The 57,671-nt window shown below is 48.0% G+C and carries 53 protein-coding genes and 1 other annotated feature (2 of these 54 running past the window's edge); of the genes, 19 read left to right on the top strand and 34 right to left on the bottom strand.

The genetic code is table 11. From position 1 onward, the window contains the following. From hcp to M2387_RS12400, 4 genes are all read right to left on the bottom strand, one after another. Positions 1-777, bottom strand: the beginning of a protein-coding gene (gene hcp, locus M2387_RS12415) for a hydroxylamine reductase (RefSeq protein ID WP_259049660.1). 876 nt of this gene lie to the left of the window's left edge; the window shows 777 of its 1,653 coding nt (coding positions 1-777); its start codon is at positions 775-777; the stop codon falls past the left edge of the window. Between the two features lie 240 nt (positions 778-1,017). After that, positions 1,018-2,250 (bottom strand): oligosaccharide MFS transporter, encoded by a 1,233-nt coding sequence (locus M2387_RS12410; protein WP_259049659.1) that lies wholly within the window; start codon positions 2,248-2,250, stop codon positions 1,018-1,020. A 350-nt stretch (positions 2,251-2,600) separates the two neighbouring features. Then, positions 2,601-4,640, bottom strand: a complete 2,040-nt coding sequence (locus M2387_RS12405; protein ID WP_259049658.1) for a toxin-antitoxin system YwqK family antitoxin — start codon at positions 4,638-4,640, stop codon at positions 2,601-2,603. Beyond that, positions 4,637-5,506 carry a ChaN family lipoprotein gene (locus tag M2387_RS12400; protein ID WP_259049656.1) on the bottom strand — a complete coding sequence of 290 codons (870 nt, stop codon included), beginning with the start codon at positions 5,504-5,506 and terminating at the stop codon, positions 4,637-4,639. Before M2387_RS12400 ends, M2387_RS12405 begins: the two co-directional genes overlap by 4 nt. Before the next feature lie 305 nt (positions 5,507-5,811). Here M2387_RS12400 and M2387_RS12395 point away from each other — a divergent pair, with 305 nt between their 5' ends. The 3 genes from M2387_RS12395 to M2387_RS12385 all read left to right on the top strand — a co-directional run bounded on the left by M2387_RS12395 (position 5,812) and on the right by M2387_RS12385 (position 9,699). Next, positions 5,812-7,356, top strand: coding sequence for a PTS transporter subunit EIIC (locus tag M2387_RS12395; protein ID WP_259049654.1), 1,545 nt, complete (start codon positions 5,812-5,814; stop codon positions 7,354-7,356). Between the two features lie 11 nt (positions 7,357-7,367). Continuing rightward, positions 7,368-8,735 (top strand): 6-phospho-alpha-glucosidase, encoded by a 1,368-nt coding sequence (locus M2387_RS12390; RefSeq protein WP_259049651.1) that lies wholly within the window; start codon positions 7,368-7,370, stop codon positions 8,733-8,735. A gap of 193 nt (positions 8,736-8,928) precedes the next feature. Beyond that, entirely contained in the window at positions 8,929-9,699 is a 771-nt protein-coding gene (locus tag M2387_RS12385; protein WP_259049650.1) for a MurR/RpiR family transcriptional regulator, read from the top strand. On the opposite strand, the gene M2387_RS12380 is transcribed toward M2387_RS12385, so the two are convergent. Continuing rightward, entirely contained in the window at positions 9,696-11,147 is a 1,452-nt protein-coding gene (locus tag M2387_RS12380; RefSeq protein WP_259049647.1) for an MFS transporter, read from the bottom strand. The two genes, M2387_RS12385 and M2387_RS12380, sit on opposite strands and share 4 nt — an antisense overlap. A gap of 91 nt (positions 11,148-11,238) precedes the next feature. Between M2387_RS12380 and M2387_RS12375 the strand changes: the two genes are divergently transcribed. Next, a complete protein-coding gene (locus M2387_RS12375) occupies positions 11,239-12,045 on the top strand; it encodes a helix-turn-helix transcriptional regulator (RefSeq protein WP_259049879.1) in 807 nt (268 codons plus the stop codon). Positions 12,046-12,049: 4 nt separating this feature from the next. Here the strand turns inward: M2387_RS12375 and M2387_RS12370 are convergent, their stop codons facing one another. Then, entirely contained in the window at positions 12,050-12,235 is a 186-nt protein-coding gene (locus M2387_RS12370) for a YfgG family protein (RefSeq protein WP_259049878.1), read from the bottom strand. A 333-nt stretch (positions 12,236-12,568) separates the two neighbouring features. Between M2387_RS12370 and M2387_RS12365 the strand changes: the two genes are divergently transcribed. Further along, positions 12,569-14,824, top strand: a complete 2,256-nt coding sequence (locus M2387_RS12365) for a sensor domain-containing phosphodiesterase (RefSeq protein WP_259049877.1) — start codon at positions 12,569-12,571, stop codon at positions 14,822-14,824. A gap of 46 nt (positions 14,825-14,870) precedes the next feature. On the opposite strand, the gene ppx is transcribed toward M2387_RS12365, so the two are convergent. From ppx to purM, 4 genes are all read right to left on the bottom strand, one after another. Then, positions 14,871-16,409 (bottom strand): exopolyphosphatase, encoded by a 1,539-nt coding sequence (gene ppx / locus M2387_RS12360; RefSeq protein WP_259049646.1) that lies wholly within the window; start codon positions 16,407-16,409, stop codon positions 14,871-14,873. A 6-nt stretch (positions 16,410-16,415) separates the two neighbouring features. Continuing rightward, complete coding sequence (ppk1, locus tag M2387_RS12355; protein WP_259049644.1) at positions 16,416-18,476, bottom strand: polyphosphate kinase 1; 2,061 nt, start codon at positions 18,474-18,476, stop codon at positions 16,416-16,418. 285 nt (positions 18,477-18,761) lie between these two features. Further along, on the bottom strand, positions 18,762-19,400 hold the full coding sequence (purN, locus tag M2387_RS12350) for a phosphoribosylglycinamide formyltransferase (RefSeq protein ID WP_259049642.1): 639 nt from the start codon (positions 19,398-19,400) through the stop codon (positions 18,762-18,764). Next, on the bottom strand, positions 19,400-20,437 hold the full coding sequence (gene purM, locus M2387_RS12345; protein ID WP_259049640.1) for a phosphoribosylformylglycinamidine cyclo-ligase: 1,038 nt from the start codon (positions 20,435-20,437) through the stop codon (positions 19,400-19,402). The genes purN and purM overlap by 1 nt, the downstream gene beginning before the upstream one ends. 219 nt (positions 20,438-20,656) lie before the next feature. Here purM and upp point away from each other — a divergent pair, with 219 nt between their 5' ends. The 3 genes from upp to M2387_RS12330 all read left to right on the top strand — a co-directional run bounded on the left by upp (position 20,657) and on the right by M2387_RS12330 (position 23,579). Continuing rightward, on the top strand, positions 20,657-21,283 hold the full coding sequence (upp, locus tag M2387_RS12340; RefSeq protein WP_259049638.1) for a uracil phosphoribosyltransferase: 627 nt from the start codon (positions 20,657-20,659) through the stop codon (positions 21,281-21,283). Positions 21,284-21,367: 84 nt separating this feature from the next. Continuing rightward, entirely contained in the window at positions 21,368-22,645 is a 1,278-nt protein-coding gene (gene uraA, locus M2387_RS12335) for a uracil permease (RefSeq protein ID WP_259049635.1), read from the top strand. A gap of 232 nt (positions 22,646-22,877) precedes the next feature. Next, complete coding sequence (locus M2387_RS12330) at positions 22,878-23,579, top strand: DnaA inactivator Hda (protein ID WP_259049876.1); 702 nt, start codon at positions 22,878-22,880, stop codon at positions 23,577-23,579. A gap of 35 nt (positions 23,580-23,614) precedes the next feature. Here M2387_RS12330 and M2387_RS12325 read toward each other — a convergent pair whose 3' ends face one another. Then, the gene (locus M2387_RS12325) at positions 23,615-24,775 is read right to left on the bottom strand and encodes a pyridoxal phosphate-dependent aminotransferase (protein ID WP_259049634.1); all 1,161 of its coding nucleotides are present in this window, start codon (positions 24,773-24,775) and stop codon (positions 23,615-23,617) included. 259 nt (positions 24,776-25,034) lie between these two features. Between M2387_RS12325 and mtnC the strand changes: the two genes are divergently transcribed. Next, complete coding sequence (gene mtnC, locus M2387_RS12320; protein ID WP_259049632.1) at positions 25,035-25,718, top strand: acireductone synthase; 684 nt, start codon at positions 25,035-25,037, stop codon at positions 25,716-25,718. Next, on the top strand, positions 25,715-26,257 hold the full coding sequence (locus M2387_RS12315; protein WP_259049630.1) for a 1,2-dihydroxy-3-keto-5-methylthiopentene dioxygenase: 543 nt from the start codon (positions 25,715-25,717) through the stop codon (positions 26,255-26,257). Before mtnC ends, M2387_RS12315 begins: the two co-directional genes overlap by 4 nt. A 55-nt stretch (positions 26,258-26,312) precedes the next feature. Here the strand turns inward: M2387_RS12315 and M2387_RS12310 are convergent, their stop codons facing one another. The 4 genes from M2387_RS12310 to mtnA form a co-directional block, all read right to left on the bottom strand. Continuing rightward, positions 26,313-27,698, bottom strand: a complete 1,386-nt coding sequence (locus M2387_RS12310) for a PepSY-associated TM helix domain-containing protein (protein WP_259049629.1) — start codon at positions 27,696-27,698, stop codon at positions 26,313-26,315. Between the two features lie 87 nt (positions 27,699-27,785). Further along, positions 27,786-28,238 (bottom strand): DUF2946 domain-containing protein, encoded by a 453-nt coding sequence (locus M2387_RS12305; protein ID WP_259049626.1) that lies wholly within the window; start codon positions 28,236-28,238, stop codon positions 27,786-27,788. A 232-nt stretch (positions 28,239-28,470) separates the two neighbouring features. Beyond that, complete coding sequence (locus tag M2387_RS12300; protein WP_259049623.1) at positions 28,471-28,638, bottom strand: hypothetical protein; 168 nt, start codon at positions 28,636-28,638, stop codon at positions 28,471-28,473. A 97-nt stretch (positions 28,639-28,735) separates the two neighbouring features. Beyond that, positions 28,736-29,758, bottom strand: a complete 1,023-nt coding sequence (mtnA, locus tag M2387_RS12295) for an S-methyl-5-thioribose-1-phosphate isomerase (protein ID WP_259049621.1) — start codon at positions 29,756-29,758, stop codon at positions 28,736-28,738. Between the two features lie 176 nt (positions 29,759-29,934). Between mtnA and mtnK the strand changes: the two genes are divergently transcribed. After that, the gene (gene mtnK / locus M2387_RS12290) at positions 29,935-31,134 is read left to right on the top strand and encodes an S-methyl-5-thioribose kinase (RefSeq protein WP_259049620.1); all 1,200 of its coding nucleotides are present in this window, start codon (positions 29,935-29,937) and stop codon (positions 31,132-31,134) included. Between the two features lie 35 nt (positions 31,135-31,169). On the opposite strand, the gene M2387_RS12285 is transcribed toward mtnK, so the two are convergent. From M2387_RS12285 to M2387_RS12270, 4 genes are all read right to left on the bottom strand, one after another. Beyond that, complete coding sequence (locus tag M2387_RS12285; protein ID WP_259049618.1) at positions 31,170-32,408, bottom strand: LVIVD repeat-containing protein; 1,239 nt, start codon at positions 32,406-32,408, stop codon at positions 31,170-31,172. Positions 32,409-32,495: 87 nt separating this feature from the next. Next, positions 32,496-33,560: a sugar ABC transporter substrate-binding protein gene (locus M2387_RS12280; protein ID WP_259049616.1), complete on the bottom strand. Its 1,065-nt coding sequence runs from the start codon at positions 33,558-33,560 to the stop codon at positions 32,496-32,498. A gap of 12 nt (positions 33,561-33,572) precedes the next feature. Next, positions 33,573-34,571, bottom strand: a complete 999-nt coding sequence (locus M2387_RS12275; RefSeq protein WP_259049614.1) for an ABC transporter permease — start codon at positions 34,569-34,571, stop codon at positions 33,573-33,575. Next, positions 34,568-36,073 (bottom strand): sugar ABC transporter ATP-binding protein, encoded by a 1,506-nt coding sequence (locus tag M2387_RS12270; RefSeq protein WP_259049612.1) that lies wholly within the window; start codon positions 36,071-36,073, stop codon positions 34,568-34,570. The genes M2387_RS12275 and M2387_RS12270 overlap by 4 nt, the downstream gene beginning before the upstream one ends. A gap of 175 nt (positions 36,074-36,248) precedes the next feature. On the opposite strand from M2387_RS12270, the gene M2387_RS12265 reads away from it, so the two are divergent. Together M2387_RS12265 and M2387_RS12260 are read left to right on the top strand one after the other, a co-directional pair. Further along, positions 36,249-37,331, top strand: a complete 1,083-nt coding sequence (locus tag M2387_RS12265) for an oxidoreductase (protein WP_259049610.1) — start codon at positions 36,249-36,251, stop codon at positions 37,329-37,331. A 114-nt stretch (positions 37,332-37,445) separates the two neighbouring features. Next, positions 37,446-38,441, top strand: a complete 996-nt coding sequence (locus tag M2387_RS12260; RefSeq protein ID WP_259049609.1) for a LacI family DNA-binding transcriptional regulator — start codon at positions 37,446-37,448, stop codon at positions 38,439-38,441. Here M2387_RS12260 and M2387_RS12255 read toward each other — a convergent pair. The 6 genes from M2387_RS12255 to M2387_RS12230 all read right to left on the bottom strand — a co-directional run bounded on the left by M2387_RS12255 (position 38,433) and on the right by M2387_RS12230 (position 44,656). Further along, positions 38,433-39,878, bottom strand: coding sequence for a glycoside hydrolase family 32 protein (locus M2387_RS12255; RefSeq protein ID WP_409039852.1), 1,446 nt, complete (start codon positions 39,876-39,878; stop codon positions 38,433-38,435). The genes M2387_RS12260 and M2387_RS12255 overlap by 9 nt on opposite strands. A gap of 5 nt (positions 39,879-39,883) precedes the next feature. Next, positions 39,884-41,134, bottom strand: coding sequence for an MFS transporter (locus tag M2387_RS12250; RefSeq protein ID WP_259049605.1), 1,251 nt, complete (start codon positions 41,132-41,134; stop codon positions 39,884-39,886). 220 nt (positions 41,135-41,354) lie between these two features. Further along, on the bottom strand, positions 41,355-42,014 hold the full coding sequence (locus tag M2387_RS12245) for a methionine ABC transporter permease (RefSeq protein ID WP_259049875.1): 660 nt from the start codon (positions 42,012-42,014) through the stop codon (positions 41,355-41,357). After that, positions 42,011-42,799 carry a methionine ABC transporter ATP-binding protein gene (locus M2387_RS12240; RefSeq protein WP_259049603.1) on the bottom strand — a complete coding sequence of 263 codons (789 nt, stop codon included), beginning with the start codon at positions 42,797-42,799 and terminating at the stop codon, positions 42,011-42,013. The genes M2387_RS12245 and M2387_RS12240 overlap by 4 nt, the downstream gene beginning before the upstream one ends. Beyond that, positions 42,796-43,602, bottom strand: a complete 807-nt coding sequence (locus tag M2387_RS12235; protein WP_259049601.1) for a MetQ/NlpA family ABC transporter substrate-binding protein — start codon at positions 43,600-43,602, stop codon at positions 42,796-42,798. The genes M2387_RS12240 and M2387_RS12235 overlap by 4 nt, the downstream gene beginning before the upstream one ends. Before the next feature lie 16 nt (positions 43,603-43,618). Then, positions 43,619-44,656 (bottom strand): isopenicillin N synthase family dioxygenase, encoded by a 1,038-nt coding sequence (locus tag M2387_RS12230; RefSeq protein WP_259049599.1) that lies wholly within the window; start codon positions 44,654-44,656, stop codon positions 43,619-43,621. 335 nt (positions 44,657-44,991) lie between these two features. Here M2387_RS12230 and M2387_RS12225 point away from each other — a divergent pair, with 335 nt between their 5' ends. Together M2387_RS12225 and ykgO are read left to right on the top strand one after the other, a co-directional pair. Further along, positions 44,992-45,252: a type B 50S ribosomal protein L31 gene (locus M2387_RS12225; protein ID WP_259049874.1), complete on the top strand. Its 261-nt coding sequence runs from the start codon at positions 44,992-44,994 to the stop codon at positions 45,250-45,252. Between the two features lie 3 nt (positions 45,253-45,255). Then, positions 45,256-45,396 (top strand): type B 50S ribosomal protein L36, encoded by a 141-nt coding sequence (gene ykgO, locus M2387_RS12220; protein ID WP_211992669.1) that lies wholly within the window; start codon positions 45,256-45,258, stop codon positions 45,394-45,396. 3 nt (positions 45,397-45,399) lie between these two features. Here the strand turns inward: ykgO and M2387_RS12215 are convergent, their stop codons facing one another. The 5 genes from M2387_RS12215 to M2387_RS12195 all read right to left on the bottom strand — a co-directional run bounded on the left by M2387_RS12215 (position 45,400) and on the right by M2387_RS12195 (position 51,847). Then, positions 45,400-45,876 carry a YlaC family protein gene (locus M2387_RS12215; RefSeq protein WP_259049597.1) on the bottom strand — a complete coding sequence of 159 codons (477 nt, stop codon included), beginning with the start codon at positions 45,874-45,876 and terminating at the stop codon, positions 45,400-45,402. A 340-nt stretch (positions 45,877-46,216) separates the two neighbouring features. Further along, complete coding sequence (locus tag M2387_RS12210; RefSeq protein WP_259049596.1) at positions 46,217-46,435, bottom strand: HHA domain-containing protein; 219 nt, start codon at positions 46,433-46,435, stop codon at positions 46,217-46,219. 9 nt (positions 46,436-46,444) lie between these two features. Continuing rightward, a complete protein-coding gene (gene tomB / locus M2387_RS12205; RefSeq protein ID WP_259049593.1) occupies positions 46,445-46,840 on the bottom strand; it encodes an Hha toxicity modulator TomB in 396 nt (131 codons plus the stop codon). Positions 46,841-47,478: 638 nt separating this feature from the next. Continuing rightward, entirely contained in the window at positions 47,479-50,625 is a 3,147-nt protein-coding gene (gene acrB / locus M2387_RS12200) for a multidrug efflux RND transporter permease subunit AcrB (protein ID WP_259049591.1), read from the bottom strand. Between the two features lie 34 nt (positions 50,626-50,659). Then, positions 50,660-51,847 (bottom strand): efflux RND transporter periplasmic adaptor subunit, encoded by a 1,188-nt coding sequence (locus tag M2387_RS12195; RefSeq protein WP_259049589.1) that lies wholly within the window; start codon positions 51,845-51,847, stop codon positions 50,660-50,662. 144 nt (positions 51,848-51,991) lie between these two features. On the opposite strand from M2387_RS12195, the gene acrR reads away from it, so the two are divergent. Further along, positions 51,992-52,651: a multidrug efflux transporter transcriptional repressor AcrR gene (acrR, locus tag M2387_RS12190; RefSeq protein ID WP_259049587.1), complete on the top strand. Its 660-nt coding sequence runs from the start codon at positions 51,992-51,994 to the stop codon at positions 52,649-52,651. 46 nt (positions 52,652-52,697) lie between these two features. On the opposite strand, the gene M2387_RS12185 is transcribed toward acrR, so the two are convergent. Both M2387_RS12185 and priC read right to left on the bottom strand, forming a co-directional pair. Beyond that, positions 52,698-52,868: a YbaM family protein gene (locus tag M2387_RS12185; RefSeq protein ID WP_259049586.1), complete on the bottom strand. Its 171-nt coding sequence runs from the start codon at positions 52,866-52,868 to the stop codon at positions 52,698-52,700. Between the two features lie 24 nt (positions 52,869-52,892). Beyond that, positions 52,893-53,429: a primosomal replication protein gene (gene priC, locus M2387_RS12180; RefSeq protein ID WP_259049585.1), complete on the bottom strand. Its 537-nt coding sequence runs from the start codon at positions 53,427-53,429 to the stop codon at positions 52,893-52,895. Between the two features lie 243 nt (positions 53,430-53,672). Between priC and apt the strand changes: the two genes are divergently transcribed. After that, positions 53,673-54,224, top strand: a complete 552-nt coding sequence (gene apt / locus M2387_RS12175; RefSeq protein WP_259049583.1) for an adenine phosphoribosyltransferase — start codon at positions 53,673-53,675, stop codon at positions 54,222-54,224. A gap of 81 nt (positions 54,225-54,305) precedes the next feature. Here the strand turns inward: apt and msrA are convergent, their stop codons facing one another. Together msrA and msrB are read right to left on the bottom strand one after the other, a co-directional pair. Next, positions 54,306-54,797 carry a peptide-methionine (S)-S-oxide reductase MsrA gene (gene msrA, locus M2387_RS12170; protein ID WP_259049581.1) on the bottom strand — a complete coding sequence of 164 codons (492 nt, stop codon included), beginning with the start codon at positions 54,795-54,797 and terminating at the stop codon, positions 54,306-54,308. Further along, entirely contained in the window at positions 54,787-55,248 is a 462-nt protein-coding gene (gene msrB, locus M2387_RS12165; protein ID WP_259049579.1) for a peptide-methionine (R)-S-oxide reductase MsrB, read from the bottom strand. The genes msrA and msrB overlap by 11 nt, the downstream gene beginning before the upstream one ends. A 204-nt stretch (positions 55,249-55,452) precedes the next feature. Between msrB and dnaX the strand changes: the two genes are divergently transcribed. Together dnaX and M2387_RS12155 are read left to right on the top strand one after the other, a co-directional pair. Then, positions 55,453-57,387: a DNA polymerase III subunit gamma/tau gene (gene dnaX, locus M2387_RS12160; protein ID WP_259049873.1), complete on the top strand. Its 1,935-nt coding sequence runs from the start codon at positions 55,453-55,455 to the stop codon at positions 57,385-57,387. Beyond that, positions 56,717-56,778 (top strand) — a sequence feature (DnaX frameshifting element). (Overlaps the previous gene by 62 nt.) 84 nt (positions 57,388-57,471) lie before the next feature. Continuing rightward, positions 57,472-57,671: the 5' portion of a YbaB/EbfC family nucleoid-associated protein gene (locus M2387_RS12155; protein ID WP_259049576.1), read on the top strand. Its footprint extends 130 nt past the window's final position; only the first 200 of its 330 coding nucleotides appear in the window; its start codon is at positions 57,472-57,474; its stop codon lies off the right edge, out of view.

Here is a 57,671-nt window from a genome sequence, read left to right as displayed (position 1 = left end):
CTGAAGCAGATGATAGAGATCTTTCAGGTCATGGCCGGAAATAAGAATACATTTACCCGCGACCGCTTTGACGTTGACCTGATTAGGCGTTGGGTGGCCGTAAGCGTCGGTTTCACCGGCATCAAGAATGCGCATGACGCTGAAATTCATCTGACCGATTTCCATGGAACACTCAAGCAATGCGTTCATATCCGCAGGCCAGGTGCCAAGCCACGCCATAATCTTGTGATACTGGGCATAGATAGCATTGTCATACTGACCCAGCACATGGGCGTGTTCCATATAGGCCGCGGCACCTTTCAGGCCGTACAGGCAGAGCAGGCGCAGACCCAGAATATTTTCGCCAATGGCGGCTTTATCACGGTTAGGAACAAACTCCATCGCCTGTTTTTGCAAATCGCCGAGATCGCCACTCACCAGCTGTAAATCCGCCATTGGGTGATCGACTTTGACATTGGCATCAAGCGTGAGGCAGATGGCTTTCAGCATTTCGCGTTTGGCGATGGCTTCGCGCGCGTAGCCGACGATACGTATTGAATCAAAATTGACGTTAGTCAGCGTTGAAAAGAAGGCACGTGGGGCGAAACTGTCGACATCATGATCAATAATATCGTATTCACGTGCTTTACAGGCCCAGGCGGAAAGCCCTTGTAGCGTAGCAATTAACAGATCTTGTAAGTCGGATGTCTCGGCGGTTTTACCGCACATACCTTGCGCGTATGCACAGCCGTTAGCTGCTGGCGTACGAATAGTTTGCTCACATTGCACACAAAACATAATTTCACCTATTTTTATAAGTTGTATTTGAAATACATCTTTAAGCTAGGCCTAATTTTGCAGACTGACCAGAGGATTTTGTGGCTATTTGCAGTGAGTTTGATTTAGCGCAATTTTGTGGAATGACTACTGGAGGGAACGTGATTTGGAGTCAGTTATATCCCAAGTGTGTGAGATTAATCTGGCATTGAAGTCCTGAGCCCACCAGGAGGCGGACTCAGACAAGAAAGAAAATGAGGGTCAAGGTAATCGTTGCATTTTACCGCTGAGCATAAAGGCTCCGAAGATAACCATAATGCTAACAACCGCAGATATCATATAAAAAATGCTCTGATAGCCGACTCTGTCGAACAGTTCGCCCAGGGGCATTGAGAGCAGAATTATGCCGATAGAGCTGGCGATTTGAAAACCGATTAAAAAAATTGTTGATGAAAGGCGTTTATCAAAATTTGTCACTGCATATTTAAATATTGCAATAATAAATAAAGGTACCTCTAAAGCATGGAACATTTTAACGAATGAAATAATATAAGGATCGGTGAAAATAGCCGCCAATAGTATACGTGCCAGCATGATGGTGGCACCAATCACCAGCGCTTTTTTCGGTCCGATTTTATTAACGACAAAAGGCGCTAATCCCATACATATTGCTTCTAACACGACTTGAGCCGCGTTTAAATAACCGTAAACTTGTGTACCCAGTTCCGGCGTTGAGAACAGTCCGGCGTAGAACACTGGGAACATCTGCTGGTCGTAAATAGTATAAAAAGACCAGGTGCCAATGATAAAGATGACAAATATCCAGAAGTTTTTATCTTTAATCAGCCCGAAGAAATCTTCTTTGGTCGGTTTATCTGTACGTTCAGGGATATAGCCCTGGGATTTGGTTTCATTAAAGAGAGTGTTTATAGCCAGAAAGCATAGCCCCATTACGCTTACGGCCCAGAAATTAATATGAGGATTGATGCTAAACATTATTCCGGCAACGAATGCACCTATCGCATAGCCAAGAGAACCCCATAGACGTGCGGTGCCAAATTCGAATCGAAATGAGCGGCTCATTTTTTCAATGAAGCTATCAACTAAACCACATCCTGCAAGGTAACCGAGACCAAAGAATAACGAACCGATAGTCACAACAGGGTAAAAATTATCTTTCAGATAAGGTTCGTAAAAATAAATTAAGAAAGGACCGGTGAGGACTAATGTGAATGATACCAGCCACATTATATTTTTTTTCAAGCCCAGTTTATCTTGCACAATACCGTAAATCACCATGAACAGAATACTGGTAAATTGATTTAATGAATACAGTATTCCCAGCTGTGCGCCAGTCAAACCAATAGTATTTTTTAGCCATATTGCATAAAGCGACCACCATAACGACCAAGTGATAAAAAAGAAAAATGAGTAGCCAGAGGCATAGCGATAGTAGGGGTTTTTAAAATTAATATCGATGCTTAATATTTTCATCTCAATGAAGCTCACAGGGCTATTAGTCAAACAACACTAGCAGTTTCGAATTGCATCAATAACGCAAAACCTGATGATTTTGGGATGTTAATCACGAAAGGTAACGTTAACATTGTCGATTTGTGAGTTTGATCATGATTAAAAATGCCGTTTATCGGCTGATTTTGTTAACGTTAACCTTCGGAGTGAGCTGAACTCTCAGCAGAAAGCGTACCCGGGTCGGTGTCAGGGTGAGGTTAACAAAATATCACTTCACCTGAGCACGGGTCATCTTGCATCTCCAGGATAACTAAAGCGGTATGTTCTTCCGGGGCTTGCGCGATACATTCCCCGGAGCATTGTCTCTTTATTTAATCATACTGCCATTTAGGTTTCGGGCAGCCTTCCGGGCCTGGGAATATTTGTTTTTCGTTTTCATCAAAACGTTTTTCACAACCAGAAATCAGCTTACCAGCTTTCCAGGTAGCACTGCTTTTCAGTTTTCCGGTCTGGTAATAACAGGCGCTTTCACCCTCGCGTTTAGCTCCCTGGTAATCTTTATATTCTTTACCCTCGAACTGTACTGGCGTGAAGCCCCGGGCGCGGACAATACAGCTTATCTGGCCGTCAGGGTAATAGCTGATTTGAGTGTAACTATCATCATCCCCAATACGAGTTTCTTCCTCGCGCTGCCCGCTGGGATACCAGCTATTATTCGTTTGCTGGTGGCCGAACAGATAGTCGTTATCGGTCAGAGGAGTACCATCCGGATTAAAGGTTTGTTGTTTACCGCAGCGTCCGTTTGAAGGAGGAGGGCAGGTATTACGTTCGATAATTTTGACACCATTGGCGGTAAACTCCTGCATCAACCCCACTTCACGGCCCTGGTTAAATGTAGAAATAGACTGAGGTTTCCCGTTCGGGAAATAGTAACGATTCTCGCCATCCAGCTCACCGTTAAGGTAGCCGCGATCCGCGCGCAGGGTGACACCATCGTCGTAATATTCTGTTTCGCGGCCATGCAATTTTTGCTGATGATAATGGGCCTGATAGACCATTTTCCCGCTGGCGTTATAGCGCTGATAGAGCCCTTCAGGAATATCGTCTTTATAATTGATGATATACAGAAGCTTACCATTGCCGTCGCGCCAAATCATTTCTCCCTGTTTTTTACCGTTAACCAGAGAAACTTGCTGGGTTTCACCATCAGATGTTCTTAATTTCCAGACGCCGCTGGCAATGCCTTTACTGTACGGGCCTTCGCCATTCTCGGTTATCCACATCCCTTCGCGTAAGTCATTAACGTAGTTACCTTTTTGCCACAGATGTCCTGCCCGTAATCGTTCGCTGGGGCCGTTACGCAAATTATGCTGCCAGGTATCGAATCCACTTATTCCTTGCTGTGCCCCATCCAGACCTTCACTGACCTCCCAGCGTCCCTCGCGCTGATTGTTTTCCATCAAACCGGTGGCGCTTTCTTGCAGATCACGGAAGGTCCATTGCCCTTGTTGCTGTCCCAGTACAAAGTTACCTGCACTTTGGTAGTCAGCGTTATGGGTCACCCAGGGGCCATCAGCCACACCCTGTTTATAATGCCCCCTGGAAAAGCCCGCTCCCGGTTCGTAAAGGATATAGGCCCCGTTTTCAGTGCCATTAAACTGGGAGGGGTCAGACTGCCAGCTCACGGTGGTCACCATAAAACCTGGCGATTCACCCTCTTGCTGGCGCTGGTAAGTTGCGGTGAGAAAGAGTCCGTCTTTTTCAGCAAAGGTTTTTTTATAGAAAAACAGAGAATCGGTTAGCGGAGTATTCACCGGCAATTGCTCACCGCTATCCCGATACCAGCCAATCAATTTACCTTCGGTAAAGTCGAGATTATCGACGTCAGCATTACCTGTTTTGGGATATTCCATGCTGTAATCATAGGGTGGTAATTTGCTGAGTTGCTGTTTAATGAGTGTGGCATTTAAGGTTTTATGCTGTGCGACTAATTTATCCAGTACCGGCTGTAAATGGGGTAACGGTTGATAATAGTTTTCACCCTGATAACGCCAGCCGCGTAAAGCATACTGATTATGGCTTTTACTTAATACCAGCGTGATTTGTCCGCCGCTATCAAGGTCAACATAAAAGACAGACTCGATGGTTGAGTCAGGAAAGGTGCCGAGTAATTGCGGTGTGTGATTAGCATTGGAGTCATCTTCGTCACAAAAGCAGTAATAACCCTCAACTTCACCTTTTTCCTGAATAAAAGCCAGAATAGCCGTGCTATAACGCGCCCCTGAAATTATCGGATGTGCCAGAGTTTTGCCTTGGTAAAACGGCAATCTATTCTCATCGGCTGAGGCACTAACAGGGCTGCCGCCGATCCCGATAATCAGGGATACGGCACTCATTAATGACTTGATCATTTTGCTTTTTCAGCCGCGGGAACAGACCAGACGAAATCAGCCTGTTCAGCCGTGACGTGGGTTCCTTGGGTCGAAAGCATCAACACTACGGCAGGCTTACCGTTAAGATCCTGAATATGCAGCGGTACGCCGACATCTTTAGCAGCATGGTAGCCGCCGACAAATAACAGAGCAGGCTGTGGGGCATTCAGTAATTGCTCGGCCATAAATCTGTCACGATGCTGCTGGATAGCCAGCATAGCAGTGAGCTGATCGGCAGCTATATTGCCGCCATGCATCACTGTAATGGTGTCAGATATTTTAGTCCGGACAGCGTCTTGTGAACTGTGTTCACCTGTAGGGAAGGTCGGGTTCTGATAAATCTCTGTAATTCTGGCTCGTGAAATATTGGCACTCAGCAAAGGGGCGGAGCCCTTAAGACCTGTCATCACCAGGTCGCCATACATCGGCCATGGCCAGTTTTTATTCCAGTGAATAGTTTCTTGTACCCTCGACTCGCTCAGGGATGCATCCCTTGCCAGAGATTGTCTGGCTTCATTGATAGCGGGTTGTTGATCCTCCGTAATCATTTCCAGCAATACACTACCCTGAGGACGTTTCTGTTGCAGGTTTTGCAGCAGCCACAGTTCAATCTGGTGGTGCGCGACATTGGTATGCTCTTCACCAACAATCACCATCGGGGCATCATTCAGCACCTTAAGCAGTTGTTGAGGCGTCAGCAAGGCGCCGGTCCGGGTATTTTCAATACGTGACCCTTCAGGAACCAATGGGTCGGTTGTGTTAGGCGCGGTTTGATTCTGACAAGCCGTTAACACCAGGGTGCTACATACCACGAGTAATGAGAGGATCGATTTGTTTTTTTTCATTTTAATTAACAGGGTACGTTTATTTTATAGGGTTATCCGGGATGGCATTTTTATCGCCGCTAAAAGGTAATGATAATTAATATCAGCAATCTTCGCCTTAAATTTATGTTCTTCGGATTACCTGGTAGTGGACGAGTCCGTCTGTTAATCCCTGCTGTTACCTTGATCACAGCTCTAAAGGTTACATGTAACCTTTAAAGTCATTTATTTTAAAAACAATAAGATAGCTGGATATTGCTTGCTGACTCCTGTTAGCTTGGCGAGTAAGACGCACAGAAAGTGCGCGCATACTGAGAGAAACAGCCATGAAACGAGCCGTTAATGCCCTACAAAATTTTGGAAAATCGCTCTACGGACCGGTGCTTATTTTGCCTATCGTCGGGCTATTTATTGCCTTCGGTAACGTGCTGGGTAATGGCAACTTAGCGGAGTATCTTCCGTTTCTTGGCCATCCCTTTATTCAACATACCGGACAGCTGATTGCTAAATCAGCGGTTTCACTGCTGGTTAACTTAGGCCTGGTATTTGCTGTCGGTATACCGATTGGCCTGGCGACGCGGGATAAAGGATACGCGGCTCTGATAGGGCTGGTGACCTTTGTCGTATTTATTAATGCTATGAATGTGATGCTGCAGATTCAGGGCCAGCTGTTACCCGCAGACCAGATGCGAATGGGCGGGCAGGCCATGGTGCTGGGTGTCCAGGTTCTCGAGATGGGGGTTTTCGCCGGTATTCTGACGGGTGCGCTGTCAGGCTATCTGTATAACAAGTATTCCGGCGTTCAGTTCTCTGGGGTAATGGCGATTTACTCCGGACACTGTTTTGTCGCCATTATTATGCTACCGGTCTCTATCCTGCTTGGCGTGGTAATGAGCGAAGTCTGGCCTTATGTTCAGCACGGTATTAGCTCGATGGCGCTGGCGATTAAAGACTCAGGGCCATTTGGCGTGGCGATATACGGTTTCCTTGAACGTATTCTGGTACCTACCGGGCTGCATCATCTGGTCTATACCCCTTTCCTCTACACCGAACTGGGTGGATCAAAAGAGGTTTGCGGAACCCTGTACCATGGCGCGCGTAACATCTATTTCGCCGAAATGGCCTGTCAGGATGTTAAACAGCTGAGTAGCACGGTGGTATGGGATGCGCGTGGTATCAGCAAAATGTTCGGTCTGCCTGCTGTCGCTCTCGCGATGTATGTCACAGCCAAACCAGAGCGTAAAAGCCAGGCGAAAGCCATTTTATTACCTGCGGCCCTAACCGCCATGCTGGTAGGGGTCACCGAACCCCTCGAGTTTGCTTTCCTCTTTGTTGCACCACTGCTGTTTGTCGTTCATGCGGTGCTGACGGGAATAGGCATGGTGTTGTTCTCACTGTTTGGTGTCCACGCCATCGGTGCTAACGGTTTTATCGATTTTATTCTCTATAACTTGCCGTTGGGTATCGAGAAGTCCAACTGGCCGATGTATATCCTCGTCGGTCTCATCATGTTCGCGCTTTATTTCATCACCTTCCGCCTGTTGATTTTGCAATTAAATATGAAGACGCCAGGGCGTGAGGATGACGACGCTGAGACACGTCTTTATAGCAAGCAAGAGTATCAGGCCAAGGGAAATAACCAGGATATCGGTAAATCAATTATTGCCGGGCTGGGTGGCGCGAACAATATCGATGTGGTGGATAACTGCTACACCCGGCTGCGCGTCACAGTAAAAGATGTTGCCATGATTGATGAGTCAGGACTCAAGGCAACCGGTGCCAAAGGCATTATTAAACAAGGTAATAACGTTCAGGTGGTCTACGGGCTGCATGTCAAAAAAATGCGAGAAGCAGTAGAGACGTTTCTCTGAAGGAGACAATTATGTTTACACCCCCATTTATTCTGTCTATTGCCGGTGGCGGCAGCACCTATACGCCAGGTATTGTAAAAAGTCTGATGGTCAGACTGGCAGATTTTCCACTCGCGGAAATCCGTCTCTATGATATTGATGCCGAGCGGCAGAACACCATTGCTCCGGTCGTGGAAAAAGTGATTCGCGACCATAGCCAGACGATTAAATTTACCGTCACCGATAACCCGGAAGTGGCTTTTAGCGGTGCACATTTTGTTTTTGCTCAGATGCGTGTCGGGCAGTACAAAATGCGTGAGCAGGATGAGAAAATTCCTTTACGCCACGGTGTTGTTGGCCAGGAAACCTGTGGACCAGGCGGTCTGGCTTATGGTTTACGTACCATTTTACCTATGGTCGAACTGATAGACATGGTTGACCGTTATGCAGATAAAAAAGCCTGGATTGTTAACTACTCTAATCCGGCGGCGATTGTCGCGGAAGGCGTTCGTCGCCTGCGCCCTAACGCCCGGGTACTGAATATCTGTGATATGCCGGTCGCGGCGATGCGCAATATGGGCGCAATTTTGGGCGTTGACCGGCATAAGCTGGAAGTGGAATATTTTGGACTGAATCATTTTGGCTGGTTTACCCGGGTGTTGGTGGATGGCGAAGACAGACTGCCAGAGCTGCGTCGCCATATTGCCCGTTTTGGTTTACTCACTGAAGATGCGGCGAAAACCGATCCTCAGCACTCAGATCCCTCATGGGTTAAAACCTGGCGTAACATCAAGCCGATTATGGATAACTTCCCTGAGTATTTGCCGAACCCCTATCTGCAGTATTATCTGATGCCTAATCAGATTGTCGAGCACCAGAATCCGGAGTATACCCGGGCCAATGAAGTGATGGATGGCCGGGAGAAAAAACTGTTTGCCGCAGCCGCCGAGTATAAGCGAACCGGAATTCTGTCCGATGCTTTCCATGTTGGCGTGCACGGTGAATTTATTGTTGATGTGGCCTGTTCACTGGCCTTTAACTTACGTCAGCGTCACTTAGTGATGGTGGAGAACAAAGGGGCGATTACTAACCTGCCTTACGATGCGATGGTTGAAGTACCTGCCTATATCACCAGTGAAGGACCGGAACCCGTTCGTATTGGTCAGGTGCCATTGTTCCATCAGACATTGCTCCAGCAACAGCTGGCATCTGAGCAATTGCTGGTTGAGGCGACGATTGAGGGAAGTTACGAAAAAGCACTTCAGGCCTTTACGCTGAACAGAACGGTACCGACGATGGAACACGCAAAATTAATTCTCGATGAGATGATTGAAGCGAATAGTGATTACTGGCCGGCTTTACAACAGGCCTGGCGTGATGGCGAGGCCATCAACAATTAGCGACTAAAACCCCGGACGACTTGTCGGTGTGAGAAAAAACACCGACAATCTTATTTTGACTAATACGCCCGGGGATATGCATGTCATCAGGTCATTTGAATCTTATTAATGGGCACCTAAAAACGCGCTGTGACGGGCGTTTCCTGAAACCATATTCTGGTTATCTGGTGTCAGTGATAGGGCGGGTAGACTAATGGATACTCGTCTTTCATCCCTGTTAACGCGTGATGCCAGCTTAACGCGTGCGGAATATCGCATTCTGTCCTGGTTAATGGAGCACCCTTTACGGGTGGGGCATATTACCGTCCGGGAACTGGCCGAAGTGACCTACGTTTCAACTGCCACGATTATGCGCTTAGCGCAGAAGCTCGGTTTTAGTGGCTTTAGTGAGCTTATCTGGCACTGCAAGCAACTGTTATCAGAAACACCCCTGCTGGCGGTACGAACGGATAATGTCCCGGAGCTTCCCGCGCTCTTTAAGCAGTTTGTCGCCAATTATCAGCAAACCTTCCAGTGGGCAACCGAAGAAAAACGCCATACCTTTACCCGCCTATTGCGGGAAAAAGAGAGCTTTTTTCTGTACGGAGCGGGTTTTTCCTATTTGTTTGCCGAGTACCTGACAAAAAAATTACAAGTACTTGGTAAGACCGCCTTTATTTCAGGTCCGGGTGATAGCCGTAATATCTTTTTGAGCAATGCGGCTCGTTACCAGGTTTTTATTGCCGTTTCGCGCAGCGGTGAAACGGAACAAGTGCTGGATAAAGCCAGGATTGCGCAAAACATTGGTATGACGGTGGTGGCATTTACGCGCGCTTCTGCCAATAGTCTGGCTGGCATGGCAGACCTGCATTTTGCTTTGTATGACGAAGCGGTTCATTATGCGGCGGAGGCAGCAGGCGTCACCTCCTTTGAGTCAAATCTGGTCTTACTGATGGACTTATTGTTGCTGGAGGCTACCGGCTAGCCACGACTATGCCGTATCAGCTGGCTAATCAGCAGGGTTGCTATCACGACGGCAGCCAGGTTGTAGATCATCGCTCCTGAAAAAGCATCCAGATAGCGTGTCGCTGTTGCCAGGCTGGCGTCATGGGTCAAAATAGTCATAAAGAAAATACCGGCAACAGAAACGCCAAAAGCGCCTCCCACTTGTTGCATAGTCGAAATAAACCCCGCGGCTATACCTGCATGTCTCTCTTCCACATAGCCAATAACCAGGTTCAGCATTGGTGTCATGGCGATTCCCTGACCAAAGCCCAGGATGATTAACGGCCAGATAAGCTGGATGACGTTCGATTGTGAACCGAAGTTCCAGGTCATCATCATTAATCCGCCAATACCCGCGGCATAGAGCGTGGCACCCAGGACAATAATTTTGTTACCAAAGCGAGAGACCAGTTTAGGTGCGGACAGTGAGGCAGCAATAAATCCGATACTACAAGGGGCAAATAGCATACCGGCAGCAAAGGGAGAAAGCCCGAGTCCTGACTGTAGCAGCAGGGCAAAACATAGAAACAGTGACGTCGCGGTAGAGTAAATCAGTAATACGCACAGGGAGCCGATGGAAAAGGCCGGATGGCGAAATAAGGTTAGCGAAATAATCGGCGTTCCCCCCAGAGTTGTGAGGCGGTGCTGCCAGATAAGGAAAATGGCTATCAGAGCAAGGCCGGCGATAAAGCTGTATCCCGTCCAGAGCGGCCAGCCAATATTGGGCCCTTCAAGAAGCGGCAGTAATAACAGTAATAATCCGCTGCTGACCAGCAATACTCCGGGCCAGTCGATATCTGACCCTGTCTCCGCTTTTGACTCTGGGATCGTGCGAGCGCCGATAACGGCCAGCATTCCAATCGGAATGTTGATTAAAAAAACCACCCGCCAGCCAAGCCCGAACAGATTCATTTCAACCAGTAAGCCACCAATCACTTGTCCTGCTATGGCGGCGAGTCCAAGAGTCATGCCGAGTAAACTAAAGGCTCTGCTACGCCCCTTCTCATCATAAATGACCCGTAGTGAGGCATATATTTGTGGGAACAAAAGCGCTCCTGCAGCGCCCTGACTCAAGCGGGCAGCGATGAGCATATTGGCTGAAGAAGCAATACCGCAGAGTAGAGAAGACAAGGTAAAGGCCAGCATGCCAAGGATAAACAGTCGACGTCGACCATGACGATCGCCAAGTCGGCTCCCGGCTATCAGTAATACGCCAAATGCGAGCTCATACCCGGCGATAACAAAGGCAATATCGGCGAAGCTTGCCCCGAGACTTTCCTGAATGGAAGCAATTGCAATATTGACGACAAAGAGATCAAAGATGGTGATGAATCCACCGAGTAACAGGATAAAAAGCGCCAGCGAGGAGACAGGGCGCGGAGCCATGCACTCTGCTGTACTGGTTGCAGATAACGGTGTATCAGTCATAAAAACTCCGGTGTTTTAAGAAACTTGTCGGAGTGTCGCAAATTAGTTAACCTGTTACTATATAACTAATTATACTATTACTAGAGGTGATATTCTGAGTAACCGACTGGACAGAACACATAGCGCGCTGGGTGATTTTTTACGTAGCAGGCGTGAATCTCTTTCCCCGCTGGATGTCGGGTTACCTGCCGGAAAACGGCGGCGGACTCCAGGCTTGCGTCGCGAAGAGGTCGCGGCTCTCGCAGGGGTTGGTATTACCTGGTATACCTGGCTTGAACAGGGGCGCAGTATTCGGGTATCCACGAGTTTTCTTGATAGTCTGTCCAGGGTAATGAAACTGGACGAAATTGAACGGCGCCACCTGTTTCTGCTGGCACACCAACGCCCGCCGGCGATGACTGCCCAGACAGGCTGTCAGCTATCACCGATGATCCGCCTGTTACTGGACGATTTGACCCGGCGTCCTTCCTATATTCTCAACTTGCGCTGGGATGTGCTGGGCTGGAATGCCGCCGCTGATTCTCTTTTTGGTTTCACTGAACGCCCGGAGTCGGAAAGAAATATGCTGTGGATGCTATTTTCTGATGACCAGTTAAATAGCACAATTGTTGACTGGTCGGCTCAGGCTCCTCAGGTGTTAGCGAGCTTTCGACGCGATTTTGCCCGGGCACCGGAAGATGAAGATATGATAAATCTTGTTGCTATGCTGAGCGAGATTTCGGGGGATTTTAAAACCTTGTGGAGCCAGCATGATGTTCATGGGCGCTGTGAAGGCGTGCGAATATTCAGAACGGCAGAAGAAGGTGAGGTTGCCTTTAATCATACTTCATTTATTGTTGATGAAGACAAACATCTGAGACTGGTTTTCTATGCGAGAACGATTCTGGATGAGCCTTGAAAACTTATAACGAATCATTACGTTCTACGGATTGGCTGCTTTGTTGAGGTTGCTGATTTTGCTCTTTTTTATCCTGGTGATGATACCAGGCACCAATCGAAGAGTATACGAAACGACCAAATAAAAATATGAAACTAATCAGAAGGATAATGCGCGTCATACGACTATTGAATCTGTTTCGGTTTCGCATCATTGTATCCTGTACCGCCTGAAGGGCGCTGTGAATTAGTCCATTGTTCTGGGAATATGAGTATTTAGTCACAGGGAACATCTCAGGTCAATTTTTCGCGAGCCTGGGACGCTAAATTTCCCATCAATTTTAGACCGGGAAGAACGAGACTGCCAGAGTATTCCTTTCTGGTAAAACAGGGCATATTTGGTAATACTTTAAAGTTCTTATAATCATCCTTTTCCGGTTACAATTTTCTGCCTCTTATGCGTATCAATATGACATGGATGAAAAAATGAGTCGGTGTTACTTGTGGCAGAAAATCCAGTCCGGAAGGGACTATCGCGTATGAGCATGCGTTTATTTCTTTGGTATCAACGTTCAAAAAATAACTGGTGGGCGCTGCCGCTTATCCTGCCAAGCCTCTTGCTGCCACTCGTCGCCGGTTTAAGCGCCCAGACTCTTCTTGATGGTAGCCGTGTTTTCTTGCTCTATATGCCACTGGCGCTGATGACCGCTTTTGTCATGCTGTTCGGCTGGGCAGCTTTACCGGGTATAGCGCTTGCGTTACTGATTCGTTATCTGCCCGTAAAGGGCGAGCTGATCGTTCTTATCTATACACTTCATTGCTTAGTGCCACTGAGTATTAGCTGGTTTTGTTATCATGTCTTTGTACCACGGCGTCGTGCTGTGCGTTTCGATATGCTGAATCTGGTACTGGCGCGAATGTTCTGGCTGGTCTGGGTGAATGGAACCTTATTTTTGCTGTTCTATGAAGCGGGTTTACTGCTGGGCTTGTACGACCGGGAGTTTTTAACTTTCCCTGAAATGTTGTGGACGGTTCGAACGTTAATCAACTATCAGGCTGTCTTAGTGGGCTGTCTGACCGGGTTGCCATTTTTCTATTATCTATTACGAATCATTGTTAATCCAATGTTTGTAAAGAGTTTTTGGTGCCGTATGCTGGCACAGAAACAACAAGGCGTGACGTTAGCTGAGATGCTCCTCTGGGGCGCCCTGATTGTTTTTTTTATGGTATTACTCCTGAATCCAATCGGTGAAGAGAGTACTATTTTTAATACTGATTACACCTTGATTCTGATGCTTCCCGTCATGTTATGGGGGGCCATGCGGTTTGGTTTTCTTTTTATTATCAATGTCTGGACCTTATTACTGATCCTGCTTTCATCACAATTCCATCATTACCTGTCGCCTGATATCGGCATTGAGCTGCATTTAGCGATAGTCTCATCTTGTAACGCTGTTTTTTCAGTCACAATTTATCTGGTGTCAGCAGTCACGACGCGTCAGCGTATTTTGCATAATAAAGCCAGGCGACTGGCCTATATCGATCCTGTTTTGCAGATGCCTAATCTACGGGCATTAAACCGGGATTTAGAACAGCACAGCTGGTCAGCTATTGCTTTAATTACTATCCCTGATTTGGAGTTGCTTGGACGTAATTATGGTGTGATGTTGCGTATTCAGTACAAACAGCAACTGGCTGCATTTTTACGTAAAGAGCTGATGCCAAAGGAGCTGGTTTATCACCTGTCAGGATCGAGTTTAGTGCTGCGCTTGAAACACAGTAATCAGCCCGTACAGCCGGTATTTTCCCCGAATAAAATTGAAGCACTCTATCAGCGGGCAAGGAAGTTCAGGTTTATCTGGAACGGATTGCCTCTCCAGCCACAGATAGGGCTGAGTTATTGCTATGTCCGCCATCCTGTCTCTCATCTCTATTTACTGCTGGGTGAACTGAGCACCATGGCTGAGCGTTCACTGACAACATTCCGTCCGGAAATCTTGAAAACACAAGGTTCGAGCCCGGTTCAGAATGATGTGAAGTACAAAGTCGACATGATGAATCGCCTGCAGTACTCCCTGGATAATGGCCGTTTTGTGCTGATGGCACAGTCGATAGAAGGCGTCCGGGGGGATATTTATTATGAAATTCTGCTCCGGATGCAGGGAGACAATAATGAACTGCTGCTGCCTAATAAGTTTATGCCGGTTGCTCAGGAGTTTGGCTTATCTGCCCGAATTGATCGCTGGGTTCTCAATGCCACCTTAACGTTTATGGCCATGCATCGTAAACAGCTACCCGGTTGTCGTTTTTCTATTAACCTGACACCGGTATCAGTATGCCGGGAAAATTTCCCTCAGGAAGTCAGGCGATTACTTGACCATTATCATATTGAGCCGTGGCAGATTATCTTTGAGATAACAGAATGTGATTCTCTGATTAATATGGCGCAGGCGAATGTTACCTTAAGTGCGTTGCAAAGTATGGGATGTCGCATAGCGATTGATGATTTTGGAACCGGCTACGGAAGTTATAGCAGTCTGAAAGAGCTGAATGCCGACATTTTGAAAATAGACGGCAACTTTATCCGTAACATTCTCAGCAGCAGTCTTGATTATCAGGTTGTCAGTTCTATCTGTCAGCTGGCACGGATCAAGAAAATGCAGATTATCGCGGAATGTGTAGAGACAGAAGCCATCAAAGATGCGGTGATTATTTTGGGCGTTGATTATATTCAGGGCCATCAGGTCAGTTACCCTCAGCCGCTGGATAGCCTGCTAAATAACAAAGGCCCATCACACTGAATCAGAGCGATGGGCCTGGAAAGGCCTGTTGATCATGGAGCGGTTTTCAGAAATCGAGAATGTGAGGCGCTTCTTCAATACTGAGTTTCCAGTCAAGGACGGTTTCCCAGTACTGCTGTTCTCTTTCCAGATCTAACTGAACCAGTGCATTCTGGCTAAACCAGTCATGAGGAAAACGCAGCGTCCAGTGGTTTTCATCAGTGACAAGTGTCAGTGTCGGCGGGGTCGTCGTCGACTGGCGCTGGTTATTCAGTAAGACTGCCAGACGCAGGATCTGAATCAATGGCAGGAAGTATTTTTTTCTGAACAGGGTAAAGCGTGGGAAATCATCCAGTCTGACGACTCGGCGATGATAACGCACCATAGTAGCCATCAGTAACTGCTGTTCCTGGGTGAAGCCCGGCAGATTACTGTTTTGCAAAATATAGGCTGAGTGACGATGTAATCCGCTGTGATTAATGCTCAGCCCGACTTCATGCAGCATAGCCGCCCATTTCAGCAGCGCGGTCAGCTGCAGGTTGGCAAGTTTCGGATTTTGCACTTCCCATTGCTGATGAAGATTTTCAACCGTTTCCAGCACGCGTCTGGCCTGGTCGCTATCGATATGGTATTGCCCAGCCAGGCTCTGCGCCGTACGAATGCGCACGTCCTGATGACGGAAGCGTCCCTCCATTTCGTAGAGTACACCTTCACGCAGCGCACCGTCAGAAAGGCGGAGTTCACGAATCGCCAGAGAATCAAAAACGCCACAGAGAATCGCCAGTCCGGAGATAAATACCGACTTACGCTCTTCAGAAAGACCTGGCAGGCTTAACGCGGAAACGTTCTTAAACTTCAGAACTTCACGTTGCAACATTTCCAGACGTTCTATGGTGATCATGCCATCTTTTTCACCCATTTCGACCAAAATCTCATGGGCAGTTTTGATGGTGCCAGAAGCGCCAAGAGCAACTTTCCAGCCTTTCAGGCGGAACTGCCAGGCAAGATTCTCCAGCTTCTGTACTGCCGTCATTCGTGCGCGTTTAAAACTGGCTTCGGTAATATTGCCATCAGGAAAGAATTGTCGGGCAAAACTGACACAGCCCATACGACGACTTTCAACTAACAGGGGCTCAAAATCTTCCCCTATGACCAGTTCAGTGGAGCCACCACCAATATCAATTACCAGCTTACGCCCACGCTCGGGTTGAGTATGTTCAACCCCCATAAAGATAAGCCGGGCTTCTTCATTTCCGGATATTATCTCTATTGGGTAGGGAATAACCTGTGCAGCACGCTGCAAAAATTCGTCAGCATTGCTGGCTTCACGCAGCGAGTGCGTTCCAACAATACAGACATTATCAGCATTAAATCCTTGCAGGCGCTCAGCAAAAAGCGCCAGACACGAAAGCCCACGCTCCATGGCCTCTTCATTTAATCGGCCATCCGGGCCCAGACCATCGGCCAGATGTACTCGTTGTTTGAGGCGACCAATAATTTGCATCGCTCCATCAACCACACGGGCAATCACCATATGGAAACTATTGGAACCTAGATCAACCGCAGCAAATTCCTGCGGTCGGGGAGTTGGGTTTGATAGCGGCATAGTACGTTATTCAGGTTGTTCCAGAGATTTAAGGTAATCGTAAATCGCTAATTGAGAACGTACTTTACGGCGGTTGCCGCGCGGTACATAGCGATTACTCAGTTCTTTATCAACGATGCGTGCTTTCACCGTATCACTAAACAGAATATCCATGATATCCAGCATCTGCTTTTTCAGTCGTGGATCGAGGACCGGAACAGCAACCTCTATACGATAGTCAATATTACGCGTCATCCAGTCAGCAGAAGAAAGGAAGACGTTTTTATCGCCACCGTTTTCAAAGATATAGACTCGGTCATGTTCGAGGAAACGGTCAACAATACTAATAACACTGATATTATCACTGACACCGCTCAGCTCAGGAATTAATGAGCACATTCCTCGGATCAGGAGGTTAATCTTCACTCCTGCAGTTGATGCTGCATACAGTCTGTCTACCAGGCCGTTATCGACCAGATTATTGAGTTTAAGCGTAATTCCGGCTGGTTGTCCATTCTGCGCATTGGTAATTTCGCGATCAATCATATCATAGAGAAGACGACGTGAATTTTGCGGCGAAACAAGCAAATGGTCAAAGGTTACCGGGCGATAAGGATTTTCTATGAAGTTGAATACTCGACGAACTTCGTTGGTAATACGTGAATCTGCGGTGAGTAACGAATAGTCGGTATAAATTCGCGCTGTTTTTTCGTTAAAGTTACCGGTACCGATGTGCGCGTAGCGTACAATCTCGTCACCTTCCATACGCGAAATAAGAAACAGCTTGGCATGAATCTTCAGACCTGGAGCGGAGAAGATAACGTGTACCCCGGCTTCTGTCAGGCGTTTGGCCCAGTGAATATTCGCCGCTTCGTCAAAGCGTGCCTGTAACTCTACCACTACCGTAACTTTTTTCCCGTTATGGGCGGCGTGGATAATGGACTCGATAATGCGTGAGTCTTTTGCTACCCGGTAGATGTTAATTTTAATCGCTAACACGCTAGGATCGAAAGAGGCCTGGCGTAGTAGTTCCAGTACGTGTTCAAACGTATGGTAGGGGTAGTAAAGCAATACATCACGCTCCCGAATAGCATCAAAGCCATTACGGAAATGATCGAACCAAGTATGACGTAGCCGTGGTAACGGTTTGTTTACCAGATTAGCCTTGCCCACATTCGGGAAACCAATGAAATCTTTAAAATTATGATAACGACCACCAGGGATGATGGAATCATAATTTGAGATGGTCAGTTTTTCGCACAGTAGTTCAACCAGAGCTTTTGGCATATCACGCTGATAAACAAAACGCACCGGTTCAGCAGTTAAACGCTGCTTCAGACTTGAAGACATCAGCTCCAGCAGACTGGATTCCATTTCGGTCACCAAGTCGTATTCAGCATCACGGGTCATTTTCATTGAATACGCATTCAGCGAATCATAATCAAAGAACCCTTTAAAGATATCATCAAGGCAGTAACGTAAAATGTTATCAAGCAAAATCATTGGCTTGCGACGGCGTGGGGCTTCCGGCGGCAAGTTAACAAAACGCGGAACTTTATCTGACGGAATTTCGAGTAAAGCGTAACGAATATCTTCGCCGTGCATAATTTCAACGGCCAGATAGGTGTAGTCATCTTTCAGAAACTGCACCAAGTCAGTGTCACGATTGATCAGAATAGGGGTGATATAAGGACGTAATTGATGTTTGAAGAAGCTGCGTAACCATGATTGCTGGTTGAGCGATAACTGACGTTCATTGATCAGGAAAATCTGGTTACGCGCCATTTCCAGCAACAGATCGTTATACAGGCCGTCAAACTCCTGGTCAGCTTTAAGTACGCGAGCCTGAATTTTATTCAGCAAATGGCGTTGATTAGACGACAATCCTTGCTCTTCACTAATCAATATCCGTCGTTTTAACTCAGCAAATCGTACTTTGTAGAACTCATCGAGGTTATTGGAATAGATGCCGAGAAAGCGCATTCGTTCGATAAGCGGATTGGTTTTATCTGCCGCTTCCTGCAGAACACGTTCGTTAAAGGTTAACCAACTCAGCTCTTTTTCGATATACAACTTATCCTGACCCATTAGTCCTCACATTCTCTTACGTAGAGACGACAATATTGTCATCGTCACGTTACTTATTATGGCGAGCTTTCAAAAAAAATGTCCAACTTCATTAATTAAAGTATCTGACAGAATTATGACAGTAAGATGAGAAAAAAGTAAAAAAATGAATTTTTTTAATAGATTGAAAGCTTTGGTGAGTAAGAGGGAGGGGGGCAACAGTGAAAATAAATTTATTAGTTAGCAATACTGGGTAGCCGAGATTTTTAACCCCCGGCAAGGGGGGTTAAAAAGAGAACAGACGCATCAGTCGGCAGCGTGACCTTGCGGTGGAAGACGCACATTATCGAGCCATGCGGCGTTATCCCGCATCGCTAAGCGACCATCGACAAACCAGCTAACCACTAAGGGATAAATCGCGTGCTCCTGATGCTGAACGCGGGCAAAAATGTCGCTTTCTTCATCTTCAGGAAATACCGGGATTTTAGCCTGCAGAATAATCGGCCCGCCATCCAGCTCCTCAGTGACAAAATGCACTGAAGTGCCGTGTTCCTGGTCGCCATTCTCTAGTACCTGTTGATGGGTATGCAGCCCGGGATATTTCGGTAACAAGGACGGATGAATATTTAACAGCCGTCCACTGTAGTGCGTAACAAAAACCGGGCTCAAAATACGCATATATCCTGCCAGAACCACGAGGTCAGGATCCCAGGCGTCAATTTCAGTGATGAGCTGATTATCAAATGCTTCACGGGTTGCGTAGTCACGAGGCTGTAATGAAAAAGCCGGGATACCGGCATCACGCGCTCGCTCAAGACCAAAAACATCGGCCTTATTACTGAACACCGCGCGAATGGTGCCGTTAATCTTCTGTTGCTCACAGGCGTCAATAATTGCCTGTAGATTAGATCCACTACCGGATACCAGCACCACAATATTTTTCATTACTCAATAACCACACGTTCTTCGCTACTTGATGCCTTGATGATACCGATTTTCCAGGCTTTTTCACCTTTAGCAGTCATCAGCTCAACCGCTTTATCAGCTTCTGTTGCTGGTAGCGCGATAATCATTCCGACACCGCAGTTAAAGGTACGGTACATTTCGTGACGGCTGATATTACCCGCCTGCTGCAGCCAACCAAAGACTGCAGGCCACTGCCAGGAAGACTCACTGATAACGGCCTGGGTGTTGTCTGGCAGTACGCGAGGAATATTTTCCCAGAAACCACCGCCAGTCAGGTGAGCAATAGCGTGAACATCAACCTGCGTAATCAGTTCAAGAATATTTTTAACGTAAATGCGGGTCGGCTCCAGCAGATGGTCCGCCAGTGGCTTGCCTTCCAGATCTGTGGTCAGCGGGTCTGCGCCACTTACTTCCAGCACTTTACGTACTAATGAGTAACCGTTGGAGTGCGGACCGCTGGAACCGAGGGCAATCAGTACATCGCCATCGGCAACTTTAGAACCGTCAATAATTTCTGATTTTTCAACCACGCCGACGCAGAAACCAGCGACATCGTAGTCTTCGCCGTGGTACATGCCTGGCATTTCAGCGGTTTCACCGCCGACCAGCGCGCAGCCTGATTGCAGACAGCCTTCAGCGATACCGGTAATAACGCTAGAGGCCGTATCGACATCCAGCTTGCCGGTGGCGTAGTAGTCGAGGAAGAACAGCGGCTCTGCACCCTGAACCACGAGGTCGTTGACACACATGGCAACCAGGTCAATACCAATCGCATCGTGACGTTTTAAGTCCATTGCCAGACGCAGTTTAGTGCCGACGCCGTCGGTGCCTGAAACCAGAATGGGTTCACGGTATTTCTGTGGCAGTGCACATAGCGCACCAAAACCGCCCAAACCCCCCATCACTTCAGGACGGCGTGTTTTTTTAACCACGCCTTTAATTCTGTCGACCAGAGCGTTACCAGCATCAATATCTACACCGGCATCTTTATAGCTGAGAGAGGTTTTATCGGTCACTGCGCGTTCCCCGTGGGTGGTATGAAATGAAAACGCGGCAATTCTAACAGTGGAAGCAAACGTTTGCGAGCCTCTTATTGATGGCTGGTGTATTATTGTTCAATCTCGACTATTCTGAATGATTAACCAGAACCTGATGCAATACATGTAGCACAACCGTCAAAAAGCGGTATAATCCGGCGATTTTTTTTATGCCAGACTATCTCGGGGAGAAAGAGTATGAAGATCGTGGAAGTGAAACACCCACTCGTCAAACATAAGTTAGGCCTGATGCGTGAGAATGACATCAGTACTAAGCGCTTTCGTGAACTCGCCTCAGAAGTCGGCAGTTTGCTGACTTATGAAGCTACTGCGGATTTACTAACAGAAACCGTGACTATTGACGGTTGGAACGGTCCGGTTGAGATAGAACAGATCAAGGGTAAGAAAATTACCGTTGTGCCTATTCTGCGTGCTGGTCTTGGCATGATGGAAGGCGTGCTGGAAAATGTCCCAAGTGCACGTATCAGCGTTGTCGGCATTTACCGTGATGAAGAAACGCTCAAGCCTGTTCCTTACTTCCAGAAGCTGGTTTCTAATATAGAAGAGCGTATGGCATTGGTCGTTGACCCGATGCTCGCTACCGGTGGCTCAATGATAGCCACTATTGATCTGTTGAAAAAAGCAGGTTGCGTCAGTATCAAGGTCCTGGTGCTGGTTGCCGCACCGGAAGGTATTGAAGCGCTGGAGAAAGCGCATCCGGATGTTGAGCTCTATACCGCATCGATTGACCAAGGGTTAAACGAACACGGATACATCATCCCTGGCCTCGGTGACGCAGGCGATAAGATATTTGGTACCAAGTAATTCAATAAGCCGACTGAGAAGTCGGCTTTTTTTTGATTTTTATAACAACAATACACGTCATAATAATACTTAGAGGAAAGCATCATGGCCCGCCGCGCTATCGGGGTAAGTGAAAGACCACCATTATTGCAAACGATTCCGTTGAGTCTTCAGCATCTGTTTGCGATGTTTGGGGCAACCGTTCTGGTTCCCATTCTGTTTCAGATAAACCCAGCTACAGTTCTGCTGTTTAACGGTATTGGTACTCTGCTGTACTTATTTATTTGTAAGGGCAAAATACCCGCTTATCTGGGGTCGAGCTTTGCCTTTATTTCCCCGGTACTGTTACTGCTACCACTCGGATATGAAGTCGCTCTTGGCGGCTTTATTATGTGTGGGGTATTGTTTTGTCTGGTGTCGCTTATCGTTAAAGTTGCCGGTACCGGCTGGCTGACCGTGATGTTCCCACCTGCGGCAATGGGCGCTATTGTTGCTGTTATCGGCCTGGAACTGGCAGGCGTCGCGGCAAATATGGCGGGATTATTACCCGCTGATGGTGTCGCCCCTGATGGCACGACCATTTTTATCTCGCTGGTAACCCTTAGCGTTACGGTATTAGGGTCGGTATTATTCCGTGGCTTTATGGCTATTATTCCGATTCTTATCGGAGTCCTGGTCGGCTACGCGCTCTCTTTTGGGATGGGCATAGTTGATACCACGGCAATCCGTGACGCTCACTGGTTTGCTCTTCCAACCTTCTATACGCCACGCTTTGAATGGTTTGCTGTTTTCACTATTTTACCCGCCGCCCTGGTGGTTATTGCTGAGCACGTCGGGCATCTGGTCGTCACGGCGAATATCGTTAAAAAGGACTTACTCCATAACCCTGGCCTGCATCGCTCTATGTTTGCCAACGGCATTTCAACCGTGTTCTCCGGGTTCTTTGGTTCAACGCCGAACACCACTTATGGTGAAAATATTGGTGTCATGGCCATCACGCGCGTTTACTCAACCTGGGTTATCGGCGGTGCGGCGATTTTCGCTATCCTGCTTTCCTGTATTGGTAAACTGGCAGCAGCGATTCAGGTTATCCCGGTTCCAGTGATGGGAGGCGTTTCGCTCTTGTTGTATGGAGTAATAGGCGCTTCGGGTATCCGGGTTTTAATTGAGTCTAAAGTTGATTTCAGTAAGGCCAAAAACCTGATCCTGACTTCAATTATCCTGATTATTGGGGTCAGTGGCGCTAAAATACACATTGGCGCAGCAGAGCTGAAAGGCATGGCGCTGGCAACAATTGTTGGGGTTATTCTTAGCTTACTGTTCCACGTAATTAGTCTGGTTATTCCGGAAGAAGAAGTGCTCGATGCGCATGATGTCGACTAATACGTTGCTCTGACACTGAATGATGATAAAGGCTCGTAAACTTACGAGCCTTTATACGTAAACCGAACGGTAAAATCAGATGATTGCCCTGAACTTTCCCTTCCTCGAATAAAGCGCTGACATTTTTTCTTCAGCAGTAGAATCTACCTCATATTGTGTTACGTGCTTCGAAAACGCCTGGATTCTGTGGTAGACTGTTGCGGATTTTCTGCCGATTATGGTTGAGGTAATTCTGAATACGCCAGCGCAGCTTTCGCTGCCACTTTATTTGCCTGATGACGAAACCTTTGCCAGTTTCTGGCCGGGTGATAATCCTTCTTTATTAGCCGCGCTTCATGCGGTGCTTCGTCAGGAGCACAGCGGGTATATCTATTTTTGGTCGCGGGAAGGGGCAGGTCGTAGTCATTTATTACACGCTGCTTGTGCAGAACTCTCTCAGCGGGGTGATGCAGTAGGCTATGTTCCGCTGGATAAGCGCACCTGGTTTGTACCTGAAGTGCTTGATGGTATGGAACAGCTTTCGCTGGTGTGCATCGACAATATCGAATGTATTGCCGGAGATGACCTGTGGGAAATGGCTATTTTTAATCTCTATAATCGTATTCTGGAGTCCGGTAAAACCCGGCTACTGATAACCGGTGACAGGCCACCTCGCCAGCTTAATCTGCAGCTACCCGATCTTGCTTCCCGTCTGGACTGGGGGCAAATCTACAAATTACTGCCTTTGTCGGACAACGATAAACTTCAGGCACTTCAGTCCAGAGCCAAACTGCGTGGATTTGAGTTACCCGAAGATGTTGGCCGTTTTCTGCTTAAACGGTTAGACCGGGAAATGCGTACCCTGTTTACTACGCTCAATCAGCTCGATCATGCATCGATCACCGCCCAGCGAAAACTCACTATTCCTTTTGTGAAAGATATTCTCGGACTCTGATCCTCCCCATCGTTTTGCGACAGGGAGCGACCTGATTACAAGGTGCGTAATCTCTCTGCTGCTGCGTCCAGCGTGGCTTCCTGCTTGGCAAAACATAAGCGAATCAGTTTATGGGGAAATTCGCCCTCACAAAAAACTGACAGAGGGATAGCCGCAACGCCGACTTCTTTGGTCAGCCACTGGCAAAAGCTCACATCATCCTTATCAGAAATGGCACTGTAATCCGCTAACAGGAAGTAGGTTCCTTCGCATGGCAGAAGCTTTAAACGGCTATCAGCCAGTGCGTTGATAAAACGATCCCGGCGGGCACGGTAAAACTCCGGCAATTCAAGGTAATGCTCCGGGTGTTCGCGTAGCATATCGGCGATAGCTAACTGAGCCGGAGTATTGACGGAAAACGTCAGATACTGGTGTACTTTACGCAGCTCTGCACTCAGTGCAACAGGGGCCACGCAGTAACCTACTTTCCAGCCCGTCATATGGAAGGTTTTACCGAAAGATGACACGGCAATAGCCCGTTCGCGCAGTTCAGGATGGGCGAGCACACTGGCATGTCCCTCGTCATCAAAACAGATATGTTCGTAGACTTCGTCACTCAGCACATAAATCTCTTGCCCAGCAATCGCCTGCCATAAAGCGGCAAAATCACTTTTCTGCCAGACGGTAGCGGAAGGATTATGAGGCGTATTGATAATCACCAGACGAGTGCGCGGGCTCAGCAGTTCGCTAAATGCCTGCCAGTCGACGCGAAAATGGGGCGGACTCAGGGTTATGCGTTTCATAATCCCGCCCGATAATGCGACTGCCGGAGCATAGCTGTCATAACTTGGATCGAAACAAATAACCTCATCACCAGGACGAACCAATGCGGTAATGGCTGCATAGAGTGCTTCTGTGGCACCTGCGGTCACGGTGACTTCACTATTCGCATCAGGCAGATAACCATAGAGTGCTGCCGTTTTTTCTGCAATCGCTTCGCGCAACGGTTGCACGCCCGTCATCGGAGCATACTGGTTGGCTCCCTGACTGACATGCCAGGCCAGGCGTTGCTGCAGAAACTCAGGGCCATCAAAATCAGGAAAACCCTGGGAAAGGTTAATCGCCTGATACTGCTGCGCCAGCATACTCATTTGGGTAAAAATAGTGGTTCCGAGCGCCGGTAATTTACTTTCAGGCGCGAAAGATGAATGACTCATGATGTGAAGACCTTACAGGGAGTTCATAGATATCTGGATGTTAGCAAAACTATAACATGATGTTATCTGGCATTTCGCCAGAAAGCTGTCGGGAGGGGTGTTTGCTCAGGTTTAGGATGTGCAATTTATTGATAGTGAAGGCGTCACTCTTGCTGCTCTGGCAACCAAGTACGATTAAATGTCTGTTAAAGAAACAAGACTTTCTGTCGGGCTTTTGATAAAACAAGGTAAAAAGTTAATGTAGCCTGCTGGAGACACTATGATTCGCGCGATTGTTACGGATATTGAAGGCACCACCACGGATATTCGCTTTGTTCACAATGTATTATTTCCCTATGCCCGTGAAAGACTGGCCGATTTTGTCCGTGAGAATCAGAACGATATCCAGGATATTTTAGATAACTTACGTGCTGAAATCGGCGAACCGCAGGCGGATATTGAACGGCTGATTGAAGTGTTGTTTGGATTTATGGACGAAGATCGTAAATCGACCTCACTGAAGGCATTGCAGGGCTTTATCTGGCGTCAGGGTTATGAGAAGGGTGACTTTACCGGTCATCTCTATGCTGATGTGCTGCCTGCACTCAAGAGCTGGAAACAGCAGGGCGTTGGGTTATACATCTACTCTTCAGGTTCTGTTGCATCGCAAAAATTGTTAGTCGGCTACAGCGACGCGGGTGATATCACTGATTTATTCAGCGGTTATTTTGATACCCATGTTGGTGCCAAGCGCGAAGTGCAGTCATATCGTAATATTGCTGAACAAATCGGCCTGCCGCCAGAGTCGCTGCTGTTCCTGTCTGATATTTATCAGGAACTGGATGCCGCGGAAGAGGCCGGCTGGCATACTTTGCAGCTAGTCCGTGGGGAGCCTGATGACGTCAGCCATCATCAGCAAGTAAAAGGTTTTGATAACATCAATCTGGAGTCGATTTCTTCATGAGTGCATTAACCATTTTTACCGATACTGAAGCCAATGAGCCTGTCTGGCACAGTACTGATGCTGAGGCTATTCGTGAGCAACTGAATGCCAAAGAAGTGCGTTTTGAACGCTGGGAGGCCAATCAGGATTTAGGTCAGGATCCTGCTCCCCAAACAGTGATTCAGGCTTATCAGCATGCGATTGATAAGCTGGTGGAAGAAAAAGGCTATCAGAGCTGGGATGTGATCAGCATGCGCGCTGACAACCCGCAAAAAGATGTCTTCCGCACCAAGTTCCTGGCTGAACATACCCACGGCGAAGATGAAGTCCGTTTCTTTGTGGAAGGTGCCGGGCTGTTTTGTCTGCATCTTGATGGCAAGGTCTACCAGATACTGTGCGAAAAGAACGATCTGATCTCTGTTCCGGCGGGGACACCGCACTGGTTTGATATGGGCTCAGAGCCAAACTTTACCGCTATTCGTATCTTTGATAACCCGGAAGGCTGGATTGCTAACTTTACTGGTGATGCGATTTCGGATGCCTATCCGAAGCTGCCATAGCTGCAGGGTTAAGTGTTAAAAAATGGCCGCAACACCCGATGTTGCGGCCATTTTTTTAGGTTGCTAAACGACGCTTCTGTCGCTGCCAGCGTAACAGGTCAATTAAGACAAATATCAGCAGGCTGACCCCCATGACTGGCAGGCAGAATCCCAGTACCAGCGGAATTAACAGTGACAGGAACTTTAAGCCAGGAGACAGTTTTATCCAGGCTTGAATAAGGGTGCTGACTGCTTGCGGGCCGGGTGCCGCCGGGCGGCGTAGCCACCACATTCTATACCCCAGGACTATCATCAGGCAGACGCCGAGACCAAAAGCGATGAGCAGAATTTGGTTAGGCAGGCCAAACAGTAACCCCATATGAAAATCGATACCCCAGCGAGTCAGTTTCGCCGCCAGCGGATATTGCTCAAAAGAGACCTTATCGACAATCTGCATATTGTGCGGGTCGATTGAAACCACATCCACCTGTGAAGGCCAGTGTGCTTCTCTTTCGCTGACGGTCCAGGCATGATTCGCGGTTTTAGGTGCACGGATCTCAACATTGTTTGCACCGACGCCAGCCAGTCTTGCGGCGGCCAGCACATCTCCCCAGAGCGCGTTATCGGCATTCTTTGGCGCACTCTGGCTGACCGGCATTTGGTGTTCCGCATGGGGGTCATGTGCCTGATGATGGTGTGCTGCGGGTGTCTCCAGAGTGGTACGAACCTGGGGTGTCAGCCAGTTAAATGCTGCACGCATGCTGTCGATATTACCCCCGGCCCACTGAGACCAGGTCAGACCGGTGGCGGAGAACAGCAGCAAGCCTGCCAGTAAAAAGAGCCCCAGCGAAATATGAATACGACGACTGACAGCCAGAGCGCCTTTAGGCTTACGTCGCTGACGCTTAGGGCGGCTTGACCACCAGAGTAACACTCCTCCCAGCCCGGCAACCCACATCCAGGAGGCGGCAAGCTCGCTGTAATTCCGGCCAAAATCACCCAGTAGCAGGCCCCGATGGATTTGGTCTATCCACATCCTCAGAGGCAGAGAACCACTGCTGCCGTAAACGGTATGGGAACCCTGGATCTGCAAGGTATAGGGATCGACAAATACAGCCCTGGATTCAGATGCGCCAAGGTTTGCATCGACGAACTGAACTCTTGTGGTATCACCAGAGCCGGGAGCCGGACGCACTGCATAAATGGTTTCATCCTGGCCCGCATAGAGTCTGGCCGCATTGATTTGCTGTGCCAGTGATTTTGGTTCGCCCGTCGGCTGAACCCTTAGCTCATGTGCATAAAGTATTTTTTCAATCTGTATGCTGGAGACATAGAGCGCCCCGGTCAGCGCAGCGATAAAAATAAACGGACCGACAAACAGTCCAATATAAAAATGAAGTCGACGGAGAAACTCCTGCGTAGCGGCACGCGTATTCCGTTGAGTGATATTTTTTTCAGACATGGGTTATCCTGTGCAAAGCACATATATTTCGAATGTCGCAATAGCTTCCTGAATTAATCAGAAATTAATTTTAATATGAAAGAAATATCAGATAACCGGCGGGGCACGTGGCTGTGCACTACTTACGAAATAAGTGAGGGGAAAGAGACAATATATAATTAACGGCGGTGCACGGGAAGAAACCAGCAACAGCCAGATAAGCGGTGCGAAGAGCCAGAAAATCAGCGGACAATGGATCAGTAACTCACAATACCCGCAGGCAAAGTCACCCGCCATACTGCTACTACCCATCATATGATGGCCGCCGCTCTCACCGTGGTGTGCGTGATGCTCGGAGGAGGGTATTGTGTGGGTGTTATGGTTATGGTCTGCGGGCATCTCATGTGCCACAGTACCCTGCATCTGGTGAGTTTCAGGAACGGCATCCTGCCATTGAACCAGGTTTTTCGATACCTCTGGGGCAAGGAACAGCATCAGTATTGCCAGGATAGCAATAACTGCGGGTGTACTACGCTGCGACAGGCTGTACAGTGAGACCAAACTAAAAACCCAAAAAATAAATTAACTGTTGGCTATGTTAACGAATGTTTTTGGAAATATAAAATATTCTTGTCGTAAATCAGATCTTCATCTTCATTATTATGATAATGAATTAACGTTAGCCATAAATATAACAATTCGTTAATAATAATTAAACAAATCGTATTCTTCTGGTGCAGAGCGTAAATATAAGAACAGCCGTCAGGCTGTTCTTATGCGCAGAGGAGTGAATTTAACCCGCCTGATAATCTTTTTTTGGATTTTTATCTTTCTGGGCGAGTTTGTCGGCTTTGCATGTTTGAAGTTCATCCCATGCCTTCTTGCCTTTAGCGGTTGTCAGTAACTCAGCTTTAACGTCAGGCAGCGGTATGAAGTCGTAATCATCACTATTTATATTCATTTCAGCATCCTTGCGATTATGTTTGATTGGGTATTCCATTGAGTGAAAAGTAATCACAAATGATTACTTTTCACGGTTACTTAGCTGATAAAACCGATCATTCAGGCTGGAATATGCCCGCCCTGACTTGTTCAGGCGTGACGACACCGGTATCCAGCACCCAGCCACTGATAAGTTCAGCAGGGGTGACATCAAAGGCCGGGTTATAGACCTGAGCATTGGCAGGGGCCCACTGTACTGCGCCGAAGCTTCCGGCAACGCCGCTGACTTCCCGGGCCGGACGCTGTTCAATCGGAATGGCTTCACCTGACGGGCAATAGCTATCCAGCGTGGTATTGGGTGCTGCAACATAAAATGGGATCTGGTGGTAATGTGCCAGTACGGCCAGACTATAGGTACCAATTTTATTGGCTACGTCACCATTTGCAGCGATACGGTCTGCGCCGACCCAAATCGCATCCACCTGTTTTTTAGCCATCAGGCTGGCGGCCATTGAGTCACAAATTAATTGATAAGGGATCCCGAGTTCACCCAGTTCCCAGGCGGTTAATCTGCCACCTTGTAATAAGGGTCGCGTTTCATCTACCCAAACACTTTCAACCTTACCCTGGGAAAAAGCACGCTGGATAACGCCCAGTGCCGTTCCGACTCCCGCCGTTGCCAGCCCACCGGTATTACAGTGCGTCAGCAAGCGACTGCCCGGTTTAACCAGGGCTGCACCGGCATCAGCAATGTTGTTACAAAGCCGCTTATCTTCTTCCACCAGACGTAATGCTTCTTTGCTCAGCGCGCTGACAAAATCGGGCTGTGCCAGCACCTGTTTCATCTGGTCGAGATTATTCATCAGATTAACGGCGGTCGGTCTTGATGCTCGCAGGATTTCTAGTGCGCTTGCCAGCTGTTCCCGTGACTGTCCGTTTTCGGCAAGTAATGCCAGTAACAGACTGGCAGAAAGGCCAATCAGAGGCGCGCCACGAACGCTCAGGCTATGAATATGCGCGACCAGTTGTTCAACGGTATGAGCGGCCAGCCAGTTTTGTTGCTGGGGGAGGGCTTGCTGGCAGAGGATCCACAGTTGATTCTGTTTAACCTCAAGACTGGTGGTTTTTAAATTTTGCATTGATGTGGATTCCATATTGCGTTACTGCGGCATATTGTGCCAACATGCCTTCCAGATGTATAGACGTCTATACCCGTTAAATAACAGATGCGTTCGCTTGCCGCCAGCAACACCCAGGCAACTTGAAGTATTACGGGTATAAAGCACAGATGACTTTATTTATAAGAGGTTGCTCAATGTCCCAATATCGCACGTTTACTGCTGCAGATGCAGTAGCTTATGCCCAGGAGTTTGGCGGGCTGGATAATCCAGAGAGTCTGGTGGACGCGCAAGAAGTGGGGGATGGTAATCTTAATCTGGTGTTTAAAATTTTTGATACCCAGGGTGTCAGCCAGATTATTGTTAAGCAGGCGCTGCCATATGTACGTTGCGTAGGAGAGTCCTGGCCCCTGACCCTGGATCGTGCCCGTCTGGAAGCTGAAACGCTGGTTGAGCACTATAAACACAGCCCGCAGCATACGGTTAATATTCTGCATTATGATGCTGCCCTTGCGGTGATGGTGATGGAAGATCTGTCCGATCACCGAATCTGGCGCGGCGAACTGATCGGCGGTAAAGGCTATCCTCAGGCTACCGGTCAGTTGGGTGAGTATCTGGCACAAACCCTGTTCCACACCTCCGATTTCTGGCTGCATCCACATGCTAAAAAAGCGCTGGTGGCCCGCTTTATTAATCCGGAAATGTGTGAGATTACCGAAGACCTGTTCTTTAATGATCCCTACCAGCAGCATGAGCGTAATAACTATCCTGCTGCCCTGGAACAACAGGTTTCAGCCTTACGCACAGATAGCGCGTTAAAACTGGCCGTAGCCCAACTGAAACACCGTTTTCTGACCCAGGCAGAGGCACTGTTACACGGGGATATCCATAGCGGATCTATTTTTGTCGCCGAGGGCAGTCTGAAAGTGATTGATGCTGAATTTGGCTATGTCGGGCCGGTAGGTTTTGATTTGGGTACCGCGATTGGTAATTTGTTATTGAACTACTGTGCTTTACCCGGTCATTTTGGCCCGCGTGATGCGGCCAGTTACCGCGAGCAGCGTTTAGACGATATTCGCGTGCTGTGGTCTACCTTTACAGACCGTTTTATCACCCTGGCACACAACAGTACCCGTGACAGTGCGCTGGCGACACCGGGCTATGTTGAACTGTTCTTAGAGAAAGTCTGGACTGACGCGGTTGGTTTTTGCGGTACAGAGCTGATTCGTCGCAGTGTTGGCTTATCGCATGTGGCCGATCTGGAAACAATTCAGGATGAAGAGATGCGCCTGGCCTGTGTCAGCTCAGCGATAGAATTAGGTCGTTTTTTGATTTTGATTGCCGGACAGATAAATTCTGTGGACGAATTTATTGCCCGGGTTCGTCAGAAAAGCTAAGACAAGGGGCCTTCTCTGAGAGAGGGCCCTGCCTGTTAACCCAGATACTCAATAATCGACAGGCCGCCGTTATAATCGGTGCTGTAGATAATACCCTGGGCATCAACAAAGACATCACAGGACTGAATAATCTGTGGGCGTCCCGGACGCGTATCCATCATCTTCGACGGTGCGGCGGGTACCAGAGCGCCAGTTTCAACCGGGCGATAGGGGTTAGAGATATCATAGGCCCGCACCCCGGCATTCTGGTAAGTGGCAAAAATCAGCGTTGAGCTAATAAAACTGCCCGGCCTGTTTTCATGCAAATTATGCGGTCCAAAGTGCGCCCCTTTAGCAACATAATCGGTTTCATTGGGCTGCGGAAAAGTCGAAATACTGACTGGATTCGCCGGGTCACGAATATCAAACAGCCAAATCAGCTTTTCTCCATCTTCCTGGTTATCCAGCACCGCTTCGTCCAGCACTACCAGTAAATCACGGTCCGGCAGGGGCAACGCCGTATGCGTCCCGCCGCCAAATGGCGGACTCCAGTTTTTATGGCTGATAAGCTTAGGCTGGCTGCGATCGGCGATATCCAGCAAGGTTAATCCGCCGTCACGCCAGCTGGCATAGGCGGTATCACCGCTGATAATCGCATGGTGCAGGGCGTAACGTTTACCTTCCTGCCAGGAAGGAGTCTCACCCGCGGCGGTATTCATACCCGGTAGCCACCAGTTTCCGGCAACTTTCGGATTGCGAGGATCGGCGAGATCGATAGTCAGGAAAATATAATCACTGAAACCGTCGATTAAGGCAGAGACATAAGCCCAGCGTCCGCCAACGTACCAGCAACGATGAATACCAATGCCCGTTAATGACAGAAAGCTAAGTTCTTGCGGCCGATCCGGCGTTGAGATATCAAAAATACGGAGCCCGGCACTCCAGCCTTTATCGGTAACATCACTCACGGTTTCGCCGACAGAGCGCGTGTAATAGACTTTTTCATTGGCAAAACGGGTATCGGCAAACAGGTCGCGAGCATTGATAACCAGTAACAGGTCATCATGGGTTTGCAGATGAATATTCCAGGTTCCCGGAGGCGCTGGAACAAAACCTGCGGCTTTGGGGTTGCTGGGATCACGAACATCAACAATCGAAAATCCCTGGGATACCATATGACCAATATAGGCATAACCCCGATGTACCATCACCTGGACACCGTCTGGCTTTCCGCCCTGGTCACTGTGACCAATCAGGCGCATATTGTGGCTGTATTCGGGTTGTGGCAAGCCCATTACGACCTCCGTTAAATTGCGGGGAAAAAAAAGGAAATAAACTTAATTATTTCCCTTTAGTCTGATCAACAAATTGATTTTACGTTGTTATTTGTTTTTAGCTTCCAGGGTGGCAAACCATGGGGCAACAAAATCATCGGTCTGACCCCAGCCTGGAATAATTTTTGCCAGACCCGTGACGTTAACCGGTTCTGCCTGACTTACCAGCAGAGCCTGTGGGATCACGGCAGCCTTAAAGTCATAAGTATCTGGCGTCGGTTCTCCGGCAATTTTCTTTGCCAGCAGGCGCACGTTGGTGGCACCAATCAGTTTAGGATCAACCGCGACACTGACTTTCCAGGGACTGTTAGCTTCACGCATTAACTGTAAATCCTGGTTGGAAATATCAATGCTATACAGTTTAATTTCGTTACGGCCATTCTCTTGCAGCGCTTTATAAGCACCTTGAGTAAAGGCATCCCATGTGCCCCAGATCGCGTCAATTTTGCCTTTCGGGTATTTAGCCAGGATAGCGCCGACTTTATTGGCGGTATCACCTTGAACATCAGAAGAAACGGCACCAATGGATTCAAGCTCAACAATCCCTGGGTTTGCTTTTAGCAGTTCCTGATAGGCGGCCTGACGTCTGTCCATTGGCGGGAAACCGGCAACCCAGAGTTTGACGATATTCGCTTTACCATTAAAGTCCTCTACCAGCTGGCCAAAAGAGAGATTGGTTAGCGAGGCATCATCTTGTTGACTCACGGTGAGGCCCGGAATAGCGCCTTCAACTGCGGTATCAAATACGGATACCGCGATCCCGGCATCAATGGCTTTTTTAATCAGTTCAGTTGAGTAAGGGCTGCGGCCCTGGGACAGAATAATACCGTCATATTTCTGGCTGATCGCCTGATTAACAAAATCCTGGAAGCGGGCATCATCGCCGTTACTCAGAAACGTACTCACCTTAAAGCCCAGTTTTTTCCCTTGCTGAACGGCACCGGAAACAAACTGAGTGGTGTTGTCATCAGAACCGAGGTTACGAATAACCGCAATGCGAATAGGACCGTCGTGCTGAGCAATTTTATCCGGCACGGGAGCAACAACGGCAGCCCCGACGGGCAGAGCAGCAAGCAGGCTTAGTGCCAGTAGTGAAGCAGTTAATTTTTTCATCGTTATGTCCTGTTAGCGTCGTTGTTGGATATAAGTGATGGCCAGGGCTGCTGCCAGCACCAGACCTTTAATAATGTCCATGGCGTAATAAGGAACGGATAACATCACCAGCCCATTCGATAATACCCCAAGGATGATGGCACCGACTAAGGTACCCAAAGCATTTGGTTTTCCGGAACCTGCCAGAGAAAAACCAATCCAGGCTGCGGCAACCGCATCCATCAGATAACCGCCCCCGGCGTTAACCTGAGAAGAACCAATACGGGAGGCCAGTAAAATACCGCCAAGACCTGCCAGTAAAGAGGCCAGCACATAGGCGGCGACACGATAGCGGGTGGTACGGATACCTGAGAGTCTTGCAGCCTGCGGATTACCGCCAATGGCATACATTCTGCGGCCATATTTGGTGAGTGAAAGTCCAATCTGTGCCACCAGGGTGACCACCAGCATAATGATAACAATAGTGGGGACCTGGCCGAGCAATGAGAAGCTTGCCGGGATAACACCTTCAGCCATTTCGCCATCAGGCAGCATCATGTTGCTGGTAATTGAGCCACCATAGCTGTAGGTCATGGCGACCCCCTGAATAACGAAAAGGCTGGCGAGGGTGGCGAGCATATCGGGGATTTTCAGTACCACGATAAGGAAGGCATTAAACAGCCCCACCAGAGTACAGAGCAGTAAGGTGACGATAATAGCTTCGGTAGTACCGAAACCGTGCCAGACAAACAGCGAAATCACCAGCGCATTGGCCAGTGACGCGGTTGAACCGACCGATAAATCAAAACCGCCCACGGTCAGTGAGATAGAGACGCCAATTGCGATAACTGTGACTATCGCAATTGAGCGTAAAATATTGATGATATTGTTCAACTCGAGAAAACTGTCAGAAGCAATACCGAACAGGGCAATCAGCGCGACAACAGTCAGCAACATCCCCCATTTATAGAGAAACTCAAAGAACTGATGGCGGCCAGATAAAGTGGCTTTCAGGGGGGCGTTATGACTCACGCAGGTGCTCCTCCAGTGGAGTAATATAAAAGGGTTTCTTCTGTTGCCTGATGGCCATCCAGCTCTGCCACTATCTTTCCGTCCCAAAGGACGCAAATTCTGTCACACAGCCCGACCAGTTCAGCAAATTCGCCAGAGGCATAAATCACCCCTTTGCCTTGGCGTGCTAGCTGGTCGATTAAGACAAATAAATCGGTTTTGGCTTTGATATCGACGCCTTTCGTCGGTTCATCAAAAATCAGGACTTCTGCTTCGGTACGCAGCCATTTACCAATAGCGACTTTTTGCTGATTACCACCTGAAAGTCGTCTTAAGGTCTGAGCCGGGCCGAGGGTTCGAATAGCCAGGCGCTTGATCACCTCTTGTGCCCAGCCTTGCGCCTTACGGTGGTTAAAAAAGCCAAAACGTGAGAACTGGTCATCAGCGCTGACCGCCAGGTTCATGGTCAGTGATTCATCGATAAAAATACCTTCTTTACGGCGTTCTTCAGGTACCAAAACGACTCCCCGACTGACCGAGTCTGCGGGATCTTTCGGACGCCAGGGCTTGCCCTGTAATTCGCCGCTTTCCAGTTGACTCGGAGTGGCACCAAACAGGGCTTTGCACAGTTCGGTTTTACCCGCCCCAGCAAGTCCGGCAATACCGAGGATCTCGCCTTTACGGAGGCGTAATGAAATATTGCGTAGCAAGGCCTCATCATGCAGACCGGTGACTTGCAGTAGTGGAATATCAGCGACTTTAGTCCGGTGCGGGGGATAAATATCCTCCAGATGATGGCCGAGCATTTTTTCGACAATTTGCTCGCCACTCAGCTGCGCCATGGCTTCGCTACAGATAAATTTGCCATCACGCAGCACCGTCATCTGATCACAAATTTCTTTCAGCTCATGAATTCGGTGCGAAATAAAGACCACCCCGATACCCTGTTGCTGAAGGGTTCTGACCACCTTAAACAGGTGCGCGCTTTCCTGGCCGTCAAGAGGGGCCGTTGGCTCATCGAGGATCAGAAAACGACAGTGATGCGACAGGGCACGTGCCAGCAGAATTTGTTGTTTCTCGGCCAGTGAGCACTGCTCAATCCGTTTACGGATATCAATATTGACTTCCAGTGGCGCTAACGCAGCCCGAGCCTGCTGATATATCTCTCCCCAGCGATAAACATGGCCCGATTCTGCCAGCTTATCGAGCATGATATTTTCTGCCACACTCAGCCCGGGAACCAGGGCAACATCAACCTCCTGCTGAACCAGATGGATACCGGCAAGTTTGGCATCACGCGGGGTACGGATTTTGATTTCTTCGCCATTAATCAGGATCTGTCCCTGATAATGGTCATGAGCCCCGGAAAGGACCGCCATCAGCGTCGATTTACCGGCACCGTTTGCTCCTGTCAGGGCATGAATAGACCCGCCATTGAGCTGAAAGCCCACCTGAGTCAGGGCATTAAAGCCACCGAAGGCAATAGATATATCACGCATTTCAAGACGGTCAGGCGGGTTCATACTGGGATCTGCTTTTGAAATAATAAACTGATTCAAATTTTTAACGGCCTTCCTGGTTGCGTGCAATGAGTGAAAAAGCATAAGATAAAACTAAATGTTATTAGCCGTCCAGAAGTCCGGACATATATTAGAGCTAAATCGTTTCTGCGACAACAGCATGTAAAGGAAATAAATTATGTCCAGCACCGCTATCCGTGTTGTTACCGGCCCCGCTAACTATTTCTCTCATCCGGGAAGTCTTTCCCGTCTGAGTGAGTTTTATTCTGAAGAACAGCTGAGTCAGGCTGTGTGGATTTACGGTGAGCGTGCCCTGGCGGCGGCAAAATCGTTTTTACCTGCTGCTTTTAATTTACCCGGGGCGAAACATATTTTGTTTCGTGGCCACTGTAGTGAAAGCGATGTTCAGCGGCTGGTTGCCGAGGCGGGTGATAGCCAGGTAGTGATTGGGGTTGGCGGTGGGGCATTGCTGGATACTGTAAAAGCCGTTGCCAGAAGGTTGAAGGCCCCGCTGGTGGCGATTCCGACTATCGCGGCCACCTGTGCCGCCTGGACTCCGCTTTCAGTCTGGTATAACGATGCCGGACAGGCTCTGGGTTATGAAATCTTTAACGATGCTAATCATCTGGTACTGGTAGAGCCTGAAATTATTTTGCACGCCCCGGCTGAGTACTTGCTGGCGGGTATTGGCGATACGCTGGCAAAATGGTATGAAGCGGTGGTTCTTAGCCCGCAGCCTGAAAGCCTGCCGCTGACGGTACGTTTAGGGATCAGTGCCGCGCGGAGCATCCGTGACGTGCTGCTGGAAAGTAGCGAACAGGCTCTGGAGGACAGTGCAAACGGGCTGCTCAGCCAGAAATTTCTCGATGTTGTTGATGCGATTATTGCTGGTGGCGGCATGGTGGGCGGTCTGGGTGAGCGCTATACCCGTGTGGCAGCAGCGCATGCGATACATAATGGCCTGACTACCTTGCCGCAGACTGACCGTTTTCTGCATGGCACCAAAGTGGCTTACGGCATTCTGGTACAAAGTGCGCTTCTGGGTCAGGACGATGTCCTGCAACAGTTAACTCAAGCCTTTGCCCGCTTTAATCTGCCGACTAAGCTTGCGCAACTGGATGTGGATATTCATCAGACGGAACAGCTAAATCAAGTCATTGCTCGGGCATTACAGCCGGGCGAGTCGATCCATGCTTTACCGGTTGAACTTTCTCCTGAAGTATTATTGAGAGCTTTTGAGAAAGTTGAATCCTTACCATAACCCTTCGTAGTTTATCCCGACAGGCAATCTGGTGATTGAATCAGGTTGTCTGTGAGTGTTAAATCCGCAAGAAACGCGTTAATATCATGGTTTCCCTCTCTTTTCGCGGATGATATGGCTTCTTTAAAAGACGTAGCAACGATGGCTGGGGTTTCATTAATGACAGTTTCGCGGGTGATTAATCACCCCGATAATGTTAAACCCGCTACCAGAGAACGGGTGCAGCAGGCCATTGATACCCTGCATTACGTACCAGATTATTCCGCGCGAAAAATTCGCAATCAGGGAAGCAGCGCCTCAACGATAGCGATTCTGGCTCTTGATACCGCCACGACCCCTTTTTCAGTCGAAATGTTACTGGCGATTGAACAGACTGCGCGTGAATCAGGGTGGAACAGCTTTCTGATTAATATTCTCTCTGTTGATGACAGCGAGCGGGCGGTTAAGCAGCTATTATCTCAGCGACCAGACGGTATTATTTTTACCACCATGGGTTTACGCCACGTCACACTGCCTAAAGCGCTTGAAGATAAACCTGTCGTACTGGCGAACTGTGTTACTGATGATCCCGCGTTACCTTGCTATATTCCCGATGATTTTTCCGGTCAGTATGAAGCTACCCGTTATTTAATTGCTCAAGGATATCGGCGACCTCTCTGTTTCTGGCTACCGGTTGAAACCCTGGCGAGTAAAGCGCGTCGTGACGGTTTTGAACAAGCCTGGCAAGAAGCTGGGCTGAATCTGGACGATGTGCAGCAGTATCATATGACAATGGGGGATGACCACTATACCGATCTGGCTGCCTTGCTGGAGGCACATTGTGAGCAGAATCTGCCCGATTTTGATGTGCTGGTTTGTGGCAATGATCGGATTGCGTTTGTTGGTTATCAACAGTTACTGGCAAAAGGAATCAAAATTCCTCAGCAAGCCGCGGTACTGGGATATGACAATCTGATTGGTGTTGGCGAGCTCTTTTTACCGCCGCTGAGCACCGTGCAATTACCGCATCACGAACTGGGTCGTCAGGCGGCATTGCACGTGATAGAAGGGCGTCAGAGTCGCGGTATTAGCTATCTGCCTTGCCCGTTACTGAAGCGGGTTTCACTGTGAATCGCTAAGCTCCCACAACAGACCGCCCTGACAGAGCGCCCGGCCCCTGTGTGCAAACAGGGCTAACTGGCGATCGTCAGGTTGCGGGTAGATACGGCTGGTCATACAGGCTTCACCCTCGTTAACAAACACCTCGACCGAGCTATGGTCAATGAATATCCGTAGTTTCAGCTCACTTGCGGTACTGATGGCAACGCTACGTTCGCTATTGAGAGCCTCATCTGCAGAGTGGCGAGACAGCACCAGCCGTTTTTCGGCTGAATCGACATACAATTCAAGGCAACTGCCTAAGCGCAGACCATAGCGTTGTGCGTTGCTGGCAGCACAATTCCAGCTCAGTTCCAGTTCAATGGTTTTCGCCTGCTGATGAAGCTGCTGTGGCTGAATATCCAGCCAGCAAGGCGTTATCGTATAGTGCTCGGTACGCAGTGTTGCCAGTTCAGCAATAGGATTTTGCAACACTTCTCCCCGAATACCCAGAGTCAGTTCACGGGGCAGGGTCAGAGAACCCGCCCAGCCTTCCTGTTTTCCGGGCATAGGCGATTCCCACATATCCATCCAGCCCATGACTATGCGACGACCATCGGCAGCAATAAAGGATTGTGGGGCATAAAAGTCGTGGCCTCTGTCCATTTCGACAAAGTCCTGTACCGCTGTAAAATCACTGCCAGGCTGCCATTTACCCCTTAAATAACCGCTCTGGAACAGGTTAAGGTTTTCATAACCCTGAGCCTTGATACCTTGCGGGGAGAACATCAGCAGATTATCTTCGCCAAGAGGGAAGAAGTCCGGGCACTCCCACATATAGCCCATTTCAGAATCCGCTTGTGCCAGTACCCGATCTAATTGCCAGTCACGCAGCGAGCTTCCGCGATAGAGCAGAACCTGGCCGACATCGTCGAGATCTCGCGCACCGATGACCATCCACCACTCGCCGTCCTGCTGCCAGACTTTTGGATCCCGAAAATGCATGATCCCTGGCGGTGGATTAAGGATGACACCTTGCTTTTCAAAATGGATCCCGTCAAGGCTTGTCGCCAGACACTGCACCTGACGGATAGCGCTGTCATTACCACTGCCGTCCAGCCAGATATGGCCGGTATAGATAAGGGATAACACGCCATTATCATCAACCGCACTGCCAGAAAAGCAGCCGTCGATATCCCACTTATCACCCGGAGCCAGTGCTATCGGTTGTGCTGTCCAGTGCACCATATCTTCGCTTGTAGAATGTCCCCAGTGCATCGGGCCCCAGTTCTCATCAAAGGGATGATGCTGATAGAAAGCATGGTAAAGACCATTGTGATAAATCAATCCGTTAGGATCGTTCATCCAGCCAGCGGGTGGTGACAGGTGATACTGCGGGTAAAAGGTGTTACCCCGAGTCTTAATGTTCGCTTCTAAGGCAAGCTGTGCCTGGGAAAGTTGGCTTTTCATGGTCATTACCTGGTTTGTAAATTAAGAGGGGCTACGGGCTGTTTAGGCGTATCGCCATTGAGCAAGAAGCTTGAAATTAGCGTGAAGCAGAACACCAGACCCGCAAGGATCATATAGGTATCCGGGAATCCGAGCTGGTCATAACCTCGTCCAACCAGTGGTGATAAGATGCTGGCACAAATAGAGGTGACAAACTGGAATCCGACTAAATAGAGCGTGGCTGAAAGACGCTGATCAAATTGTGTTGTGATGTATTTAAACATTGAGATCAACAGGATAGGTAGCTCCACAGCATGCAGTAATTTCATTGCTGAAATCATGACAGTATCGACGGCCATACCTGAGCCAAAGATACGTAATGCCATAATAAAACCACTCAGTAACAGGCCACGTTTAGCGCCGATTTTATTAACCAGGAAAGGAGCGAGAAATAGCCCTATAGCTTCAAGAAATACCTGGAAAGAGTTCAGGAAACCGAACATTTCATTGCCGTGGTTAACATCACTGAATAGCGAAGCAAAATAGATAGGGAATTGTTGATCGTACACGTTATAAACACTGACCCCGCAGACAAAAACCACTAATGCCCAGAAGCGCGGTAGCTTAAGTAAGCTTAATGCATCATTAAGCGAAAGGGAGCTGGTTTTGCCGTATTCCAGTTCATTAAAGGCATTGGTCTGGACATCTTTCATCCACCATAAGAGCGCGATGAAAATCAGCGCGGAAACACTGCCCATCCAGAAATTCAGTTGCGGGTTAATATTAAACAGTAACCCGGCAAGTAAGGTGGCTCCGGCCCAGCCCAGCGAGCCCCACATTCTGGCGCGTCCGTACTCAAAACCAACAATACGGCTAACACGTTCGGTATAACACTCTAGAGCACCGATACCGGCAAAGAAGGTTGCACCGACATAAAGCCCGATGCTGATAGCCCCCGGCACAATATGAAAGTGAAGCAGGGGCGTACAAACAAAAATAAAATAAGGACCGCTGATTAACAGCAGGAAACCTATTACCCTAAGCAGCGTTTTTTTCAGTCCCAGTTTATCCTGGACAAAACCGTATAACGGCTGCGCGCACAGGGCTGTAAGGGCGATAATGGAAAATATCAGACCGGTTTCAGCGCCACTCAACCCTATCTTTTGATGTAACCAAAGAGAGATCAGTGAAAAAACAGAAGACCAGGTCCAGAAGAAGGTAAACAGGAGTCCACTCAGAACCAGATAATGATGTTGTTTGCGTATTGTCAGAGCCATTTGGCTATCCCCTGAATATTTATTAACTCAATTGTTAACGTTAACTTTGAGGGTGAAAAGCAAAAACAGGTTAAAATGTGATTTAAATCACTTTTGTTATCGTTAACATTTTATTTTTGTGATCGCGACCAGAAAATAGAACATGGATGACGGGAAGGGGATTTGAAGATAAATACCCGACATCTGGACAGGATGTCGGGTCAGCAAGGCAGAAGGATATTTAGCGACGATGGGCGAGACGACGAACCAGCCTGTCCCCGGTACTTTGTACCAGTTGAACCATAGCGACCAGGATAACCACGGTGCCTATCATCACCTGGTCATTAAAGCGCTGATAACCGTAGCGGATAGCTAAATCACCTAAGCCACCGCCACCGATTACGCCAGCCATTGAAGAGAAGCCAATCAGCATTACCACGGTGAGCGTGATACCCGCCAGCAGGGCTGGCAGGGCCTCGGGTAGTAACACTTTGCTGATAACATGCCAGGCATTACCGCCCATTGAAAGAATAGCTTCGATGCGTCCCTTATCGACTTCATCCAGCGCACTTTCCACAATACGGGCAAAGAAGGGAAAAGCGCCGATAGTGATAGGGACTACAGCGGCGGTACTACCGAGCGTGGTGCCGACAATAATACGCGTAAAAGGAATTAGCGCGATCAGTAACACGATAAAGGGTAATGAACGGCCGACGTTAATAATACTGCCGAGTAGCTGATTTACACGCGGCGCAGGCAGAACCCCCTCACGGCGAGTAATAAACAGCAATACGCCTAGCGGTAAACCGATTAGCAGGGTAAATAACGCAGCCAGTGCCACCATATAAAGCGTATCCAGCGTACCCTCGAGTAATAACGGCCATAAATCTTCCCAGCTCAGGCTACGCATAGCACCCTCTCTTCAACACCATGACGACGTAAAAATGCTTTTTCAGCTTCACTGTTATGAAGCAATGCGGCGCGCAAGCGAGAGAAGGGATCAATCAGTCTTTCAGACAGAGGGCCGCTCTCAATCAGCCTGCCTTTTTCCAGTAAAGCGGCGTGATCGCAAATAGTCTTAACCACCTCCAACTGGTGGGTGATAAGCACAATCGTCAGGCCGAGCTGACGATTAATCTCTGCCAGTAGTCCCAGCACAGAAGCCGTTGTTTCAGGGTCAAGTGCGCTGGTTGCTTCATCACACAGCAAGATATCCGGGTGTGCTGCTAAGGCTCGGGCAATACCCACCCGCTGTTTTTGTCCGCCAGAGAGCTGGGAAGGAAAGGCTTTTGCTTTATCGCTCAGGCCGACCAAGTCCAGTAACTCCAGCACACGTAATTTTCGCTTATCTTTTGAGACCCCCGCGATTTCTAAGGGAACGGCAATATTGTCCTCAACATTGCGCGCATGAATAAGATTGAAATGCTGGAATACCATTCCCGTGCGCTGACGGTGTAATCGTAAGTCACGCTGTGAATAGGTCGTGATATCCTGGCCATTCATAATGATGCGGCCCTTCGTGGGCCGCTCCAGTAAATTGAGACAGCGGATCAGTGTACTTTTCCCTGCGCCACTGCGACCAAGAATTCCATAGACGGCGCCTTTCGGCACCTCCAGGTTTATGTCATCAAGCGCCGGTTGGCCTTCTCCAGCATACACTTTGCTCAGCCGCTCAAGTGTAATCATGGCTTATGAGCAACCGGAATAACGGAGTTGTTATATTGCTTATTAATAAAGTCAGCAGTCGCTTTTGATTCTAAATCTTTAGCCAGCGCTTTAATACGCGGGTCATTAGCTAGTTCAGGTGTGGTCACCAGAAGGTTGGCATAAGGATTATTCACGGCGCTTTCCAGAGCCAGGGCATCTTTTGCTGGAACTAAACCGGCTTCAAGCGCGTAGTTACCATTGATGATTCCGAGATCAACATCATCCAGAGAACGTGGGATCTGCGGAGACTCGACCTCAACAATCTTCAGATTTTTCGGGTTACCGACGATATCTTTCGGAGTAGCGAGCTTCAGGGAAGCATCTTTAAATTCAGGTCTCAGAGTAATCAGACCATTATCTTGTAGCAGATACAGGCCACGACTCAGGTTAGTCACGTTATTGGGTATAGCGACAGTCGCGCCATTCGGAACATCTTTGAGTGATTTATATTTTCTCGAATAAACCCCAAACGGCTCAATATGCACCGTTGCTGCCACAACAAATTTCTTACCGAGCGCTTTTTCCTGATCCAGCAAATACGGTAAATGCTGGAAATAGTTGGCATCAACGTCACCATTGGCTAGTAGCTCATTAGCGTTAATGCCGTTACTCAGTTCAATAACTTTGAGCTTATTCGCCGGGTCCTCTTTTTGTACAAAGGCAAGGATCTCCGAGTGAGGCACGGGATCTGCGGCAATGCGTAGCGCATCCGCAGCCTGGGCTGCAAAAGCAAAGGAGAGTGACAGAGCGATACTGGCTAACTTAAATGACGTTCTTTTCATCGATTTATTCCTATACTTAAGCAACAGTTTCTGAGGTTTTTTTAACAGTTTCAGGGTAGTAACGTTCAGCCACGTCAGGGTGTGAGCGCAGACGGCCTTTCAGATAGTTCCAGCCAACATCGCGCAACAGCGGATTATGGGGATCGCTTTCCGGTCCTTGTGCTTCACGAGAGAGTGCTTCGGGGAGTTCATAAACCGGGACTACGGCATCCAGCTGTGCGCCGAGGAAGAACGCGATGGACAGACGCTCCTGGTTCGCGGGTGGCGATACCACACGGTGTACAGTTGCACGCAGGTAGCCATTGGTCGCCAGTTCTAATAACTCACCAATATTGACCACAAAGCTGCCGGGCAGAGGGCTGGCATCAATCCAGTTATTTGGTGAGACTTCAACTTGCAGACCCTTTTGGTCATCCTGGAGCAAGAAACTCAGGAAACCGGAATCTTTATGAGCGCCGACTCCTTGATTGCTTTGAGTACCTTGCTGGCCAGGATAACGAATGAGTTTAATGTGTTCGTTTGGTTCATTGCCGTAGAGCTTTTCGAAAGCGTTTTCTGGCAGACTCAGCGCTGTGGCAAATGTTTTCAGCAGAGTCAGTGCCACTTCGGTCATTTCACTTTGCCATTGTAAAACCGTGGTTTTTAGCGCAGGCAGTGCTTGTGGCCATAAGTTGGGTCCCTGCAGTCTGCGCCACGCGGGGGTGTTTTCATCCAGCGACAATACCGGGCGTTCAGCACCAACATCGAATTGTTCACGCCAGTCAGGTTTACCCCGCGTCAGCTCACTGGCTGCACGGTTATAACCACGAAAATGGGGGGAGTGGATCATGCTGACATTCTGTTTTTGGTCGTCAGGGAGCGCGAAGAACAGACGAGATTGCTGTTGAACGGCTTGTTGCAGTTCGCTGCTAATACCATGGTTGATGAGATAGAAGAATCCGATTTCACGTGCGGCGTAACGTAACTGACTCAGAAATGCTGCGCGGTCAGTTGGGGTACCTTTTAACTGAGAGAGGTCAAGTATCGGCAGTGCCAGGTCTGGATTGTTGCTCATGATGTACTCCAAAAATCAATAAATTAGTAGGATCAACACGGTGATGTTCGGTACAACAGCGGAACTGTGTCATGGCTGGCTCCTACTAAATTATGTTCAGGTTGCGATGGAGATAACTTATCCGTAAGCATATGAGTTCGCCCAATATTGTTATCTTCTAAGCTATTCCGTTGTGGGGTTCTAAGCTTTTGCATAAACAGGAAAAGAAGGTGGGAAGGGCTCTACACCCAATCTGGTGGGAAATGGCTGACATCGGAGCAGTACCAGGATGCTTGCTTTTCAGTTCAAGCCACTTTAAAGTGATGTTACTTTATAACATAACAGTAGAGGCCGTTATGCAGCATGGCATCCATCCTGACTATCGAACCGTAGTGTTTCATGACACCAGCGTTAATGAATATTTCAAAATCGGATCGACGATTAAAACGGAAAGAACAATTGAACTTGAAGGGGTGAGCTACCCGTATGTGACTGTTGAGGTTTCATCTTCGTCACATCCGTATTACACCGGAAAACAGAAGGTTTATACCAATGAGGGCGGGCCTGCACGATTCCAGCAGCGCTTTGGTAATTTTTTTAGTGGGAAAAAGGACTAAATAATGCAGGTATTGAATTCTTTACGCAGTGCAAAAAACCGCCACCCCGATTGCCAGATAGTCAGGCGTAAGGGGCGACTCTATGTTATTTGCAAATCAAACCCGCGTTTCAAAGCGGTTCAGGGCAGGAAAAAACGCCGTTGATCGTTAACGACTGGCAACGGATTGCTGGCGGGTTAATGAGTACACATCATAAAATGATAATTCCCCTTTCCGGTCCAGCATTTTGTTCAGCAGCGATTTCTGTTCATCATCAACCTGAGGGGAATGCAAAATATCGTTAATCAATGTGGCTGGCACATTGCGAGTGTTATACCACTCTCCGTTGTAACAAACCCTCAAATCAAGGACATCTATATCACTGTAGCGATAGCGCGGGTTAACATCAAAAAAGAAAAATACGTTCAATAGGGCAAACAGAACAATCAATAACCAGGCTTCACCAGCCAGTGTATCTGATGCCATCATTACCCATAATGTGGCAAACAACCCAATGTACATGCCGATAAACAGGCCAGGATGCTTGCGAATAAAACTGATACTAAAGCGCGGTCTGTTATCGCGCTTCTCAGCCACATTCAATTTTTCAATAGTGTTAGTCAGCAGGCGTTGGATTTCAGTCATGGTAAGCCTTTTAATGTTCAGAGCTTCGAGTAAGACATAGGACAACACTATTTTAAGAAGCTCATGGCCAGCAAGAAAGTAACAGAAAGACTAAAAAAAACCATAACAGTTGACGCATCCACCTGCAAAGACGACTTTTCTCGCTAATCCTGAATTATCACCTAATGCTATTCCGCTTATTTGTAGCCCAGACCTGGGACTGGCACATGAAGTGAACAGCATCATCAAAAGTTATTTTTATATAAAACAATAACTTAAACTTTCAGACACTAAGATCTAAAAACGAAATAAGGTTACAGGAAAATCTGAAGTTACTTACGTATCCAAACCGATGAATAAATTAGCGGATGAATTTCCATACTGAAGGTGGAATTTTATCGTAAAGCTTATTCATCGTTAGCTCAGCAAGACGATGATCGGCAGCGGAATAGAACACCGCTAGTTCATTATCCGATAATTCGTATTTATTTTTTTCAATAACACGCTCTAGTGTGTCAAGTGTCTGGCATCGCCGCAAGCGCATCAAATAATCAATTTTAGTTAAAGGTTTATCTGTCATAAATTAGCCTTAAGTATTTTTAATATTTTTTTCTAACGAAATGTTCACAGAATTATCATGATCCTCATTAATGAGGCTTTGGAACAACCGATGCTCCGAACCTTGCCACTTTTGGAGATCCTGCCCACTTATACTGTAGTTACTGAACAGCATAAAGCTATCATCAAGGTATTCATCAACAAGTTCAATAAGCTTACTATCATCGATGTACTTAATTTTATAATTAAGCGCGAAGGCAGCGATGTGCTCAATCAATTCATTTAATTGCAAATGAGTCACAGATGTTGGTCCATTAACCCAGCCGTGATTACTGCTATCGAGATTAAGCAAGCAATCTCGCTGCAGGCTTTCACACAGGAACTTCAATTGTGCAATGTCATGTCGCTTTGGTGAATACTCGTCCATATAACAGCCCCTTTATCGACAACAACAATAAACGTAATCCGTTGGAGTGGACAACACCTAAACAGGTGGAGAACTGTGGCCATGATTATTACATGCAGATTCATTATAAAGCAATAACGATAAGATTTCATGGTGTGAGGAAAGAAAAGAAAGATTAATAACTGGCGGGGAGCAGGTAAGTACGCTAATTAACTCTTTGATATTAACGTTAACCTAAACTTACAAATAATTATTAAAGATGATTGACGAGCCATTTTCAGACTAAAAAGCAGTTATTTTCTGGTTGTTTTTTGCTCTTCTTGTTAATTGTTGGCGTAGCAACACATAACTAAGAATATTCCTATCAGAGTAATAGCAGAAACGAATCAGGGAGTGTGCAAATTTGATTACTGGATATTATCAAGACTAATAGTTAGGTTAGAGTTGATTAAAATTATGAATAGATTGTGAGGCCGGTAAAGTTATTATTCCAAAACAGAAGGGGTAAATAAAACGCTGAAACGTTCATTCTCATTAAATAAACTAATCACTTTTTTATTATTGAGTAAAATTCAATAATAAAAAAATAGCGTGTAATCCTGTTTTTCCCTTTCAATCAAAAACTTAAGGCCGTGGGTTTACCACGGCCTTAGCATTACTTAGTTTTTATGTTCAACCGGATGCGAGTGTTCAATATCTTCGCTTTTACGGCTAAAGCGACGACGAATGACCACAAAGAATACCGGTACAAAGAAGATGGCGAGGATAGTTGCAGTTATCATCCCACCTAAAACACCTGTACCTACCGCATTCTGTGCACCACTACCAGCACCAGTACTAATAACCAGTGGCATGATGCCGAGCATAAATGCCAGCGACGTCATCAGAATCGGACGCAGACGCATACGAACAGCATCCAGCGTTGCCTCAACCAGACCTTTACCTTCTTTCTCCATTAAGTCTTTGGCGAATTCTACGATAAGTATCGCATTCTTCGCCGATAAGCCAATGGTTGTGAGGAGGCCCACCTGGAAGTAAACGTCATTGGTGAGACCGCGCAACATCGTCGCCGCCAGGGCACCAAATACCCCCAGTGGAACAACCAGCATAACGGAGAATGGTATTGACCAGCTTTCGTACAAGGCTGCCAGACAGAGGAATACGACAATCAGCGAGATAGCATACAGAGCAGGTGCCTGGTTACCCGACAGCCTTTCCTGATAAGACATTCCCGTCCAGTCGTAACCGATACCCGTAGGTAACTTACCGGCCAGCTCTTCCATCATCAGCATTGCTTCACCGGTACTCTTACCGGGTGCCGCCTGACCGAGAATTTCCATAGACGGAAGACCGTTGTAACGCTCCAGACGCGGTGAACCATACTCCCAGCGTGAAGTGGTGAATTCAGAGAATGGAACCATCTGACCGGAACTACTACGTACGTACCATTTACCGATATCGGACGGCAGCATACGGTAAGGTGCATCAGCCATCACATAGACACGTTTCACACGACCACGGTCGATGAAGTCATTAACATAACTTCCCCCCCAGGCCGAGCTCAGTGTGGTGTTGATATCGCTGATAGAGACGCCCAGCGCTTGTGCTTTTTCCTGATCCACATCAATTTTGAACTGCGGTGTATCTTCCAGACCATTCGGACGCACACCGATTAATAAATCAGGATGCTGAGCCGCCATACCAAGCAGCTGATTACGCGCTTGTGTTAGTTGCTCATGGCCGAGGTTTGCCTGGTCGATTAACTCGAAGTCAAAACCGGTTGCGGTACCCAGTTCAACAATTGCAGGTAAGTTAAAGGCAAAGACCATTGCTTCCCGAATTTGCGACAGGGCAATATTCGCCCGTTGAGCAATTGCAGGAACTTTATTTTCTTCGCCCTGACGCTCATCCCAGTTTTTCAGTGAGATAAATGCCAGACCAACGTTTTGTCCACGACCCGAGAAACCAAAGCCGTTAACGGTAAATACAGAGTTAACGTTGTCTTTTTCTTTGGTCAGATAGTATTCGTTGACTTCATCAAGCACTTTCTGAGTCTGTTGCTGAGTTGCACCTGAAGGAAGCTGTGCCATCGACAACAGTACACCCTGATCTTCATCAGGCAAGAAGGAACTTGGTAAGCGGACAAACATCAGCGCCATGCCTGCAACCAATATGACATACAACACTAAATAACGACCGGTGCTGCGCAGAATTCTGGCAACGCTGTCGGTATAGTGATGTGTGCTCTTCTCGAACATGTTGTTGAACCAGCCGAAGAAGCCTTTCTTGTGCTCATGGCCAGGCTGAAGAGGTTTCAGCATAGTTGCACAGAGTGCTGGGGTCAGGATCATGGCCACCAGAACAGAAAGAATCATCGCTGAAACGATAGTTATCGAGAACTGACGATAGATAGCACCGGTTGAGCCGCCAAAGAATGCCATCGGTATAAATACCGCAGACAGAACAAGAGCGATACCAACCAGTGCACCTTGGATCTGTCCCATCGACTTACGCGTGGCTTCTTTCGGTGACAGGCCCTCTTCGGCCATCACGCGTTCGACGTTCTCAACCACCACGATGGCATCATCCACCAGCAAGCCTATCGCGAGCACCAACCCGAACATCGTGAGGGTGTTTATCGAATAGCCAAACACGGCAAGAACGGCGAAGGTCCCAAGGATTACCACCGGAACGGCAATAGTTGGAATCAATGTTGCCCGGAAGTTCTGTAAGAACAGATACATTACCAGGAATACCAGTAAAATCGCTTCCAGCAGCGTTTTTACCACTTCATTAATAGAGATCTTAATGAATGGCGTAGTGTCGTACGGATAAACCACTTCTAACCCAGCCGGGAAGAAAGGTTTAAGCTTCTCTATGGTGTCACGTACAGCCTGTGCGGTTTCCAGCGCATTCGCACCGGTTGCCAGTTTGATACCGAGTCCTGATGCTGGCTTACCGTTATAACGCGCAATAACGTCATAACTCTCAGCGCCCAGCTCAACTTTTGCTACATCACGTAGCAATACACGGGAACCATCAGCGTTGACTTTCATCAGGATTTTGCTGAACTCATCGACAGATGTCAGGCGTGTCTGTGCGATGATTGAAGCATTTAACTCCTGGCCTTTAACCGGTGGCGTACCACCTAATTGACCTGCTGCGACCTGGGCGTTTTGTGCCTTAAGTGCAGTAACAACATCGATTGGCGTCAGGTTGTAGTTGTTTAGCTCATGTGGGTTCAGCCAGATACGCATTGCGTACTGAGAACCGAACAGTTGAACGTCACCCACCCCACTGGTACGGCTGATAGGATCTTTAACCGTTGCACCAAGGTAGTCAGAAATATCTTCCTGAAGCATAGTGCCATCGGTATTGATCATACCGAGAACCATCAGGAAGCTACTGGATGATTTTTCTACACTAACACCTTGCTGCTGAACTTCCTGAGGAAGTAGCGGCATAGCGAGCTGCAGTTTGTTCTGCACCTGGACTTGCGCGATATCTGCATCAGTATCGGCATCAAAGGTTAATGTGATTTGTACCGAACCAGAAGAGTCACTGGCCGAAGACATATACAGCAGGCCATCAAGGCCATTCATATTCTGTTCTATAACCTGGGTGACAGAATCCTGTACGGTTTTTGCATCCGCGCCTGGATAGTTAGCCGAGACAGTTACCGCTGGAGGCGCAATGGTTGGATATTGCGCGACGGGTAGCTTTAAAATTGCAAGCAACCCCGCCAGCATAACAATAATGGCGATAACCCAGGCGAAAATAGGGCGATCGATAAAAAACTTAGCCATGTCTTAACGGCTCCTGTTTAAGTTAAGACTTCTACTATTCAGACTTCGCACCGGCAGCAGAACTCTGTTGACCTTCACTACTTTCAGCAACTTCTTGCGCATTAACTTGAACGCCCGGTTTTATTTTCTGCAGACCAGTGATAATGACACGGTCGCCATCTTGTAATCCTTCGGTCACTAACCATTTGTTGCCAATAGCGGCACCGGTTGTCAGCTGACGCACGGCAACTTTATTGTCTTTATCCACAATCATTGCTGATGCTTCACCACGTGGCGTACGAGTAATACCTTGTTGTGGCACCAGAATGGCAGTCGGATTAATACCTTCTTCCAGCTCGGCACGAACAAACATACCCGGCAACAAGGATTTATCCGGGTTAGGGAATACTGCGCGCAGGGTGATGGAGCCAGTAGATGGGTCTACGGTCACCTCAGAAAACTCCAGCGTACCTTCTTGCTGATAGGCCACACCATCGTTGGTTACCAGTTTAACTTTCGCCTGACCATTTTCCTGCTTCAGTTTACCTGCAGCCAGCTCTTGCTTTAAACGTAAAAACTCACCGCTGGACTGAGTGACATCAACATAAATCGGGTCGATTTGTTGGACGGTCACTAACGCATTAGTCTGACCACTGGTCACCAGCGCACCTTCGGTGACTGAGGACATACCAGTACGACCACTAATAGGAGAGGTCATTTTGGTGTAGGCCAGATTAATACGGGCACTTTCCAGGGCAGCTTTAGCGGCCACAACAGCGGCATTGGCTTGCTGAGCAGTCGCGACAGCCTGATCGTAATCTTGTTTACTAATATATTGAGTACCGACCAGTTTTTGATAACGCTTAACCGTCAGTTGGGCAATGTTTGCACTGGCCTGTGATTGAGCAAGTTGACCATTCGCACTATTGTAAGCAGCCTGATAGGGAGCGGGATCGATTTGGTAAAGTGATACACCAGCCTGAACATCGCTACCTTCAGTGAAGTTACGTTTGAGAATGATTCCGCTTACCTGTGGACGAACTTCCGCTACACGATAGGCGCTGGTACGCCCTGGAAGCTCATTAGTTATCTGCAAAGGCTCGCTTTTCAAAGTGACTACACCCACTTCAGGTGGGGGCGGCGCACTTTGTTGGCTTTCTTTTTCGTTACATCCTGTAAGCGCTAAGCTGCCTGAAAGCATCAGAACGGCCGCCAGAGGCGTAAACCCTCTGTTTTTGTTCATATGTAAACCTCAAGTGTCCGAATTCAACGTTAATTCAATGGAGCAAATGCCCACAATCCCACTACTGTGTTTATATTCTCGTCGTGCTATGTTACATACATTCACAAATGTATGTAAATCTGACGCTCGCATATTCACTGACATATGGCACGAAAAACTAAAGCGCAAGCGCTTGAAACCCGACAGCATCTCCTCGACGTGGCGATTATTCTGTTCTCGCAACACGGCGTATCCGCGACCTCGCTTGCAGACATAGCAAAAGCTGCTGGTGTCACGCGTGGAGCTATCTATTGGCATTTCAAAAATAAGTCGGAATTGTTCAATGAAATCTGGAAACTTACAGAGTCCAGTATTAGTGATATAGAAATTGAGTATCAGGCAAAATACCCGGACGATCCACTTTCTGTCGTCAGAGAATTACTTATTTATATCCTACAGGCGACGGTTTCAGAAGAGCGCCGACGGTTAATGACAGAAATTATTTTTCACAAATGTGAATTTGTTGGTGAGCTTGCTGTAATGCAGGAAGCACGACGTGCTCTCTATTTAGAGGGAAATGAACGCATTGAAGCCAGTTTGCAGCGTTGTATCGATGCAGGGTATCTTCCTGTTAACCTTAGTTTATCCCATGCTGTTATCACAATGCGTAGTTATATCACCGGTTTGATTGAGAACTGGTTGGTCGCCCCGGACAGTTTTGATTTATACAGTAATGCTGCTGATTATGTTGCTATTTTGTTGGAAATGTTTCTATTTTGTCCGACGCTTCGACAGACAAAAAAAAGCGCCGAAATTGAACCGTAAAACTATGTAAAGCACTGCCGGAACAGGTTTTTTGGCTGATTACTGTTCAAACCTCCGTGCCTTGTTCTCTGGCCGTATGTACTTTTTTTCGTAAAAAATCCTGTTCAACTATTTCCAGTGCTTTTAGCACGGTATCAGTCGGGATAGCGTGTTGTTCAAGCAGCATAATTAAATCGACCGCGAGTTTGATTTCATCTGCAGCATTTTCTAGTGACATCGCTTTCTCCCGAACAAATAAACATTAACCCAGACCACGTTCCTGGCGTTCAATAATACGTTCCAGGCGGGTCAGAGCTTGTTTGCATCGCTGCAAACGACCTTCCAGTGCCAGTATTTCGCGCTGTAATTTCTGTTGCCCGGCTAGCGTCGTTTGCACTGCGTGCTGATTTTCCCTGTCATTAATCATCGCTTGCAGGCGACGCTCATAATCCTGATGAGTCGCCAGCTTCTGGTAAAAATTCTCTGCTTCAGGTTGCTGGCGCTCACTTTTACGTAACTCTTTGGTTGCCAGCTCTCTTTGCAGGGCGGCCAGCTGTTCAACCAGCTTTTCAGCCAGAAAAGCGACCTGGTCAGTTCTTGCCTGCTCGACGCTGTGCTGGAGCTTATCCATATTCTCCCGAACTTCCAGCAGATAATCCTTTAACTGTGTGCTGTGGGTGGCAAACAGCTTTTTATCGAATCTGGCCTGCGAAGCGCGTTGCTGAGAAAGAGGGGCGATAGCCACCGCTAATTCATCAATTCGTGTACGTAGCACTTGTAGCAGTGACGTGGTGTTCATCAGTGAACCTCTCTTAATCTCCGATCATATTCGATAATGGATGAAGCGGGTGCTATTCTTTGATTTAACGCGCGGCAGCGGCTGAAAAGTAACAACCTTGGCCAACGAAGTTGCAATTCTCGCTGTCAGGCAGTAAATTCGAGCGTTTTCGGGCATGGGTACGGCGGGTTAAAAACAGCCGGGTTCTATAATGAACTGAAAGCGTACCCTGACTAGTATCATGTTTTCAGCAGGCATAAATCGATGACCGCGACCGTTCAGCAGCTTGAGTATCTCAAAAACAGCATTAAAAGCGTCCAAGACTATCCAAAACCGGGCATTTTATTCCGTGACGTTACCAGCTTGCTGGAAGATCCGAAAGCCTATGCGCTCAGTATTGAACTGTTAGTCTCGCAATTTAAAGATGCGGGTATCACCAAAGTAGTGGGTACTGAAGCCCGCGGCTTCTTATTTGGTGCCCCTGTTGCGCTAGGACTGGGAGTAGGATTTGTTCCAGTACGTAAACCAAATAAATTACCACGTGAAACTCTGTCAGAAAGCTATGAGCTGGAATACGGCACCGATAAGCTGGAAATTCACGTTGATGCGATTAAAGCTGGCGATAAAGTGCTGGTGATTGACGATCTGCTGGCTACCGGTGGAACCATTGAGGCTACGGTCAAATTGATCCGTCACCTTGGCGGCGAAGTGACCGACGCGGCTTTTGTTATCAATTTATTTGATCTGGGTGGTGAACAGCGCCTGGAGAAAATGGGCCTTAATATCTTTAGCCTGGTGCCATTCCCGGGTCACTAATAAGATCTCTTTTTTCCTTCTTTTTCAGAAAGTTAAAAGCCTCCCATCAGGAGGCTTTTGTGTTATACCTCAGTCAGGCCTTCAGGGTAACTGCCAGTCATTGCGTTCAAAATGACAGGTGTAGCCATTTGGATTTCTCTGTAAATAATCCTGATGTTCAGCTTCGGCAGACCAGAAGGGGGCAGCCTCTTTCACTTCTGTGACTACCGGTCCGGGCCAGATACCTGAATTATCCATTTCTGTTATCAGTTTTTCAGCCTCGGCTTTCTGTGTTTCTGATAAATAGAAAATGGCGGAACGATAGCTGGAACCGATATCATTGCCCTGACGAAGAGAGGTTGTCGGGTCATGAATCTGAAAGAAATATTTCAGCAGATCCCGGTAACTCAGTGTCTCGGGTAAAAATTCTATTCTGATTGCCTCAGCATGCCCGGGATGATAGCTGTAGGTTGGTGAGTCATTGCGTCCACCGGTATAACCCACTTCGGTGCTGATAACCCCGTCCAGCTTACGTATCAGTTCCTGGACACCCCAGAAGCAACCTCCAGCAAGAATGGCGACCTCAGTTTTCATTTTTTTTCCCTTCTTCGAATAAAGGCAGATAATCACCATAGCCTTCTGTTGCCAGCGCTGCTTTAGGAATAAAGCGCAATGCCGCAGAGTTGATACAGTAGCGCAGGCCGCCTGTTTCTTGCGGTCCGTCCGGGAAGACATGGCCTAAATGGCTGTCTCCGTGCTGGGAACGGACTTCTGTACGAATCATGCCATGGCTTTTATCGCTGATATTGCGGATATTGTTATCCACCGGTCGACTGAACGCCGGCCAGCCACAACCTGAGTCAAATTTATCCAGTGAGGTAAACAGAGGTTCACCAGAAACGATATCGACATACAGACCTTCTTCAAAATGTTCATCGTAAACCCCGGAAAACGGACGTTCTGTGGCATTGTTTTGGGTAACGTTGAATTGAATTTCAGTAAGTTTCCCAAGCTGATTGGGGTCTTTTTTATACTGTTTGGTCATGATGATTATCCTTTTTTCTGCATCGCTCTTGATGTGCTTCTGAATTTAACCTGCCACTCTGCAGGCAGACTGGCAAGCAATAAAATATGCGATGCAGTATAAATGGCGTTGACTTCAATAAGCCTTACTCGCCCCCAGGGTGAGGCTTGTGGTAGCATTACCTTCTTTGACTCACCTTTCCCGCGAATCAGAGCTGAATCCCAGATGAGCTACCAGGTCTTAGCCCGCAAATGGCGCCCACAAACTTTTGCTGATGTTGTTGGCCAGCAACATGTCCTGACCGCGTTAGCGAATGGTTTAACGCTGGGACGCATTCATCACGCCTATCTTTTCTCCGGAACCCGTGGGGTCGGGAAAACATCGATTGCCCGTTTACTGGCCAAAGGGCTGAATTGCGAAACGGGGATCACTGCGACACCTTGCGGTGTCTGTGATAACTGCCGTGAAATAGAGCAGGGACGATTTGTCGATCTGATCGAGATTGACGCTGCCTCGCGCACTAAAGTCGAAGATACCCGTGATTTACTGGACAACGTTCAGTACGCACCCGCCAGAGGCCGTTTTAAAGTCTATCTGATTGACGAAGTTCACATGCTTTCCCGCCATAGCTTCAATGCGTTGTTAAAAACGCTGGAAGAGCCGCCGGCGCATGTGAAATTCTTGCTTGCCACTACCGATCCGCAAAAACTACCGGTAACGATTTTATCCCGTTGCTTGCAGTTTCATCTTAAAGCGCTGGACGTCTCTCAAATCGGACAGCAACTGGAACACGTGCTGGACAAAGAAAATATTGCCTGGGACACCCGCGCGATACAATTACTTGCCCGGGCAGCTGATGGTAGCTTACGCGATGCTCTGAGCTTAACAGACCAGGCTATCGCCAGCGGTGACGGTCAGGTCACGACTGCTGCGGTCAGCAGCATGCTAGGGACGCTGGATGATAGTCAGGCTCTCTCTCTGATAGAAGCTGTTGTGCAAGCTGACGGCCAACTGGTGATGTCTCTGCTTAATGAGGTTGCCTCTCGCGGTGTCGAGTGGGAAAGCCTGCTGGTGGAGATGTCATCTTTACTCCATCGACTTGCGATGATACAGCTCTCTCCGGCAGCGTTAGGCAACGATATGGCTGCGATTGAAGTGCGAATGCGCGAACTGGCTCGGACTATCCCGCCTGCGGATTTGCAGCTTTACTATCAGACACTGTTAATTGGTCGTAAAGAACTTCCCTGGGCACCAGATCGTCGTATGGGAGTGGAAATGACGTTGCTGCGTGCTCTGGCATTCCATCCGCAGAAACCGTTACCTGAACCCGAAGTTCGCTATGTGCCAGCATCGACCAACAGTCCTGTAACTTCACCAAGTGCAGTACAGTCAGTCAGCGCGCCACAGGCAGCATCAGTGGGCCGTGAGGCGCCAGCACTATCGGATAGCACTAACCAGATCCTTCAGGCTCGTAGCCAGCTACAGCGCCAGCAAGGAACTGATAAAGCAAAAAAGAATGAGCCGGCTGCGCTGGTAGCGCGGCCGGCGAAACGTTCTGTTGCAGAACGCCTGGCATCAGTGACCGATCGTATTCAGGCTTCTGCAACATCAGCAGTGTCATCAAAGCCCGCGGTAGTCGAAAAACCAGAAGCGTATCGCTGGACATCACAAGTGGTCAGTGAAGAGGTTGCAGAACCGGTTGCAACCCCCAAGGCGTTAAAAAAAGCGCTTGAGCATGAAAAAACGCCTGAACTGGCACTAAAACTGGCTCAGGAAGCCGCTTTACGTGATAACTGGTCGGCTGAGATTGAAAAGTTGTCGCTTCCTAAGCTGGTACAGCAACTGGCACTGAATGCCTGGAAAGAGCAGCGGGGGCCACAGATTTGTTTACATCTGCGGCCTGCCTTGCGGCATCTGAACTCAACGGGTGCACACAAGGCACTGACTGAGGCGCTCATGCAGTTGCAAGGTGAGGCAGTTGAATTAACGATTATTGAAGACGATAATTTGACGCAGCGTACGCCGTTAGAATGGCGTCAGGCTATTTATGAAGAAAAACTCGAACAAGCACGTGAGTCACTGAACAGTGATAACAATATCCAAACGATAAAAAGATTCTTTGATGCCGTGCTGGATGAGGATAGTATTCGTCCTGTTTAATATGTCACTGTAAAGGTGGCATAGTGTAATCCTGATAACCATAATCGCATAACGCGACCGATGGCCGACGAAAGAGAGATAATTATGTTTGGAAAAGGCGGTCTGGGTAACCTGATGAAGCAGGCCCAGCAGATGCAAGAAAAAATGGCTGAAGCTCAAGAAGAAATCGCCAAAATGGAAGTCACCGGTGAGTCTGGAGCGGGCCTGGTTAAAGTTACCATCAATGGTGCACACAACTGCCGTCGGGTGGAAATTGATCCAAGCCTGATGGAAGACGACAAAGA

The sequence above is a fragment of the Klebsiella sp. BIGb0407 genome, from assembly GCF_024807845.1.
Lineage (GTDB): Bacteria > Pseudomonadota > Gammaproteobacteria > Enterobacterales > Enterobacteriaceae > JGM124.
Note: the sequence above shows the minus strand (reverse complement) of the source record. Positions and strands in the feature narration are given on the sequence as shown.

What these genes read in the sequence shown, in the direction of transcription:
- M2387_RS12410 (WP_259049659.1), bottom strand. Translation starts at nt 2,250, where the DNA reads ATGAAAATATTAAGCATCGATATTAATTTTAAAAACCCCTACTATCGC.
- M2387_RS12405 (WP_259049658.1), bottom strand. Translation starts at nt 4,640, where the DNA reads ATGATCAAGTCATTAATGAGTGCCGTATCCCTGATTATCGGGATCGGC.
- M2387_RS12400 (WP_259049656.1), bottom strand. Translation starts at nt 5,506, where the DNA reads ATGAAAAAAAACAAATCGATCCTCTCATTACTCGTGGTATGTAGCACC.
- M2387_RS12395 (WP_259049654.1), top strand. Translation starts at nt 5,812, where the DNA reads ATGAAACGAGCCGTTAATGCCCTACAAAATTTTGGAAAATCGCTCTAC.
- M2387_RS12390 (WP_259049651.1), top strand. Translation starts at nt 7,368, where the DNA reads ATGTTTACACCCCCATTTATTCTGTCTATTGCCGGTGGCGGCAGCACC.
- M2387_RS12385 (WP_259049650.1), top strand. Translation starts at nt 8,929, where the DNA reads ATGGATACTCGTCTTTCATCCCTGTTAACGCGTGATGCCAGCTTAACG.
- M2387_RS12380 (WP_259049647.1), bottom strand. Translation starts at nt 11,147, where the DNA reads ATGACTGATACACCGTTATCTGCAACCAGTACAGCAGAGTGCATGGCT.
- M2387_RS12370 (WP_259049878.1), bottom strand. Translation starts at nt 12,235, where the DNA reads ATGCGAAACCGAAACAGATTCAATAGTCGTATGACGCGCATTATCCTT.
- M2387_RS12365 (WP_259049877.1), top strand. Translation starts at nt 12,569, where the DNA reads ATGCGTTTATTTCTTTGGTATCAACGTTCAAAAAATAACTGGTGGGCG.
- ppx (WP_259049646.1), bottom strand. Translation starts at nt 16,409, where the DNA reads ATGCCGCTATCAAACCCAACTCCCCGACCGCAGGAATTTGCTGCGGTT.
- ppk1 (WP_259049644.1), bottom strand. Translation starts at nt 18,476, where the DNA reads ATGGGTCAGGATAAGTTGTATATCGAAAAAGAGCTGAGTTGGTTAACC.
- purN (WP_259049642.1), bottom strand. Translation starts at nt 19,400, where the DNA reads ATGAAAAATATTGTGGTGCTGGTATCCGGTAGTGGATCTAATCTACAG.
- upp (WP_259049638.1), top strand. Translation starts at nt 20,657, where the DNA reads ATGAAGATCGTGGAAGTGAAACACCCACTCGTCAAACATAAGTTAGGC.
- uraA (WP_259049635.1), top strand. Translation starts at nt 21,368, where the DNA reads ATGGCCCGCCGCGCTATCGGGGTAAGTGAAAGACCACCATTATTGCAA.
- M2387_RS12325 (WP_259049634.1), bottom strand. Translation starts at nt 24,775, where the DNA reads ATGAGTCATTCATCTTTCGCGCCTGAAAGTAAATTACCGGCGCTCGGA.
- mtnC (WP_259049632.1), top strand. Translation starts at nt 25,035, where the DNA reads ATGATTCGCGCGATTGTTACGGATATTGAAGGCACCACCACGGATATT.
- M2387_RS12315 (WP_259049630.1), top strand. Translation starts at nt 25,715, where the DNA reads ATGAGTGCATTAACCATTTTTACCGATACTGAAGCCAATGAGCCTGTC.
- M2387_RS12310 (WP_259049629.1), bottom strand. Translation starts at nt 27,698, where the DNA reads ATGTCTGAAAAAAATATCACTCAACGGAATACGCGTGCCGCTACGCAG.
- M2387_RS12300 (WP_259049623.1), bottom strand. Translation starts at nt 28,638, where the DNA reads ATGAATATAAATAGTGATGATTACGACTTCATACCGCTGCCTGACGTT.
- mtnA (WP_259049621.1), bottom strand. Translation starts at nt 29,758, where the DNA reads ATGCAAAATTTAAAAACCACCAGTCTTGAGGTTAAACAGAATCAACTG.
- mtnK (WP_259049620.1), top strand. Translation starts at nt 29,935, where the DNA reads ATGTCCCAATATCGCACGTTTACTGCTGCAGATGCAGTAGCTTATGCC.
- M2387_RS12285 (WP_259049618.1), bottom strand. Translation starts at nt 32,408, where the DNA reads ATGGGCTTGCCACAACCCGAATACAGCCACAATATGCGCCTGATTGGT.
- M2387_RS12280 (WP_259049616.1), bottom strand. Translation starts at nt 33,560, where the DNA reads ATGAAAAAATTAACTGCTTCACTACTGGCACTAAGCCTGCTTGCTGCT.
- M2387_RS12270 (WP_259049612.1), bottom strand. Translation starts at nt 36,073, where the DNA reads ATGAACCCGCCTGACCGTCTTGAAATGCGTGATATATCTATTGCCTTC.
- M2387_RS12265 (WP_259049610.1), top strand. Translation starts at nt 36,249, where the DNA reads ATGTCCAGCACCGCTATCCGTGTTGTTACCGGCCCCGCTAACTATTTC.
- M2387_RS12260 (WP_259049609.1), top strand. Translation starts at nt 37,446, where the DNA reads ATGGCTTCTTTAAAAGACGTAGCAACGATGGCTGGGGTTTCATTAATG.
- M2387_RS12255 (WP_409039852.1), bottom strand. Translation starts at nt 39,878, where the DNA reads ATGAAAAGCCAACTTTCCCAGGCACAGCTTGCCTTAGAAGCGAACATT.
- M2387_RS12250 (WP_259049605.1), bottom strand. Translation starts at nt 41,134, where the DNA reads ATGGCTCTGACAATACGCAAACAACATCATTATCTGGTTCTGAGTGGA.
- M2387_RS12240 (WP_259049603.1), bottom strand. Translation starts at nt 42,799, where the DNA reads ATGATTACACTTGAGCGGCTGAGCAAAGTGTATGCTGGAGAAGGCCAA.
- M2387_RS12235 (WP_259049601.1), bottom strand. Translation starts at nt 43,602, where the DNA reads ATGAAAAGAACGTCATTTAAGTTAGCCAGTATCGCTCTGTCACTCTCC.
- M2387_RS12230 (WP_259049599.1), bottom strand. Translation starts at nt 44,656, where the DNA reads ATGAGCAACAATCCAGACCTGGCACTGCCGATACTTGACCTCTCTCAG.
- M2387_RS12225 (WP_259049874.1), top strand. Translation starts at nt 44,992, where the DNA reads ATGCAGCATGGCATCCATCCTGACTATCGAACCGTAGTGTTTCATGAC.
- ykgO (WP_211992669.1), top strand. Translation starts at nt 45,256, where the DNA reads ATGCAGGTATTGAATTCTTTACGCAGTGCAAAAAACCGCCACCCCGAT.
- M2387_RS12215 (WP_259049597.1), bottom strand. Translation starts at nt 45,876, where the DNA reads ATGACTGAAATCCAACGCCTGCTGACTAACACTATTGAAAAATTGAAT.
- M2387_RS12210 (WP_259049596.1), bottom strand. Translation starts at nt 46,435, where the DNA reads ATGACAGATAAACCTTTAACTAAAATTGATTATTTGATGCGCTTGCGG.
- tomB (WP_259049593.1), bottom strand. Translation starts at nt 46,840, where the DNA reads ATGGACGAGTATTCACCAAAGCGACATGACATTGCACAATTGAAGTTC.
- acrB (WP_259049591.1), bottom strand. Translation starts at nt 50,625, where the DNA reads ATGGCTAAGTTTTTTATCGATCGCCCTATTTTCGCCTGGGTTATCGCC.
- M2387_RS12195 (WP_259049589.1), bottom strand. Translation starts at nt 51,847, where the DNA reads ATGAACAAAAACAGAGGGTTTACGCCTCTGGCGGCCGTTCTGATGCTT.
- acrR (WP_259049587.1), top strand. Translation starts at nt 51,992, where the DNA reads ATGGCACGAAAAACTAAAGCGCAAGCGCTTGAAACCCGACAGCATCTC.
- M2387_RS12185 (WP_259049586.1), bottom strand. Translation starts at nt 52,868, where the DNA reads ATGTCACTAGAAAATGCTGCAGATGAAATCAAACTCGCGGTCGATTTA.
- priC (WP_259049585.1), bottom strand. Translation starts at nt 53,429, where the DNA reads ATGAACACCACGTCACTGCTACAAGTGCTACGTACACGAATTGATGAA.
- apt (WP_259049583.1), top strand. Translation starts at nt 53,673, where the DNA reads ATGACCGCGACCGTTCAGCAGCTTGAGTATCTCAAAAACAGCATTAAA.
- msrA (WP_259049581.1), bottom strand. Translation starts at nt 54,797, where the DNA reads ATGAAAACTGAGGTCGCCATTCTTGCTGGAGGTTGCTTCTGGGGTGTC.
- msrB (WP_259049579.1), bottom strand. Translation starts at nt 55,248, where the DNA reads ATGACCAAACAGTATAAAAAAGACCCCAATCAGCTTGGGAAACTTACT.
- dnaX (WP_259049873.1), top strand. Translation starts at nt 55,453, where the DNA reads ATGAGCTACCAGGTCTTAGCCCGCAAATGGCGCCCACAAACTTTTGCT.